This is a genomic window from Paraburkholderia sp. GV068, assembly GCF_003058125.1.
Classification (GTDB): domain Bacteria; phylum Pseudomonadota; class Gammaproteobacteria; order Burkholderiales; family Burkholderiaceae; genus Paraburkholderia; species Paraburkholderia graminis.
This window is the reverse complement of record NZ_QBUB01000021.1, coordinates 1-56,571: the sequence shown is the minus strand read 5'-3', so window position 1 is coordinate 56,571 and position 56,571 is coordinate 1. Positions and strand designations below refer to the sequence as shown.

The 56,571-nt window shown below is 63.8% G+C and carries 54 protein-coding genes and 1 tRNA gene (1 of these 55 only partly in view); 22 read left to right on the top strand and 33 right to left on the bottom strand.

Annotated elements, in window-relative coordinates; genetic code table 11:
- The 8 genes from C8K18_RS29665 to C8K18_RS29630 all read left to right on the top strand — a co-directional run.
- A protein-coding gene (locus C8K18_RS29665; protein WP_107709128.1) for a PAS domain-containing sensor histidine kinase crosses the window boundary here: on the top strand, window positions 1-17 show its 3' end. The gene continues 2,398 nt to the left of window position 1, outside the view; the window shows 17 of its 2,415 coding nt (coding positions 2,399-2,415); its start codon lies off the left edge, out of view; the stop codon is at window positions 15-17.
- Complete coding sequence (gene esaR, locus C8K18_RS29660) at window positions 18-707, top strand: response regulator transcription factor EsaR (RefSeq protein ID WP_006050543.1); 690 nt, start codon at window positions 18-20, stop codon at window positions 705-707. It abuts the gene before it with no gap.
- A gap of 108 nt (window positions 708-815) precedes the next feature.
- A tRNA-Phe gene (locus C8K18_RS29655) sits at window positions 816-891 on the top strand.
- Window positions 892-1,272: 381 nt separating this feature from the next.
- A complete protein-coding gene (gene queC / locus C8K18_RS29650; protein WP_006050542.1) occupies window positions 1,273-2,004 on the top strand; it encodes a 7-cyano-7-deazaguanine synthase QueC in 732 nt (243 codons plus the stop codon).
- A 98-nt stretch (window positions 2,005-2,102) separates the two neighbouring features.
- On the top strand, window positions 2,103-2,735 hold the full coding sequence (gene queE, locus C8K18_RS29645; RefSeq protein WP_107709130.1) for a 7-carboxy-7-deazaguanine synthase: 633 nt from the start codon (window positions 2,103-2,105) through the stop codon (window positions 2,733-2,735).
- Window positions 2,736-2,744: 9 nt separating this feature from the next.
- Window positions 2,745-3,188, top strand: coding sequence for a 6-carboxytetrahydropterin synthase QueD (queD, locus tag C8K18_RS29640; RefSeq protein WP_107709344.1), 444 nt, complete (start codon window positions 2,745-2,747; stop codon window positions 3,186-3,188).
- 227 nt (window positions 3,189-3,415) lie between these two features.
- Window positions 3,416-4,198, top strand: coding sequence for an HpcH/HpaI aldolase/citrate lyase family protein (locus C8K18_RS29635; protein WP_006050539.1), 783 nt, complete (start codon window positions 3,416-3,418; stop codon window positions 4,196-4,198).
- Between the two features lie 5 nt (window positions 4,199-4,203).
- Window positions 4,204-4,920: a tetratricopeptide repeat protein gene (locus tag C8K18_RS29630; RefSeq protein ID WP_181324934.1), complete on the top strand. Its 717-nt coding sequence runs from the start codon at window positions 4,204-4,206 to the stop codon at window positions 4,918-4,920.
- 117 nt (window positions 4,921-5,037) lie between these two features.
- On the opposite strand, the gene rodA is transcribed toward C8K18_RS29630, so the two are convergent.
- From rodA to C8K18_RS29605, 5 genes are all read right to left on the bottom strand, one after another.
- The gene (gene rodA / locus C8K18_RS29625; RefSeq protein WP_006050537.1) at window positions 5,038-6,186 is read right to left on the bottom strand and encodes a rod shape-determining protein RodA; all 1,149 of its coding nucleotides are present in this window, start codon (window positions 6,184-6,186) and stop codon (window positions 5,038-5,040) included.
- Between the two features lie 10 nt (window positions 6,187-6,196).
- Window positions 6,197-8,716: a penicillin-binding protein 2 gene (gene mrdA, locus C8K18_RS29620; protein WP_107709134.1), complete on the bottom strand. Its 2,520-nt coding sequence runs from the start codon at window positions 8,714-8,716 to the stop codon at window positions 6,197-6,199.
- Between the two features lie 139 nt (window positions 8,717-8,855).
- The gene (gene mreD, locus C8K18_RS29615) at window positions 8,856-9,368 is read right to left on the bottom strand and encodes a rod shape-determining protein MreD (protein ID WP_006050535.1); all 513 of its coding nucleotides are present in this window, start codon (window positions 9,366-9,368) and stop codon (window positions 8,856-8,858) included.
- Complete coding sequence (mreC, locus tag C8K18_RS29610; RefSeq protein ID WP_107709136.1) at window positions 9,365-10,489, bottom strand: rod shape-determining protein MreC; 1,125 nt, start codon at window positions 10,487-10,489, stop codon at window positions 9,365-9,367. Before mreC ends, mreD begins: the two co-directional genes overlap by 4 nt.
- Before the next feature lie 151 nt (window positions 10,490-10,640).
- The gene (locus tag C8K18_RS29605) at window positions 10,641-11,684 is read right to left on the bottom strand and encodes a rod shape-determining protein (RefSeq protein WP_004189550.1); all 1,044 of its coding nucleotides are present in this window, start codon (window positions 11,682-11,684) and stop codon (window positions 10,641-10,643) included.
- 376 nt (window positions 11,685-12,060) lie between these two features.
- Here C8K18_RS29605 and gatC point away from each other — a divergent pair, with 376 nt between their 5' ends.
- The 5 genes from gatC (at window position 12,061) to C8K18_RS29580 (ending at window position 17,410) form a co-directional block, all read left to right on the top strand.
- Window positions 12,061-12,360: an Asp-tRNA(Asn)/Glu-tRNA(Gln) amidotransferase subunit GatC gene (gatC, locus tag C8K18_RS29600; RefSeq protein WP_006050533.1), complete on the top strand. Its 300-nt coding sequence runs from the start codon at window positions 12,061-12,063 to the stop codon at window positions 12,358-12,360.
- A 219-nt stretch (window positions 12,361-12,579) separates the two neighbouring features.
- Window positions 12,580-14,067 (top strand): Asp-tRNA(Asn)/Glu-tRNA(Gln) amidotransferase subunit GatA, encoded by a 1,488-nt coding sequence (gene gatA, locus C8K18_RS29595; protein WP_029969450.1) that lies wholly within the window; start codon window positions 12,580-12,582, stop codon window positions 14,065-14,067.
- Between the two features lie 5 nt (window positions 14,068-14,072).
- Complete coding sequence (gatB, locus tag C8K18_RS29590) at window positions 14,073-15,548, top strand: Asp-tRNA(Asn)/Glu-tRNA(Gln) amidotransferase subunit GatB (RefSeq protein ID WP_107709138.1); 1,476 nt, start codon at window positions 14,073-14,075, stop codon at window positions 15,546-15,548.
- 175 nt (window positions 15,549-15,723) lie between these two features.
- The gene (locus C8K18_RS29585) at window positions 15,724-16,560 is read left to right on the top strand and encodes a PPK2 family polyphosphate kinase (RefSeq protein WP_107709140.1); all 837 of its coding nucleotides are present in this window, start codon (window positions 15,724-15,726) and stop codon (window positions 16,558-16,560) included.
- Between the two features lie 67 nt (window positions 16,561-16,627).
- Window positions 16,628-17,410, top strand: a complete 783-nt coding sequence (locus tag C8K18_RS29580; RefSeq protein WP_107709141.1) for an exodeoxyribonuclease III — start codon at window positions 16,628-16,630, stop codon at window positions 17,408-17,410.
- 112 nt (window positions 17,411-17,522) lie between these two features.
- On the opposite strand, the gene C8K18_RS29575 is transcribed toward C8K18_RS29580, so the two are convergent.
- From C8K18_RS29575 to argB, 7 genes are all read right to left on the bottom strand, one after another.
- Complete coding sequence (locus C8K18_RS29575) at window positions 17,523-18,794, bottom strand: M48 family metallopeptidase (RefSeq protein ID WP_107709347.1); 1,272 nt, start codon at window positions 18,792-18,794, stop codon at window positions 17,523-17,525.
- Entirely contained in the window at window positions 18,791-20,185 is a 1,395-nt protein-coding gene (locus C8K18_RS29570) for an AmpG family muropeptide MFS transporter (protein ID WP_107709143.1), read from the bottom strand. Before C8K18_RS29570 ends, C8K18_RS29575 begins: the two co-directional genes overlap by 4 nt.
- 14 nt (window positions 20,186-20,199) lie before the next feature.
- Window positions 20,200-20,808 (bottom strand): methionine biosynthesis protein MetW, encoded by a 609-nt coding sequence (gene metW, locus C8K18_RS29565; protein WP_006050526.1) that lies wholly within the window; start codon window positions 20,806-20,808, stop codon window positions 20,200-20,202.
- The gene (locus C8K18_RS29560) at window positions 20,805-21,950 is read right to left on the bottom strand and encodes a homoserine O-acetyltransferase (RefSeq protein WP_107709145.1); all 1,146 of its coding nucleotides are present in this window, start codon (window positions 21,948-21,950) and stop codon (window positions 20,805-20,807) included. The genes metW and C8K18_RS29560 overlap by 4 nt, the downstream gene beginning before the upstream one ends.
- 306 nt (window positions 21,951-22,256) lie before the next feature.
- Window positions 22,257-22,931 (bottom strand): nucleoid occlusion factor SlmA, encoded by a 675-nt coding sequence (gene slmA, locus C8K18_RS29550; RefSeq protein ID WP_029969457.1) that lies wholly within the window; start codon window positions 22,929-22,931, stop codon window positions 22,257-22,259.
- On the bottom strand, window positions 22,898-23,701 hold the full coding sequence (locus C8K18_RS29545; RefSeq protein WP_006050523.1) for a pyrimidine 5'-nucleotidase: 804 nt from the start codon (window positions 23,699-23,701) through the stop codon (window positions 22,898-22,900). Before C8K18_RS29545 ends, slmA begins: the two co-directional genes overlap by 34 nt.
- A gap of 103 nt (window positions 23,702-23,804) precedes the next feature.
- The gene (argB, locus tag C8K18_RS29540) at window positions 23,805-24,704 is read right to left on the bottom strand and encodes an acetylglutamate kinase (RefSeq protein ID WP_006050522.1); all 900 of its coding nucleotides are present in this window, start codon (window positions 24,702-24,704) and stop codon (window positions 23,805-23,807) included.
- Window positions 24,705-24,965: 261 nt separating this feature from the next.
- Between argB and C8K18_RS29535 the strand changes: the two genes are divergently transcribed.
- Window positions 24,966-25,190 carry a cysteine-rich CWC family protein gene (locus tag C8K18_RS29535; protein WP_081653027.1) on the top strand — a complete coding sequence of 75 codons (225 nt, stop codon included), beginning with the start codon at window positions 24,966-24,968 and terminating at the stop codon, window positions 25,188-25,190.
- 56 nt (window positions 25,191-25,246) lie between these two features.
- On the opposite strand, the gene C8K18_RS29530 is transcribed toward C8K18_RS29535, so the two are convergent.
- Window positions 25,247-26,875, bottom strand: a complete 1,629-nt coding sequence (locus C8K18_RS29530) for a tetratricopeptide repeat protein (protein WP_107709147.1) — start codon at window positions 26,873-26,875, stop codon at window positions 25,247-25,249.
- A 112-nt stretch (window positions 26,876-26,987) separates the two neighbouring features.
- Between C8K18_RS29530 and C8K18_RS29525 the strand changes: the two genes are divergently transcribed.
- On the top strand, window positions 26,988-28,298 hold the full coding sequence (locus C8K18_RS29525) for an ATP-binding protein (RefSeq protein WP_006050520.1): 1,311 nt from the start codon (window positions 26,988-26,990) through the stop codon (window positions 28,296-28,298).
- The gene (locus C8K18_RS29520; protein WP_006050519.1) at window positions 28,295-28,837 is read left to right on the top strand and encodes a response regulator transcription factor; all 543 of its coding nucleotides are present in this window, start codon (window positions 28,295-28,297) and stop codon (window positions 28,835-28,837) included. The genes C8K18_RS29525 and C8K18_RS29520 overlap by 4 nt, the downstream gene beginning before the upstream one ends.
- 95 nt (window positions 28,838-28,932) lie before the next feature.
- On the opposite strand, the gene hslU is transcribed toward C8K18_RS29520, so the two are convergent.
- From hslU to C8K18_RS29475, 9 genes are all read right to left on the bottom strand, one after another.
- Window positions 28,933-30,279, bottom strand: coding sequence for an ATP-dependent protease ATPase subunit HslU (gene hslU, locus C8K18_RS29515; RefSeq protein WP_029969460.1), 1,347 nt, complete (start codon window positions 30,277-30,279; stop codon window positions 28,933-28,935).
- Window positions 30,280-30,288: 9 nt separating this feature from the next.
- On the bottom strand, window positions 30,289-30,825 hold the full coding sequence (gene hslV, locus C8K18_RS29510; RefSeq protein ID WP_006050517.1) for an ATP-dependent protease subunit HslV: 537 nt from the start codon (window positions 30,823-30,825) through the stop codon (window positions 30,289-30,291).
- Window positions 30,826-31,088: 263 nt separating this feature from the next.
- Window positions 31,089-31,508, bottom strand: a complete 420-nt coding sequence (gene dksA / locus C8K18_RS29505) for an RNA polymerase-binding protein DksA (RefSeq protein ID WP_006050516.1) — start codon at window positions 31,506-31,508, stop codon at window positions 31,089-31,091.
- A 608-nt stretch (window positions 31,509-32,116) separates the two neighbouring features.
- Window positions 32,117-33,223, bottom strand: a complete 1,107-nt coding sequence (locus C8K18_RS29500) for a GTP-binding protein (RefSeq protein ID WP_107709149.1) — start codon at window positions 33,221-33,223, stop codon at window positions 32,117-32,119.
- 210 nt (window positions 33,224-33,433) lie between these two features.
- Window positions 33,434-34,636, bottom strand: a complete 1,203-nt coding sequence (locus C8K18_RS29495; protein WP_107709151.1) for a class I SAM-dependent rRNA methyltransferase — start codon at window positions 34,634-34,636, stop codon at window positions 33,434-33,436.
- Between the two features lie 90 nt (window positions 34,637-34,726).
- Window positions 34,727-35,650, bottom strand: a complete 924-nt coding sequence (gene xerC / locus C8K18_RS29490) for a tyrosine recombinase XerC (protein ID WP_107709152.1) — start codon at window positions 35,648-35,650, stop codon at window positions 34,727-34,729.
- 71 nt (window positions 35,651-35,721) lie between these two features.
- Entirely contained in the window at window positions 35,722-36,441 is a 720-nt protein-coding gene (locus C8K18_RS29485) for a DUF484 family protein (RefSeq protein ID WP_107709154.1), read from the bottom strand.
- A gap of 93 nt (window positions 36,442-36,534) precedes the next feature.
- The gene (gene dapF, locus C8K18_RS29480; protein WP_107709156.1) at window positions 36,535-37,398 is read right to left on the bottom strand and encodes a diaminopimelate epimerase; all 864 of its coding nucleotides are present in this window, start codon (window positions 37,396-37,398) and stop codon (window positions 36,535-36,537) included.
- A gap of 35 nt (window positions 37,399-37,433) precedes the next feature.
- The gene (locus tag C8K18_RS29475) at window positions 37,434-38,318 is read right to left on the bottom strand and encodes a lipid A biosynthesis lauroyl acyltransferase (protein ID WP_107709158.1); all 885 of its coding nucleotides are present in this window, start codon (window positions 38,316-38,318) and stop codon (window positions 37,434-37,436) included.
- A gap of 273 nt (window positions 38,319-38,591) precedes the next feature.
- Here C8K18_RS29475 and metK point away from each other — a divergent pair, with 273 nt between their 5' ends.
- Entirely contained in the window at window positions 38,592-39,782 is a 1,191-nt protein-coding gene (gene metK, locus C8K18_RS29470; RefSeq protein WP_006050509.1) for a methionine adenosyltransferase, read from the top strand.
- 82 nt (window positions 39,783-39,864) lie between these two features.
- Here the strand turns inward: metK and C8K18_RS29465 are convergent, their stop codons facing one another.
- A complete protein-coding gene (locus C8K18_RS29465) occupies window positions 39,865-40,236 on the bottom strand; it encodes a hypothetical protein (protein ID WP_006050508.1) in 372 nt (123 codons plus the stop codon).
- A 509-nt stretch (window positions 40,237-40,745) separates the two neighbouring features.
- On the opposite strand from C8K18_RS29465, the gene C8K18_RS29460 reads away from it, so the two are divergent.
- On the top strand, window positions 40,746-41,507 hold the full coding sequence (locus C8K18_RS29460; protein WP_107709160.1) for a phytanoyl-CoA dioxygenase family protein: 762 nt from the start codon (window positions 40,746-40,748) through the stop codon (window positions 41,505-41,507).
- A gap of 93 nt (window positions 41,508-41,600) precedes the next feature.
- Here C8K18_RS29460 and C8K18_RS29455 read toward each other — a convergent pair whose 3' ends face one another.
- Entirely contained in the window at window positions 41,601-41,807 is a 207-nt protein-coding gene (locus C8K18_RS29455; protein ID WP_006050506.1) for a DUF3185 family protein, read from the bottom strand.
- Window positions 41,808-42,017: 210 nt separating this feature from the next.
- Here C8K18_RS29455 and mgrA point away from each other — a divergent pair, with 210 nt between their 5' ends.
- Entirely contained in the window at window positions 42,018-43,061 is a 1,044-nt protein-coding gene (mgrA, locus tag C8K18_RS29450; RefSeq protein WP_006050505.1) for an L-glyceraldehyde 3-phosphate reductase, read from the top strand.
- A 76-nt stretch (window positions 43,062-43,137) separates the two neighbouring features.
- Here the strand turns inward: mgrA and C8K18_RS29445 are convergent, their stop codons facing one another.
- Entirely contained in the window at window positions 43,138-43,323 is a 186-nt protein-coding gene (locus C8K18_RS29445; RefSeq protein ID WP_006050504.1) for a hypothetical protein, read from the bottom strand.
- A gap of 325 nt (window positions 43,324-43,648) precedes the next feature.
- Window positions 43,649-44,893 carry an MFS transporter gene (locus C8K18_RS29440; RefSeq protein WP_375135824.1) on the bottom strand — a complete coding sequence of 415 codons (1,245 nt, stop codon included), beginning with the start codon at window positions 44,891-44,893 and terminating at the stop codon, window positions 43,649-43,651.
- 455 nt (window positions 44,894-45,348) lie between these two features.
- On the opposite strand from C8K18_RS29440, the gene C8K18_RS29435 reads away from it, so the two are divergent.
- The 3 genes from C8K18_RS29435 (at window position 45,349) to C8K18_RS29425 (ending at window position 47,720) form a co-directional block, all read left to right on the top strand.
- Window positions 45,349-45,561: a hypothetical protein gene (locus C8K18_RS29435; RefSeq protein WP_006050502.1), complete on the top strand. Its 213-nt coding sequence runs from the start codon at window positions 45,349-45,351 to the stop codon at window positions 45,559-45,561.
- A gap of 96 nt (window positions 45,562-45,657) precedes the next feature.
- Complete coding sequence (locus tag C8K18_RS29430) at window positions 45,658-46,683, top strand: serine/threonine protein kinase (protein WP_107709163.1); 1,026 nt, start codon at window positions 45,658-45,660, stop codon at window positions 46,681-46,683.
- 296 nt (window positions 46,684-46,979) lie between these two features.
- A complete protein-coding gene (locus C8K18_RS29425) occupies window positions 46,980-47,720 on the top strand; it encodes a PepSY-associated TM helix domain-containing protein (RefSeq protein ID WP_006050500.1) in 741 nt (246 codons plus the stop codon).
- A gap of 55 nt (window positions 47,721-47,775) precedes the next feature.
- Here the strand turns inward: C8K18_RS29425 and C8K18_RS29420 are convergent, their stop codons facing one another.
- From C8K18_RS29420 to C8K18_RS29390, 7 genes are all read right to left on the bottom strand, one after another.
- Entirely contained in the window at window positions 47,776-48,798 is a 1,023-nt protein-coding gene (locus C8K18_RS29420; RefSeq protein ID WP_053857380.1) for an XdhC family protein, read from the bottom strand.
- Entirely contained in the window at window positions 48,771-49,379 is a 609-nt protein-coding gene (locus C8K18_RS29415; protein ID WP_029969481.1) for a CoxG family protein, read from the bottom strand. The genes C8K18_RS29420 and C8K18_RS29415 overlap by 28 nt, the downstream gene beginning before the upstream one ends.
- Window positions 49,370-50,698: a VWA domain-containing protein gene (locus tag C8K18_RS29410; protein ID WP_181324930.1), complete on the bottom strand. Its 1,329-nt coding sequence runs from the start codon at window positions 50,696-50,698 to the stop codon at window positions 49,370-49,372. Before C8K18_RS29410 ends, C8K18_RS29415 begins: the two co-directional genes overlap by 10 nt.
- A 4-nt stretch (window positions 50,699-50,702) precedes the next feature.
- Window positions 50,703-51,590: a MoxR family ATPase gene (locus tag C8K18_RS29405; protein ID WP_006050496.1), complete on the bottom strand. Its 888-nt coding sequence runs from the start codon at window positions 51,588-51,590 to the stop codon at window positions 50,703-50,705.
- A 102-nt stretch (window positions 51,591-51,692) separates the two neighbouring features.
- Entirely contained in the window at window positions 51,693-52,490 is a 798-nt protein-coding gene (locus C8K18_RS29400; RefSeq protein ID WP_107709165.1) for a xanthine dehydrogenase family protein subunit M, read from the bottom strand.
- Between the two features lie 22 nt (window positions 52,491-52,512).
- A complete protein-coding gene (locus C8K18_RS29395; RefSeq protein WP_107709167.1) occupies window positions 52,513-54,900 on the bottom strand; it encodes a xanthine dehydrogenase family protein molybdopterin-binding subunit in 2,388 nt (795 codons plus the stop codon).
- Between the two features lie 10 nt (window positions 54,901-54,910).
- A complete protein-coding gene (locus C8K18_RS29390; protein ID WP_107709169.1) occupies window positions 54,911-55,489 on the bottom strand; it encodes a (2Fe-2S)-binding protein in 579 nt (192 codons plus the stop codon).
- Window positions 55,490-56,571 lie beyond the last annotated feature (1,082 nt).

Sequence of the window (56,571 nt, the reverse complement as noted above, 5' to 3'; positions counted from 1 at the left end):
AGACAAAGGCAGCGTAAATGGCAACCATCCTGGTGGTAGATGATGAAATGGGCATCCGGGAATTGCTCTCGGAGATCCTGAGCGACGAGGGGCATGTCGTGGAGGCGGCGGAAAACGCGCAGCAGGCGCGCGAGTTCCGCTTGCGTCAGGCGCCGGACCTGGTGCTGCTCGACATCTGGATGCCCGATACCGACGGCGTGACGTTGCTCAAGGAATGGGCTGCGCAAGGGCAACTGACCATGCCGGTGATCATGATGTCCGGTCACGCGACCATCGACACGGCAGTCGAAGCGACCAAGATCGGCGCGCTCAACTTTCTTGAGAAGCCGATCGCGTTGCAGAAACTGCTGAAAGCCGTCGAACAGGGCCTCGCGCGCGGCACGGCGGCGGTCGCGCCTGGCGGCGTGGCGGCGAAATCCCCGTTGCCGATGAATTCGTCGACGGTGGCTTCGGCCGCGGCATTGCCGATGCTCTCCGCCGACGGTCACGGCAGCGGCGTGCTTGCGGCGCAAACGGCGTCCATTTCGTTCGACATTCCGCTGCGCGACGCGCGCGATGCATTCGAGCGCGCGTACTTCGAATATCACCTCGCGCGCGAGAACGGCAGCATGACGCGCGTCGCGGAAAAGACCGGACTGGAGCGCACGCATTTGTATCGCAAGCTCAAGCAACTCGGCGTCGATCTCGGCAAGAACAAGGGTGAGTGAAAGGGCGAGCGGAGACCGCGCGTCGCGGGCCGACTTTGCTTTCGCAGATTTTTTGGACAAGGGGGCTTGCCCAGTAGATGACCCTTTGATATCATTTCGTTCTTCGTTGGCCCGGTAGCTCAGTTGGTAGAGCAGCGGATTGAAAATCCGCGTGTCGATGGTTCGATTCCGTCCCAGGCCACCAGGATTCAGCCCCAGGAAATCGCAAGATTCCTGGGGCTTTTCCTTTTGCGGTGGGTTTCATTGCGTTATACGTTGCGTCAGCAGTAGGCTGGGGCGCCCGGCGAGTTTCGGCATCGCGTGATAAAATCGCGCCAGTTCAATGACTTGCATGCGAGTGCGTCGCCCGCCGCCGAATGTGTCGAAGCGCGCGCGACCACGCCGCGATCCGCACCGAACCCCTCGCCCGACGATCAACGGTATAAGCGCCCCGCAGCTTCTCAGCTAAAGGCGCGGCCTATACTGCTTTGGGCCGGCAGCAGTGCCGGCTCGCGTCGCGCCGCGTTGCTTGCATGGCGCACCTCGCGCAGCGCGACGCGGCACTCATCATTCACGGAGTTTCACGGTGATCCGCAAAGACGCTAAACGTAGCGCTCTGGTGCTGTTTTCCGGCGGCCAGGATTCCGCCACGTGCCTCGCATGGGCGCTTGAACGATATGACACGGTCGAGACGCTCGGCTTCGATTATGGTCAGCGGCATCGCGTCGAACTCGAATGCCGCGAGGGTTTTCGCAATGCAGTGGCGCGCACGTTTCCCGCATGGGGCGAGCGCCTCGGCGACGATCACATGATCGACCTGTCGGTGCTCGGCGCGATCAGCGAAACGGCAATGACGCGCGAAATCGAAATCGAGGCCACGGCGAGCGGTTTGCCGAACACCTTCGTGCCGGGCCGCAACCTGATGTTCATGACGATCGCCGCGGCCATCGCTTATCGGCGGGGTCTGGAGGTGCTGGTCGGCGGAATGTGCGAGACGGATTTCTCCGGCTACCCCGATTGCCGCGACGACACGATGAAGGCTTTGCAGGTCGCGCTGAACCTCGGCATGGACTCGCGCTTCGCGCTCGAAACGCCGCTGATGTGGCTCGACAAGGCCGACACGTGGCGGCTCGCGCATGAACTGGGCGGCGACGAACTGGTGGAACTGGTGCGCGTCGAGACCCACACCTGCTATGTCGGCGAGCGCGCGGAACTGCATGCATGGGGTTTCGGCTGTGGCGAATGTCCGGCGTGCCGCTTGCGCAAGCGTGGCTATGAAGCGTATCTCGCCGGCGAGAAGGTAACCGAGCCGGCGTGAGAATTCCGCGCAGCGGCGCGGGTTTCGCAATCATTGTTAGGTACACAAGCAATACAAGGTACGAAAGTACCAGCACACGGTACAGGGCGGAAAGCAGCATGACGTACGCGGTCAAGGAAATCTTCTACACGTTGCAAGGCGAGGGCGCGAATGCCGGACGCCCGGCCGTGTTTTGCCGCTTCGCCGGCTGCAATCTGTGGTCGGGTCGCGAGGAAGATCGCGCGGACGCCGTGTGCCGCTTCTGCGACACGGATTTCGTCGGCACCGATGGCGAGAACGGCGGCAAGTACCGCACTGCCGCCGACCTCGTGCAGATGATCGCGTCGCAATGGCCCGAAGGCGAGGGCCAGCGCTTCGTCGTGTGTACCGGCGGCGAGCCGATGCTGCAGATCGACCGGCCGCTCGTCGACGCGCTGCACGCGGCCGGCTTTGAAATCGCCATTGAGACGAACGGCTCGTTGCCGGTGCTCGAGACAATCGACTGGATTTGCGTGAGCCCGAAGGCCGACGCGCCGCTCGTCGTCACGAAGGGCAATGAACTGAAAGTCGTGATTCCGCAGGACAACCAGCGCTTGTCCGACTACGCGAAGCTCGACTTCGACTATTTCCTCGTCCAGCCGATGGACGGCCCGTCGCGCGACATCAACACCAGGCTCGCGATCGACTGGTGCAAACGCCATCCGCAATGGCGCCTGTCGATGCAGACCCACAAGTATCTGAACATTCCCTGATTTGCCGTGCTGACGATTACACGAAAACTCGAATTCGACGCGGGTCACCGCATCCCCGATCACCGCAGCCAGTGCCGTAATCTGCACGGCCATCGCTATGTGCTCGAAATCACGCTGCAAGGCGACCTGGTCGACACCGAAGGCGCGCCCGATCGCGGCATGGTGATGGACTTCGCCGACGTGAAGTCGCTGGCCGTCGAGCATCTCGTCGACAAGTGGGACCACGCGTTCCTCGTCTACGAAGGCGACTCGCAAGTGCGCGGCTTCCTCGAAACCATGGCGGGCCACAAGACGGTCGTGCTCGACCGCATTCCAACCGTGGAAAATCTCGCGGCCGTCGCGTTCGATGTGCTCGCCAACGTCTACGACGCTCACTACGGCGTGAATCTGCGTCTGCATAAGGTGCGCCTGTACGAGACGCCGAACTGCTGGGCCGACGTGGTCCGCGACTAACGCTTCCGAACGCTGCGGCTGCGCGGCCCTGCTGCCGCGTTATTGTCACGGTATGATCGCTCCCACAACCACACGGAGCGAGACATGCCGGTCACAGCATTGCGTCGCAGCAGGCAGAGAGGCCGCCCGCGTCCGGGCCAGGCTTCTCGCCGCATTCATCCGGCAGGCACGCTCGGCGGCTGCCGCTGGCCCATCTGCGGCGGCCTTCACCGTCACGGAGCGCGGCGATGAGCACCTTCACGAATCCCCTCAAGCAACGTCTTAAAGAAGCCGATCCGCTGTTCGGGCTATGGCTGTCGCTCGGCAGCGATGCCGCCGCGGAGGCGCTCGCGCATGCCGGCTTCGACTGGCTGCTGATCGACATGGAACACGCGCCCAACGACAGCGGCGACGTGACCTCGCAATTGCGCGCGATCGCCGCCGCGCATTTGCCGAGCGAACCGGTGGTGCGTCTGCCGGCCAGCGAGGCGTGGCTCGTCAAGCGTGTGATGGATGCCGGCGCGCGCACGCTGATGTTTCCGAACATCGAGTCCGCCGAAGAAGCGGCGCACGCGGTGCGGCTCACGCAATATCCGAGCGCCGAGGCGGTCGATGGTCTGCGCGGCGTCGCCGGAGTGGTCCGAGCCGCGGCCTACGGCATGCGGCGCGACTACGTGCAAACGGCTAACGCGCAGATCGCGACCATCGTGCAGATCGAGTCGGCGCGCGGACTCGACGAAGTGGAAAAGATCGCGGCGACGCCGGGCGTCGATTGCCTGTTCGTCGGCCCCGCTGATCTGGCGGCGAGCCTCGGCCATCTCGGCGATTCGAAGCACGCCGACGTGCAGGCGGCCATGGCGCGCATCGTCAGCGCGGCCGACAAGGCGGGCATCGCAGCCGGCATTTTTTCGATGGACGCCGCGAGCGCAAGGCAGCATCGCGACAGCGGTTTTCGTTTTATCGCTCTGGCCGCCGACGTCATGTGGATGTTGCGCGCAACCCGCCAGGCGTTGCAGGAGGTAAGAGCGTGAAGTGGATGATGCGTGGCGTCGTCGTGCGGCTGGCTGTCGCGGCGGCGCTGACGGCGGGCATGACGGGCATGACGGGCATGGCGGCGCAGGCGCAGGCGCAGGATCGCCTCGCGAAACCGAACGACCCCGAGACGCAAACGGCGGTTGCCGACTACAACGCCGGCAATTTCGCTGCGGCGCTTGCCGAATTCCGCAAGGCCGCCGAGCGCGGCAGCCGCCTCGCGCAGTTCAATTACGCGATGATGCTGCTCAACGGCGAGGGCACGGCGGTCAACGTCGACGAAGGCAAGAAATGGCTGCGCAAGGCGGCGGATGCCAACATGTCGCACGCGCAGTATGTGTACGGCAAGATGTACGATGATGGCGAGTTTGTCGGCCGCGATCCGGTCGAGGCGCACCGCTGGTTTCTCAGGGCCGCGCAGCAGGGACATGTGCAGGCGGAACTGGCGCTCGCCAATCAGTTCCTCGATGGACGCGGCACCGATCGCGACAACAAGCAGGCGTTCGTCTGGTACAAGAAGGCGGCCGAGGGCGGCGACATGACCGCGCAGTACGTGACCGGCTCGTTCTATGAGCGCGGCGGCGACGGTGTGGACAAGAATCTGAACGTGGCGCGAGCGTATTACGCAGCGGCCGCCGCGCAGGGCGATCCGGCGGCGCGCCTGAAGTATCAGCAACTGAGTGCGCAGTTGCGGGATCATAAGGAAGTGAAGCCGCAGTAGGTGCAGTGAGCGCAGTGCATGCGGTCGACGCAGTGAACAAGAAGGGGCGCGCCTTGCGGTGCGCCCCTTCTGTTTTGCAGCGCTTGCGCCTGCGTTCGCGCTCGCGATGCCGGGACGCTAGCTCTGCATCAACCGCTTCTGGCGCGCGACGCTCATGATGAGGCCGATGGCGACGCCGAGCGTCGTCAGCGCGGTGCCGCCGTAACTCATGAACGGCAACGGCACGCCGACCACCGGCAAGATGCCGCTCACCATGCCGATATTGACGAACGCGTAGGTGAAGAACGCCATCGTCAGCGAGCCGGCCAGCAGGCGTCCGAACAACGTCGCGCCGTTTGCCGCGATATACAGCCCGCGCGCGATGAGCAGCATGTAAAGCGTGAGCAGCACGATGCCGCCCGCGAGCCCGAATTCCTCGGAGAACACCGCGAAGATGAAGTCGGTGTGCTTCTCAGGAATGAACTCCAGGTGCGCCTGCGTGCCCTTGAGCCAGCCCTTGCCGAGCGGCCCGCCGGAGCCGATTGCGATCACCGCCTGAATCGTGTGGAAGCCCTTGCCGAGCGGATCGGAAGTCGGATCGAGCAGCGTGCAGATGCGGTGCTTCTGATAGTCGTGCATCAGCGGCCATTGCACGTCGGGCTGACAGATCTTGTCCTGGAATGCCGCGACGGAGCCGACCGCGATCACGCCGGCAATCAGCACCGGCACGATCAGCTTGAAGCTCAGGCCCGCGAAATAGATCACGAATAAGCCGGCCGCGAACACGAGCACCGCAGTGCCGAGGTCAGGCTGCTTGGCGATCAGACCGACTGGCACGGCGAGGATCAGCAGTCCGACCACGAAGTCGTACCAGCGCATCACGCCTTCGCGCCGCTGATAGTACCAGGCGAGCATCAGCGGCGTCGCGATCTTCAGAATCTCCGACGGCTGAATCACCACGCCCACGTTGATCCAGCGCTTCGCGCCCTTGCGCGTGAGGCCGAACAGCGCGACCGCGACGAGTAAGGCAATGCCGAACGTATAGAGCGGGACGGCGAAGCGCATCAGCGTGGTGGGCGGCACATTGGCGAGCGCCCACATCAGCACGAACGTCAGCATGATGTTGCGCAACTGGTCTTCCACGCGGCCGGGCACGTCAAGGCTCGCGCTGTACAAGGTGACGATGCCGACGCACAGCAGCAGAAACACGATCAGTGCAAGCGGGCGATCGAAGCCCGCGAACATCCGCTTGATGCGGTCGAGCCAGGCGCGCTTGTCGAATTGCATGCCTTTCTCCTTATTCGTCGATGCCGCCGGAAACCGGCTGGCGTGGCGGCGCGGGCTCAGTGCCGCTGTCGCGCGATGATTCCCGGGCCGGGTGGGGCGTGGAGCGTGCGGCGGCAGCGGGGGCCGGCTCGCTTGCTGGTCGCGGCTGGCGGGGGGCGGCGGGTTTGCGCTGGGTTGGGGCTTTTGTCGCTGAGGCTGGTGTGGCCGCAGCCGATGTCGCCGATGCCGGCAGATTGCGCGCTGCGCCGGTTTGCGCCGCGAGTGCAGGAGACTTTGATGTCGCTGCGGCCGGAGCTGAAGCGGCAGGCGTTGCTGTTGCCCCAGACGCACCGTTCACCGATGCGCCCTTCGCCGGAACTCCGTTCGCCTGCGCGCCATTCGCCGGCGCACCGTTCACCGACGCACCATTCGCCCCCGACGCGCCGTTCACCGATGCCGCCGCCCCAGACGCACCATTCACGGCCGCACTCGCACTCGCACCCGCCGCCGCAACCCCCGGCATCGGCAACGCCGTATACCCCGCCGCGATCTTCACCGGTTGTGCCGCTTCCTGCGGCGCCGGCGCACCGCCGACTTCCGGCGCGGACGCGTCCTCGGTCGCCGATGCCGCCGCTGCCACGGCCGCCGCCTGCGCGCCCGGCTTGTTCTTGCCGACGAGGTAGTAGTCGAGCACCTTGCGCGCGATCGGACCCGCCGACTCCGCGCCCCAGCCGCCGTTTTCGACGATCAGCGCGAGCGCGATCTTCGGTTGCTCGGCCGGAGCAAAGGCGATGAAAAGCGCGTGGTCGCGCAAATGTTCGGCGATCGCGTGGCCCTTGTAGTTCGCGCCCTGCAGCGAGTAGACCTGCGCCGTGCCGGTCTTGCCCGCCGCCAGGTAAGGCGCGCCGATGAACACCTTCGACGCCGTGCCGTTCGTCACCACGCCTTCCATCGCGCGCTTGATGATGTCGATGTCCGACTGCTTGACGGGAATCTTGTCGCTCGGATCGCGTACGACCGGACGCGTGTCTTTCGTGATCGGATTTTCGATGTCGCGCACGAGGTGCGGTTTCATCACGACACCATTGTTGGCGAGCGTGGCCGTCGCGTGCCCGAGCTGCAGGATCGTGAACGAGTTGTAGCCTTGCCCGATGCCGAGGCTGATCGTCTCGCCTTCGTACCACCTTTGCTGCTCGGGCTTGCGGTACGCCTTGCGCTTCCATTCCGTCGACGGCAGGATGCCGCGCGCCTCGCCCGCGATGTCGATGCCGGTGATCTGGCCGAAGCCCCACGGCTTCATGAAGTTTGCGATGTTGTTCACGCCGAGATCGTGCGCGAGCATGTAGAAGTACGTGTCGTTCGAGACGACGATCGCTCGGTTCATGTCGACCCAGCCCTGACCGGAGCGCACGTCGTTGCGGAAGGTGTGACCGCCGAACGTGTACGAGCCCGGGTCCTGGAAGCCCCAGCCCGGCGTGCGCTTGTGCAGTGTGAGCGCGGCGAGCGCCATGAACGGCTTGTAGGTCGAACCCGGCGGATAGGTGCCGTGCAGCGGCCGGTTCAGCAGCGGATGGTCGGGCGAGTTGTTGAGCTCGTCCCAGGTCTGCTGGTCGATGCCGTCGACGAACGAATTCGGATCGAAGCTCGGCGCCGACACGAACGCGAGCACATCGCCGGTTGCCGGTTCGATCGCGACCAGCGCGCCGCGCCGGCCCGCGAACGCCTGCTCGGCGACCTGTTGCAGGCCGATGTCGAGCGACAGCACGAGATTGTTGCCCGGCGTGGCCTGCGTGCGCGACAGCGTGCGCACGGGCCGGCCGCCCGCGGTGACTTCGACTTCCTCGAAACCGGTCTGCCCGTGCAACTCGGTCTCGTAGCTCTGCTCGACGCCGATCTTGCCGATGTAGTCGGTGCCCTTGTAGTTGTTAGCGTCCAGACGCGGATCGTAGTGCTCGGGATCGCTGTCGTTCTGATCGCTCGCGTCGTCGATGCGCTCCTGGTCGCGCTGCGAAATCCGGCCGATGTAGCCGATCACGTGCGCGGCCGTCGGGCCGAGCGGATATTGGCGGAACAGGCGCGCGCGCACTTCGACGCCGGGAAAGCGGAAGCGTTGCGCGGTGAAGCGCGCGACTTCGTCGTCGGTCAGGCGCGTGCGGATCGGCAGACTCTCGAAGTTCTTCGAGTCTTCCTGCAGCTTCTTGAAGCGGCGGCGGTCGCGGGCGTCGATGGAGACAACCGTGGCCAGATCGTCAATAACCGTTTCGAGCGGCGCGCCGAGCTTGGACGGCGTGATTTCCAGCGTGTAGGCCGAGTAGTTCTTGGCCAGCACCACGCCGTTACGGTCGGTAATGATGCCGCGGTTGGGCACGATCGGCGCGACGGAAATGCGGTTTTCGTCGGCTTGCAGCGAGTACTTGCTGTAGTGCCAGACCTGCAGGAACAGGAAGCGAAAACCGATCAGCCCGAAGCAGACGAACACGAACAGGCCCGCCGCCGCGACGCGCAGGCGGAACTTCGAGAGCTGTTGCTGAGTGTCCTTGAATTCGGTCATGCGATTCTGCAAAAGGCCGGGCGACGGCCATCATGAGTGTGCGCCTGATCCGGGCGAAACCGGAAGGCATGAACGGCAGTGGGCGTCGGGCGGGCAGAAAACATACGTTCCATGGACGGCCGGCGCGCTCGACGCCTGGTTAAATCGGCCGCGTATCGTCGGGGTCGGCGGGCCGGCGCTGCGGCATCAACAGCAGCACGCTCGCGACCGGCCAGAGGGCGGCTTCCACGAAACCGTCGACCAGATAGCCCCAGCCGGGAAATGCCGCGCCCGTCAGCAGACGGATCACGAACGGCACTACTTGCGCGGTCACGAGCAGCGGCATGACCGCAAAAGTCTGCACGCCGAGCGACATCCACAGTACGCGGCGATGGATCGTGATCGCGCCGTACGAGAGCAGCGTGTACGCCAGCGCGTGCTCGCCGAGCAGGCTTGCGTTGTGCACGTCCATCAGCAAGCCGAGGAAGAACGCGATGCCCATGCCGACCTTGCGCGGCTGGTGCACGTTCCAGAACAGCAGCACGAGCGCGACGAAATCGGGCACGCCGATCATGCGGCCCCACGGCATCAGATTCAGCAGAAACGCCGCGGCGAGGCTGAACGCGATGAAGTAGGGATTGACCGGCTGCAGAATGTATTGAGGGCGGTTCATGGCTTTGCCCCGGGCGCGGCTTGCGGCTTCGCTTTTTCGGCGGCGGCGGGTTTCTTCGATGCAGCGGATTTCTGGTCGGCGGTGCCTGGCTTAGCTGCCTGCGCGGCTTGGGCTGGCGTATTGTCCGCGGGCTTGGCCGCGGCGTTTTTGTCCGCGCCGGTTTTTTCCGCCGGTTTCGCGGATTTATCGGCGGCGGCCTTGCCGTCTGCCTTCGCGCCTTTTTTCGCTTTGGCCGCCTCTTTGGCGGCTGCGGCCGGGTCCGGCTCTTCGGCGGGACGCGGCGGCACGTCGTTCACATAATGCAGCACCAGCAACTGACGCGCGCCGCGCACCGGCGCAATCGGCAGGCAGATCACGCGCGCGAAGGCGGTGTCCGCCTGCTTGTCGACGCGCACGACCTTGGCGACCGGCAGCCCCGGCGGATACACACCGTCGAGCCCGCTCGTGACGAGTTCGTCGCCCGTCTGGACGTCGGCGCTGATCGGCACGAAGCGCAGGTCGAGCGTATCGCCCTTAAGCGTGCCGTAAATGACGCTGCGCAAGCCGGTGCGCACGATCTGCACGGGCACGGCCTGATCCTTGTCGGTCAGCAACGTGACTTCGGCCTGCAGCGGGAACACGCGGGTCACCTGACCGATCACGCCGTCTTCGTTCACGACCGGTGAGCCGTTCTGAATGCCTTGCTGCGCGCCACGATTGATGACGACCTTTTGCGTGAACGGATCGCGCGTGTCGTACTGGATTTCAGCGGGCAACGATTGCGTGGTCGCGCGCTGCGACAGTTGCAGCAATGCGCGCAAATGGCCGTTCTCAGCGGAGAGTTCGGCGGCTGTATTGGCCTGCTGCGACAGTTGAAGATTCCTGGTGCGCAGCTTTTCGTTGTCGCTGCGCAAGGTTGCGCTCGTCACGGCCAGATCGGCGGCGCCCATGAAGACGTCGCGTGGCACCAGCGCTGCGCGCTGCAACGGATAGAGACCCACGCCGAGCACGCCGCGAACGATTTCGAGCGTCTTGAAGCGTGCGTCGGAGATCAGCAGGGCGAGCGCCAGCACGACGAAAAACACGAGTCGTGCGAGGGCGGACGGGCCTTGCTTGAACAGAGGCGGCGGACTGTATTCCATGGTCGGCGCCGGGGGCGTAAGCGGTTGGGTGAGGCGGCGGCGCGCTGAAAACGCGGTTCAGCGTACGGACGCTGGGCGGCGCAGCCAACGGCAAACGGGCCCGCAAGGGGCCGTCTGCCAGATCCGCGCTGCTGACATCGAACTCGCTCGCTTACTCGTACGAGAAGATGCTGCCGAGCTTGTCCATGCGCTCGAGCGCCATGCCCGAGCCGCGCACGACGCACGTCAGCGGGTCTTCGGCGACGAGCACCGGCAGGCCGGTTTCTTCGGCGAGCAGGCGGTCCAGATCGCGCAGCAGTGCGCCACCGCCCGTGAGCATCATGCCGCGCTCGGCGATGTCCGCGCCGAGTTCCGGCGGCGTTTGCTCGAGCGCGATCTTCACCGACGACACGATCTGATTCAGCGGATCGGTCAGCGCTTCGAGAATCTCGTTGCTCGAGATGGTGAAGCTGCGCGGAATGCCTTCCGACAGATTGCGGCCCTTCACTTCCATTTCCTTGACTTCGGAGCCGGGGAAGGCCGAACCGATTTCCTTCTTGATGGCTTCGGCGGTTTGCTCGCCGATCAGCATGCCGTAGTTGCGGCGGATGTAGTTGACGATGGCTTCGTCAAACTTGTCGCCGCCTACGCGGACGGAGCCCTTGTACACGATGCCGCCGAGCGAGATCACGCCGACTTCCGTCGTGCCGCCGCCGATGTCGACGACCATCGAGCCGGTGGCTTCCGACACCGGCAGGCCAGCGCCGATTGCCGCGGCCATGGGTTCTTCAATGAGATAGACCTGCGATGCGCCCGCGCCGTGAGCGGCTTCCTTGATCGCGCGGCGCTCGACCTGGGTCGAACCGCACGGCACGCAAATGATGATGCGCGGCGACGGCGAGAACATGCGCGATTCGTGAGCCGTTTTGATGAACTGCTTGATCATCTGCTCGGTCACCGTGAAGTCGGCGATCACGCCGTCTTTCATGGGGCGGATGGCCTCGATGTTGCCCGGCACCTTGCCGAGCATCTGTTTGGCTTCCTTACCGACTGCCTGAATGGTTTTCTTGCCGTTGGGACCGCCTTCCTGGCGGATGGACACCACCGACGGTTCGTCAAGAACGATGCCTTTGCCACGCATGTAGATAAGCGTGTTGGCGGTGCCTAGATCAATCGCCAGATCGTTGGAGAAGTAGCTGCGCAAAAAACCGAACATTCAAAATCCTGTCTCGCTTGGGGCCGGGCCTCGCAACGTTGCGCAGGGCGGCAGCGGAAAAAAATAACAGCTTCAACCTGGCGAAGCGGCGCCACTGGAACTTGAAGCTGCGGGGGAGTCTACCGGAGGCCGATACAAAGCCAGGTCAGAAATATCCGAACTCTCTTTACGAAATGTCCAGAAAGGCCTGGGTAAGTCGGTCCGGGTTTGGGTCGAACGCGTAATGATACCTTATAATTTTGGATGATTTGAAGGAAACGGACGGCACTTTTTGCCGCCGCCGGCCCCTTTTTCGAGGTCTTCCTCCAGCGTCCTAACTCGCTGTCGCAGCGCGCTTTTCCGGCTGCGGCGGTCCGCCACTTTTTCCGGTGACTGCATGGCTTTGACCCTGACCGATGTTAAGCGCATCGCGCATCTCGCGCGGCTCGAACTGGCCGACGCCGACGCCGAACACACGCTTGTCCAGCTCAACGAGTTTTTTGGCCTCGTCGAGCAGATGCAGGCGGTCGACACCACGGGCATCGCACCGCTTGCCCATCCGATCGAGCAGATCGAAGACGTCGCGCTGCGTCTGCGCGACGATGCGGTGACCGAAACGATCGAGCGCGAGGCTTTCCAGCGTCCCGCACCGGCCGTGCAGGACGGTCTGTATCTCGTGCCGAAGGTGATCGAATAACGGCGATATCAGCGCGCGGCGGGCGCGGCGCGGCTTGCGGGCCGCGAGCCACCACCGCGAGCACGGCATGCCGCGCCGAAACAGGCGCGCGCAGCTTCGCTTGTCGCCGGTATGTTCGCCGATATGTTCGTCGACACCTCGGCCCGGTTCGCCGGCCCGCAACCGAACGCTTCCACGGCAGCGCGATCCGCGTTGCCGCGCTTTCCAGGACAACACGCAATGCATGAAAAAAGTTTGACCGAACTGCGCGCCGCGTTGGCCGCCAAGGAATGCTCCGCAGTCGAGCTGGCTCAGCTCTATCTAAAACGCATCGACGCGGCGCGCGGCCTCAATGCGTTCATCCAGGTCGATCCGGATCTCACGCTCGCCCAGGCAAAAGCCGCGGACGCGCTGCTTCACTCGGGCCACGGCGGCCCGCTGACCGGCGTGCCGATCGCGCACAAGGATGTGTTCGTCACCAAAGGCTGGCGCTCCACGGCCGGCTCGAAAATGCTGTCGAACTACGAAAGCCCGTTCGACGCCACCGTGGTCGAGCGTCTGCAGAGCGCCGGCATGGTGTGCGTCGGCAAGACGAACATGGACGAGTTCGCGATGGGCTCGTCGAACGAAAATTCGTATTTTGGCCCCGTCCAGAACCCGTGGGATCGTCAGGCAGTGCCGGGCGGCTCGTCAGGCGGCTCCGCGGCGGCTGTGGCCGCGCGCCTCGCGCCTGCTGCAACCGGCACCGATACCGGCGGCTCGATCCGTCAGCCGGCGTCGTTCTCGGGCATCACCGGCATCAAGCCGACTTACGGCCGCGTCTCGCGCTACGGCATGATCGCGTTCGCGTCGTCGCTGGATCAGGGCGGTCCGATGGCGCAAAGCGCCGCTGACTGTGCAACGCTGCTTAACGCAATGGCCGGTTTTGACCAGCGCGATTCCACGAGCCTCGTGCGCGACGACGAAGACTACACGCGCTATCTCGGTCAGGCATGGAAGCAGGACGGCGCCGGCAAGCCGCTCGACGGCCTGCGCATCGGCTTGCCGAAAGAGTATTTCGGCGCCGGTCTCGCCGACGACGTGCGCGCATCGGTCGACGCCGCACTCAAGCAATACGAAGCGCTCGGCGCCACGCTCGTCGACGTATCGCTGCCGAAGACCGAGCTGTCCATTCCCGTGTACTACGTGATCGCGCCGGCGGAGGCATCGTCGAACCTGTCGCGCTTCGACGGCGTGCGCTTCGGCCATCGCGCCGCGGAATATCGCGATCTGCTCGACATGTACAAGAAGTCGCGTGCCGAAGGCTTCGGGCCCGAAGTGAAGCGTCGCATCATGGTCGGCGCTTACGTGCTTTCCCACGGCTATTACGACGCGTATTACCTGCAAGCGCAGAAAATTCGCCGCATCATCGCGCAGGATTTCCAGGAGGCGTTCAAACAGTGCGACGTCATCATGGGACCGGTCGCACCCTCGGTGGCGTGGGATCTCGGCGCGAAGGGCGACGACCCCGTGCAGATGTATCTCGCCGACATCTACACGCTGTCCGTGAGCCTCGCCGGCTTGCCGGGCATGAGCGTGCCGTGCGGCTTCGGCGCGGGCGCGAATGCACAGCGTCCGGTGGGATTGCAGATCATCGGCAACTATTTCAATGAAGCCCGGATGCTGCAGGTGGCCGACGCGTTCCAGCGCGCGACCGACTGGCACCGCAAGGCACCGGCAGGAGTGTGAGCACCATGACCAAGCAATGGGAAGTCGTGATCGGTCTGGAGACCCACGCGCAGCTGTCCACGCAATCTAAAATTTTCTCCGGCGCCCCCACGCAATTCGGCGCCGCGCCGAACACGCAGGCTTGCCCCGTCGATCTGGCCTTGCCCGGCACCTTGCCGGTGATGAACCGCGGCGCCGTGGAGCGCGCAATCGAGTTCGGTCTTGCTATCGGCGCGACGGTCGCGCCGCGCAGCATCTTCGCGCGTAAAAACTACTTTTACCCCGATCTGCCGAAGGGCTATCAGATCAGCCAGTACGAGATTCCCGTCGTGCAGGGCGGCCAGGTGACGATCCAGGTGCCGGCCAACGAGAAGGCGGGCACGGCGGCCTACACGAAGGTCGTCAATCTGACGCGCGCCCATCTCGAGGAAGACGCTGGCAAGTCGCTGCACGAAGATTTCGCGGGCATGACCGGCATCGACCTGAATCGCGCGGGCACGCCGCTGCTCGAAATCGTCACCGAGCCGGAAATGCGCAGCGCGGCCGAAGCGGTGGCCTACGCCAAGACGCTGCACACGCTCGTCACGTGGCTCGGCATTTGCGACGGCAACATGCAGGAAGGCTCGTTCCGTTGCGACGCGAACGTGTCGGTGCGTCCGGTCGGCCAGGCCGAATTCGGCACGCGTGCTGAGATCAAGAACCTCAACTCGTTCCGCTTCCTCGAAGAAGCGATCCAGTACGAAGTGCGCCGTCAGATCGAACTCATCGAAGACGGCGGCACAGTGGTGCAGGAAACGCGTCTGTACGATCCGGACAAGCGCGAAACGCGCTCGATGCGCAGCAAGGAAGACGCGCACGATTACCGCTATTTCCCCGATCCCGATCTGATGCCGCTCGTGATCGACGCAGCGTGGGTCGAGCGCGTGAAGCGCGACATGCCGGAGCTGCCGGAAACGATCCAGCAGCGTTTCGTGTCGCAATACGGTTTGACGCCGTATGACGCAAACGTGCTCACGTCGAGCAAGGCGACGGCCGCGTATTTCGAAGCGGTCGTCGAGAAGCTCGGCGCGGCCAACGCGAAGGTCGCGGCGAACTGGGTGATGGGCGAGGTGTCGTCGCAACTGAATCGCGAAGGCCTCGACATTGCCGAGTGCCCGGTGTCGTCCGCGCAACTCGCGCTGTTGTTGCAACGTATCGCCGACGGCACCATCTCCAACAAGATCGCGAAGGAAATTTTCCTCGCGATCTGGGAAGAGAAGGCGACCGACGAGGCCGCCGCGGATCGCATCATCGAAGCGAAGGGCCTGAAGCAGATTTCGGATACCGGCGCGCTGGAAGCGATCATCGACGAGGTGCTCGCGGCGAACCAGAAGTCGGTGGAAGAATTCCGCGCGGGCAAGGAGAAGGCGTTCAACGCGCTGATCGGCCAGGCCATGAAGGCGACGAAGGGCAAGGCGAATCCGGCGCAAGTGAACGAACTGCTGAAGAAGAAGCTGGGCTGACGCCTCGTTCGGGCCAGGCTGAAATTTGGCCGACGTGCGGTCGAACGTCTATAGCCGAAGCATTGTTTGCGCTTCGGCGACCGCGGGCTGTTGCCGGAAACGAAAGTGCGGCAACGGCCCGTTTCATTTGCGGGCCCGCTTTTGCGAACCCGAACGCAGATTACGGAGTGTGTGGATGGCGAAGCGACCCGACCTCGACGATTTCCGCGTGCCTTATTTCGAGGGCAAAAAGAACGGCAAATTCTCGCTCGACGATTTCGATCCCGCGTCGAAGCCTTTTTCCACTGGATCGAAAGATTCCGACCGCGAGCGGCTCTCCGAGATCGGCGCGAAGCTCGACGTCTTGCAGGAACGCTTGCACGCGCAACGAAAACGCCGCGTGCTGCTGGTCCTGCAGGGCATGGACACGAGCGGCAAGGACGGCACGATTCGCGCCGTGTTTCACGAAGTCGATCCGCTCGGTCTGCGCATCGCGCCGTTCCGGGCGCCGACGCCCGACGAACTCGCGCACGACTTCCTGTGGCGCGTGCATGCGCAAGCGCCCGCTGCGGGCGAACTGACGATCTTCAATCGCAGCCACTATGAAGACCTGCTGGTGCCGACCGTGCTCGGCAACATCGACGCGAATGCATTCGACGTGCGCTGCCGCCACATTCGCCAGTTCGAGGAACTGCTTGCCGACAGCGACACGACGATCATCAAGTGCATGCTGCATATTTCGAAAGAAGAGCAGCGCGAGCGGCTTCAGGCGCGCGTCGACGATGAGACCAAGCACTGGAAGTTCGATGTAGCGGACCTCGACGCACGCAAGCAGTGGGACACATACCAGGGCGTTTATCGCAACGCGCTGGCCGCGACTTCGACCGAATACGCGCCGTGGTACGTCATCCCCGCGGACTCGAAAACGCATCGCAATGTGATGGTTGCCGAGTTGCTATTGCGCACTTTCCAGGACTTGAAGCTGGAATTCCCGCCGGCCAAGGAATCGCTGAAAGGCGTGAAGATCGAATGACTTTCGGCGTCGTCGGAAAACCATCTCGAAGACGAATCTCCAAACGAATCGAACACAAAGGAACGACATGTTGCGTGTGATTACCGCCAACCTGAACGGCATCCGCTCAGCGGCCAAAAAGGGTTTTTTCGACTGGTTCGGCGAGCAGAATGCCGACGTGCTTTGCGTGCAGGAAATCAAATGTTCGCAGGACGACATGACGCCGGAATTCCTCGCGCCGCATGATTTCACCGGCTATTTCCAGCACGCGGTGAAGAAGGGTTATAGCGGCGCGGGCGTCTATACGCGTCACGAGCCGGATGAGGTTGTGATCGGCTTCGGCAGCGAGGAATTCGATCCCGAAGGGCGTTATGTCGAACTGCGTTTCGGCAAGCTGTCGGTTGTGTCGGTGTATGTGCCGTCAGGGTCGAGCGGCGAAGAGCGTCAGCAGGCCAAGTATCGTTTCATGGACGAGTTCATGCCGCATCTCGCGCAGCTCGCGCGCGAGCGCGAAGTGATCCTGTGCGGCGACGTGAATATCGTCCACAAGGAAATCGACATCAAGAACTGGAAGAGCAATCAGAAGAACTCGGGTTGCCTGCCGGAAGAGCGCGCGTGGCTCACCAAACTGTTCGACGAAGTCGGTTACGTCGACGTCTTCCGCACGCTCGATCAGCGGCCCGAGCAATATACGTGGTGGAGCAATCGCGGCCAGGCGTATGCGAAGAACGTGGGGTGGCGGATCGATTATCAGATCGCGACGCCGGGCATCGCGAGCAAGGCGAAACGCACTGAAGTGTTTCGCGACATCAAGTTCAGCGACCACGCGCCGCTGACGGTCGACTACGACCACGACGTGTCGAAGAAGTGAGTTTAGATTCTGCGCGGCGGCCTTGAGTTGAAGCGCCGCGTCGGTAAGAGCGCTTGAGCGGCGTCCGCAAGACGCGCGCTCGAGATCGCGGAGGCGTGAAGCGTGACGCCCGTTAATCGCGCGCCAGTTTGCGGCGCGGACGGCCCATGCCCGCATAGTCCGGCAGCGCATCCACGGTTTTGCCGATGGCCTTTGCATAAAGCGGCAGCATGTCCGGCAGCCGCTTGACGATGTCCTGGCGGCGCGCGGGCGAGTACGGATGCACGTAGATGAAGCCCTGCTCGCGATTGCTGCGCGTGGCCTGCGCGAGCTTGTCCCACAGCGTGACCGCCGCGCGCGGATCGAAGCCCGCACGAGAGGCGATGTCGCTGCCGATCACGTCGGCTTCGGTTTCGTCCGTGTTTTCGTACTTCATTTCGAGCAGGCGCGAACCGATGCCGAGCGGCGCTGCGCCCAGGTCCGCGAGACCGAAGAGCTGCGGGATCGTGCCCGACGAATCCAATTGGCTTGCCTGCAACTGACCGAGCCGCTCGCGCGCATGTTCGCGCAGCGCATGCGCGATCTCATGGCCGATCAGCATGCCGAGCTCGTTGTCGTTCAGATGCGCGCGGTCGAGCAGCCCGCCGTACACGACGATCTTGCCGCCCGGCAGGCAGTACATGCGAATGTCGGGCGAACGCACGACGGCGACGTCCCACTTCCAGCCTTTCGCCCGCTCGTTCCATTTGAGCGAGTACGGAACCATCTTGTCGACGATCGAGCGCACGCGCGTGACGTGCGCATCGCTGTCGCCGTATAGACGGTTGGCGTGCTCGGCGCCGTACGCGATCTGGCTGAACTCTTCGGCGGCTTGCGCCTCGAGCATCGGCGACGGAATCAGGTTGCGGAACACCAGATAGCCGCCGTAACGCAACTGGTTGCTCGGGCCGTACGACGCAGCCGGCTTTGCAGCGCCAGCGGGCGATGACGTCGGCGCCGCGGCTTTCGCGCTCGCGGATGGTTGAGCGGTTGGTCCTGCCGGCGCGTTGCCGGAACTCGTCGCGCTGTTCGCGGCCGGCGGTGCAGCCGGCGCGCTTTCAGCGCTCGTTGCTGCCGCAGCGGATTTCGCCGCGGGCGCGGGCGGTTGCGGCGCAGCAGCCGTTGCAGCGTTGAGCGCCGTGCCGGCCGCGGCGCTGTTAGCGGCGGGCGGTGCAGCGGTGGTCGGCGCGGCGGCGGCCGGCGTTCCAGCGGCTGCGTAAACAGCAGCGGACGGCGCGATCAAACTCACAAACCCCGAACAGCCGACCCACAACGCTGCGCGAAGCGCGCCACGGCCAGCATCGCGCAACGCGACGCCGCGGCGCGCACCCAGGCGCAATGGCTGTTTTGCGAAAAGCACCTTCACGACCGCACTCTCCACGGCGCGATGCGCAACAAAAGCAGCATGCCCGGCACGGCCAACGCGGTACAGACAATGAAGTAGTCGAACCAGCCGATCTTCGCGACCACATAGCCGCTCGCCGCCGACGCCAGCGTGCGCGGCACCGAAGCGAGGCTCGTAAAGAGCGCGAACTGCGTGGCCGTATAACGCGGATCGGTCGTGCTGGCGATGTACGCGGTGAAGGCCGCCATCGTCAGACCGGTGGAGAAAGTTTCGAAACCGTAGACGAGCGCGAGCGCGACCGAGCGCGGTTCGAGTTGCACCGACCAGTCGATGCCGACCCACGACAGCAGCTTCGTCGTGCCTTCGCTGGTCCAGACGGCGATGTCGTAAATCGCCGTCAAGCCAGGCGAAGCAGGTCCGAGATGCGCGAGCCAGGCGAAGCCGAGCGTCGACACCATCTGCAGGATGCCGAAGATCCACAAGCCGCGGCCGATGCCGATCTTCATCAGCCAGATGCCGCCGACAATTCCGCCCGCGAGACTCGCGCCAAACGCCGTCGTTTTCGCGATCACGCCGATCTGCGTGCGCGAGAAACCGATGTCGAGGAAGAACGATGTGGACAACGTCGTCGCCATCGTGTCGCCGAGCTTGTACAGAAAGATGAAGCCGAGCACGAACAACGCGCCGCGCCAGCCATCGCGTTGGACGAATTCGCGGAACGGCTGCACGATCGCGTCGCGCAAATTCTTGGGCGGCGTGCCGTGCACTTCGGGCTCGCGTACGACAAGCGTCATCACCATGCCGGGCACCATGAACGCAGCGGTCACGATGAACACGGTAGTCCACGGCAAATGATCTGACAGAATCAGCGCCAGCGAACCCGGCACCAGTGCCGCGATCTTGTAGGCATTGACGTGCACTGCGTTGCCGAGACCCTGTTGCGTGTCGCTTAGCAACTCGCGCCGGTAGGCATCGATTGAAATGTCCTGGCTTGCGCCGAAAAACGCGACGAGCGCCGTCAATGCCGCGACGGTCCAGATTGAGTCGCGCGGCGACACGAACCCAAGCGTGCCGATAGCGCCCGCGACCAGAATCTGCGTGACGAGCATCCAGCCGCGCCGTCTGCCCGGACGCCAGCCCGGAAAACGCGGGACGTAGCGATCCATCAGCGGCGCCCAGATGAACTTCCAGGTATAGGGAAACTGGATCAGCGCAAAAAGGCCGATCTCCTTCAGATTGACGCCTTCGGAGCGCAACCATGCCTGCACCAGATAGACGAGCGTGAACAGCGGCAATCCCGACGTAAAGCCGAGAAAGACGCAGATCAGCATGCGCGTATTAAAAAACGCGCGCCAGCCGGGATGTTCTTCGTGAGCGGTAAGTGCAGGCGCCTCGTGCGGCGGGTTCGACATGTGGATAGCTTGCGTTAGCTTTTCTTGACGCGATAGACCGCAAGACTACCACGCCAGTTCACGCCCCACCGCACCGTCTGACCGTCGTGCAGCACGACACGGTCGAGAATTTCGATGCCGACTTCGGGCGCGAGCGCCTCGAAGTCCTTGATGGTCAGCACGCGCACGTTCGGCGTGTTGTGCCATTGATAGGGCAGCGACTTCGACACCGGCATGCGTCCCCGAACTACGGAAAGCCGATGCGCCCAATAGCCGAAGTTCGGAAACGACACGATACATTCGCGACCGACGCGCACCGTTTCCCGCAAAATCGCCGCGGTCTGATGAATGGTTTGCAGCGTCTGCGACAAAACCGCGAAGTCGAAACTGCCGTCTTCGAAAAGACGCAGACCGTCTTCGAGATTCTGCTGGATCACGTTGACGCCGTTTTGCGTCGCGGCCAGCACGCCCGCGTCGTTGATTTCGATGCCGTAGCCTTGCACGTCCAGTTCCTCGGTGAGCAGCGACAGCAGCGAGCCGTCGCCGCAACCCAGGTCCAGCACCGTGGCGCGCGGTTCGACCCAGCGGGCGATCGCGCGGAAGTCCGGGCGCAGCGCCAGATAATCGAGTGCTCGCTGGTTCATGCGTTCACCTCGTTCGCAATGCGTTCGTAGTAGGCGCGCATCAGGTTGTGATAGCGCGCGTCGTCGAGCAGGAAGGCGTCGTGGCCGTGCGGCGCGTCGATTTCCGCGTACGTCACGGTGCGCTTGTGATCGAGCAGCGCCTTCACGAGTTCGCGCGAGCGGGCCGGCGCGAAACGCCAGTCGGTTGAGAAGCTGGCGATCAGATATTTCGCCGTGGTGTGCGCAAGGGCCGCTGTCAGATCGCCTTCGAAGGCTTTCGCCGGATCGAAGTAATCGAGCGCGCGCGTGATCAGCAGATACGTGTTCGCGTCGAAGTAGTCGGCGAACTTGTCGCCCTGATAGCGCAGGTAGGACTCCACCTCGAACTCGACGTCGAAGTTGAAGTTGTACGCGTCGAGCGCGCCTTCCGCGCGTCGCAGCGAGCGGCCGAATTTCTCGGCCATGTCGTCGTCCGACAGATAGGTGATGTGGCCGATCATGCGCGCGACCCGCAAGCCGCGCTTCGGCTTCACGTTGTGCGCGTAGTAGTTGCCGCCGTGAAAGTCGGGGTCCGACAGAATCGCCGAGCGCGCCACTTCGTTGAACGCAATGTTTTGCGCGGACAGCTTCGGCGTGGACGCCACCACGATGCAATGCGCGACACGCTGCGGATACATCATGCTCCACGCGAGCGCCTGCATGCCGCCGAGGCTGCCGCCCATGACCGCAGCGAAGCGCTCGATGCCGAACCGGTCCGCGACGAGCGCCTGCGCATTGACCCAGTCTTCCACCGTTACCACGGGGAAGGCCGCCCCATACGGTTTGCCGGTGGCCGGATCGATACTCATGGGCCCCGTCGAGCCGAAGCACGAGCCGAGATTGTTCACGCCGATCACGAAGAACTTATTCGTATCGAGCGGCTTGCCTGGGCCGACCATGTTGTCCCACCAGCCGATGTCCTTTGGATTGTCCGCATAGACGCCCGCCACATGATGCGATGCGTTGAGCGCGTGGCACACGAGCACCGCATTGCTGCGCGCGGCGTTGAGCGTGCCGTAGGTCTCGACCATCAGGTCGTAGCCGGCAAGCGAGCTGCCGTTCTGCAGACGCAACGGCTCGGTGAAATGCATTTTTTGTGGAGCGACGATACCGATCGATTCCATTCATTCCGCCATTTGACAAAGACAGGGCGGCTAGACGGCGTCGGCAAAGCACGGAGGAGAACGACTTGTGCGCGGCTGACGACCTCTTTAGCCGCATTTATAGTGAACCGCGGAATTGTTCCACTGGTTCGCGCGCCCGCAATCGAGTCAGCAAATCGGCGCGTAGTACGTGTGTTCTGGAGCGCGGTTCCCTCGATACCTGTCATGTGCTTTCAGGTAATGCAAGGCCGCAGTCAGGCGCAAAGTATAGCGGAAAATTCCGGGCGGCAACGTCTGGCCGGCAGCCCACGCGGCTTCCCGAGCAAGCTACTGGAGGATCACTCGCAATTGCGAATCGGCGTCGTCGGCCGGCATGCGCACAAAGCCGCTACGGACAAAGCGATGCCAGCGTCCAATGACATAGCTCAACAGCAGACTCGCGCGCACGGCAGGATCGTAGTCCGCCGGAAGAGGCGCGGACGCTTCTTGCGCGGACGCATCGGCACGCACCGCGGCCAAGCGCAAACATTGCTTCAGCGAAGCTTCGACGCGCTCGAGCATCTGATTCACGCGCATCGTCAGCCGTTCATGTTCGCCGACCAGCGCCTCGCATGTCAGCACGCGCGTCATGCCAGGATTTTTCGCGGAGAAATTCAGCAGCATTAACGCGATCGCGCGCGCCTGCAGTACGCCGTTGTTTTCCTTGTCGACGATCTGATTGATCAGGCCGAAGATGGTCTGTTCGATGAACTCGATTAGTCCTTCGAACATTTGCGCCTTGCTCGCAAAGTGACGATAAAGCGCCGCTTCCGATACGCCGAGCCGCGCGGCGAGGGCGGCGGTGGTGATCTTTTCGCTTTTCGGCGCTTCAAGCATCGCGGCGAGCGTCTGCAGGATATGCACGCGGCGCTCGCCTGGCTTCAGACGCTGCGCTCGCGGGACAGCCGCTGCAGCGGGGTCGGGTTCGGCTAGGGCTTCGTCAGGCTTGTCGATCGGCTGCATGGCTGTCGTCCCGTCTGCTGGCGCTTCAATCGAACCGAGCGGGTGCTCAGTCTTAGCGATTTTAACGAACGAATGCTGCGATCGACATAATGCGGCCGGCCGGTGCCCGGCAGACGCGTGGGCACGCCGTCCATATGCGGCTTACGCGGCAGATGGCCGGTAATCCACACGGTGCGGATGCCGAGCCGCCGATAGTTCTTCAGATGCGAGCGCGTGTCTTCGACGAGGATCACGTCTTTCAGCGACACATGCGCGTCGCGCATCGCCTTGCGCAGCATCGCGTGATCGGGCTTCGCGCGCCAGCGGCGCCGGTCGCGCATATGCTCGATGGCGATCACCTGCTCGAACAGACGCTCGATTCGCAGTTGCGCGAGCACTGCGCGCGCATAGCTTTCGGGCGCGTTGGTCAGCACGATCTTGCGGCCCGGCAGCGCGGCGACGAGACGCGCGACGCCTCGCTCGTGGCGGATCATCGAGCCGAGATCGGGAAACGTGTGGACGACCTTCAGGAAGTCGTTTGCATCGAGCGGATGATGGCGCGTGAGGCCCAGCAGCGCCGCGCCGTAACGTTGCGTGTAGCCGGTGCGCAGGCGGTTCGCTTCGTCGAGCTCGACTTGCAGCGCGTCGATGATGTACTGCGTCATCGCCTGATTGATGGCGGGAAAAATCGCGTGCGACGCGTGATGCAGCGTATTGTCGAGATCGAACAGCCAGACCGGACCGCCACTTGCGATCTGCGGACGACGGCGCCGGGAAGTCGGAGTGCGCATGGGAAGAGTGCTGTTCAGGCGCCGGGCGCTGCGGCTAGCGGCGTGATGGACACACGAGGCGCGGTGCAGCGGCGCGCCTCATGTGCCCCGTGTGACGCAGGCATCAATGCGAGCGGATCATCGTGCCGAACGGCTGTTCGGTGAGAATTTCGAGCAGCACCGAATGTTCGATACGCCCGTCGATGATATGCACCGAGCGCACGCCGCTCTTCGCGGCATCCAGCGCCGACGAAATCTTCGGCAGCATGCCGCCCGAGATCGTGCCGTCGGCGAAGAGCCCGTCGATTTCGCGCGCGGACAGATCGGTCAGCAGATTGCCTTCCTTGTCCATCACGCCGGGGATGTTCGTCATCATCACGAGCTTCTCGGCGTTCAGCACGACCGCCAGTTTGCCCGCGACGAGATCGGCGTTGATGTTGTACGACAGCCCGTCTTCGCCGAAGCCGATCGGCGAGATGACCGGAATGAACGCGTCGTCTTGCAGCGCCTTCACCACGGCCGGATTGATCGCCTCGACCTCGCCGACCTGGCCGATGTCCACGTACTGGCCGGGATTGTCGCGGTCCGGCATCAGCATCTTGCGCGCGTGGATCAAACCGCCGTCCTTGCCCGTCAGACCGACTGCGTGACCGCCGAAGTGATTGATCAGCGTGACGATGTCCTGCTGCACTTCGCCGCCGAGCACCCATTCGACGACTTCCATCGTCTCTTCGTCGGTAACGCGCATGCCTTGAATGAACGTGCCCTGCTTGCCGACCTTCTTCAGCGCGTGGTCGATTTGCGGACCGCCGCCGTGCACGATGACCGGGTTGATGCCGACCAGCTTCAGCAGAATGACGTCGCGCGCGAAGCCCTGCTTCAGCCGCTCCTCCGTCATGGCGTTGCCGCCGTATTTGATGACCACGGTCTTACCGTGATACTGGCGAATGTAGGGCAGCGCCTCGGCCAGGATTTCAGCCTTCAGGGTGGGCGCAATCTGCGAAAGGTCGGGAAGCTCGGACATGGCGGCAGGCTCGGGCACGGAACAGTTAAAACAGGGCGAATTGTACAGGACTGGCGCGCTGCAACAGGGTTTTCGACGCGTGCGGCGGCGGCGTGCAACGCCGCGTTTCCGTGCTATGAAACCGTGCTTTGCAGCGGCAACTCGGAGTCAAGCGTAGCGCGTCTTCCGTGTGCCTGTGAACTAGCCGAATGGACGACTCACGGTAGGACGCAAGCCGTGGCATCATTTCCCTGTCGATGCCCGCGAGACCGTCCGCCTGTCATGAAACCGTCTGTTTCCCGCCCACCAGGCAGCGCGCGCTGCCCGCGCTGCGGCAATGCGTTCGATTGCGCGATGCACGCAGAGCCTTTCGACTGCTGGTGCCGCGAGATGCCGGCACTGCCGCGCGAGCGGCTGGACCCCGCCGGCCGTTGCCTTTGCCCCGAATGCCTCGCTGCGGAAATCGCGCGGACGGCTCAGCCGGAGCCCGGTGCGGACGTGCCGTGAACGCGTCTGCTATGGGCGGTCAGGGTCACGGTCACGCTCGCTCCTCGCTTTAGCGCTTAGCGTTGTACGGCGACGTGCTGTGCCGCGAGCGCTTCCAGATCGCGGGCGACGGCTTCAAGCGCCGGCGTCCACTCGCCGAAGCTCGGTTGCCGGTACAGCGTCGCGCTCGGATACCACGGGCTGTCGCATCGATCGATCAGCCAGACCCAGTGCGGGTTGACGTCGAGCAGCACCCACGTGCGTTGCCCGAGCGCGCCGCTCAGATGCGCGGCCGACGTGCAAACGGTAATGACGAGGTCGAGCGCGCCGACGAACGCGGCGGTGTCGTCGAAGGTGGCGAATTCGGCGGTGTAGTCGGTGATCGGCAGGCCGGCGGCCGCGGCTGCGTTCACGTCGGCGCTCGCGCCCGGTTGCAGCGAGTAGAACGCCACGTTGCGCATGCCCGCGAAGTGCTTCGCATAGCGTTCCCAGCCGACACGCCGAAACGGATTGCGTTGATGCCCGTGGCTGCCCGTCCACGCGAGTCCGACCTTGAGCCTCGGCTCGCCGGCGAGCCGTTGACGCCAGCGCTCGAGAGCAGCGGCGTCCGCGTGAAGATAAGGCCCGCGCGACGGGATGGTCGCCTCGCTCGTGCCGAAGACCAGCGGCAGGCTCAGCAATGGAATCTCGAAGTCGAATGGCGGCAGCGATTCGACACCGCCGCCCGCCGAAAACTGATCGACGTGAGCGGCCAGGCTGCGTGCCATCAAGCCGCCCATCTGCGGGAACGAGTTCCACACGAGACGGCCGCCTTCGCGATGCACGTACTCGGCCAGCATTGGAATGTACCGGCAGAATTGCAGCAGATCGCCCATGCCCTGCTCGCCCCATACCAGCAATGTTTTGCCGGCGAGCGGCTCGCCCTTCCAGGTCGGCGCCGGGAAGGCGGGACGATTGCCGCGCAGCTCCGACGAGCCGCTCCAGCGCGCCTCATGCGAGAGCCAGCCGTTCGCGTAGTCGCCGCGCATCAGTTGCAGCATCGACAGATTCGAACGCATGCCCGCGTGGTCGGGCGCGAGTGTGCAGGCTGTTTCGGCGGCCTGCAAAGCCGCGTCCCAACGTTGTGCCTCTCTTAGCGCCAGCGCATAGTTGTTGTGGGCGAGCGCACTGGACGGCGCGCACTGAACCGCTCGCTCGCCGGCTTCGAGCGAGCCCGACAAATCCAGGTTCTGGCGATAAGCGTTTGCAAGATTGGTCCAGGCGTTTCCATCGTCGGGATGTGCGAGCACGGCTTGTTCGAGAAGCGCGGTTTGCTCGCGAAGGTCGCCATTCGACAGCGAAAGCGCGCCAGCGAGGTTGCTGCGTAGCGACGGCAACGTGGGTTCGAGTGCGAGCGCGCGGCGGTAGGGAGCGACCGCCTCGCCGTGCCGGTCCGCGACCTGAAGCGCGTAACCGAGACGGAAGTGCGCACGCGCGTTGCCGCTATCCAGTTGGGCAATAATGGAGGCCAGTTCGATCGCATCGCCCAGGCGTTGTTGCTCGATCAGATTCTGAGTGAGCGAGGTCAGCGAGTCCTCGTCCAGCGGATGAAGCTGCGCTGCCGCGCGAAGCGCTTGTGCTTCCGGCTCGACCGCGCCGCTCACACGCGCCGCGGCGGCTTGCTGCATGAAATTAAGGAAAGCTGACGGGATGTCGGAGTCGACCATGAGGATTGCGGCCGAGAGATCGGCGCGAGGCGCTAACAGAGAAAGCTATAGTATCACCGGGCTGCGGCGGCACTATTGGGAAGCGTCCGAACGGGTAAAGTGAACTGAGGTCATGCATCGTATAACCAACACGGGCCGCGTCAATCTCGGCCATCTGTTCTGGCTGCGCAGCCTTGCGATCATCGGGCAGTTGCTGACCATCGCGTTCGTGCAGATATTCATCGGCGTGCATTTGCCGTTGCCTGCCATGCTGCTCGTCATCGCGCTCGAGGTGATCTTTAACGCACTCACGTGGTGGCGCGTCACGCAGCAGCGGCCCGAGTCGAACATGGAGCTGTTCGGCCAGATCTGGGTCGATCTCGGCGCGTTGTCCGCGTTGCTGTTTCTGTCCGGCGGCACGACCAATCCCTTTGTCTCGCTGTACCTGCCGTCGCTTGCCATCGCGGCGGCCGTGCTGCCCTGGCGACTGATGGCGTGGCTCGCCGCGTTCGCCGTGGCCTGCTATGCAGTCCTCGGCTTCGATTCGGTGCCGCTGAATCTCGACAACCCGGCCAATCTGTTCGACTACTACCGTGCCGGCATGTGGGTCAACTTCATGGTGAGCGTCGGGCTGATCGCGTGGTTCGTCGCGCGCATGTCGCGAGCCCTGCGGCTACGTGACGCAGCGCTCGGAGAAGCGCAGCAGCGCTTGCTCCAGGACGAACGCGCGGTCGCGCTCGGTGTCCAGGCCGCTACCGTCGCTCACGAAATCGGCACGCCTCTGTCTACAATTGCAATGCTGTCCGAAGAATTGCGCGACGCGGCGCGTACCGACAAAGGGCTCGCGCCGTACAGCGCCGATCTCGAACTGCTCGAACAGCAGATGAGCTTGTGCACATCCGCGCTCGCGAGGTTGAGGAGCCGTGCAACGACCGCCACCAATCGCCAGCCGGTCGACGAGTGGCTCGGATCGTTCGCCGAGCAATGGCGCTTGCGCCATCCGCATGTGAAGTTCGAGCGGCTTGGCGCTCCGCCCGCGGATGTCAGTCTCGACGACACGGTAGCCGTCAGCCAGATTCTGACGATTCTGCTCGACAACGCCGCGCGCGCGAGCCGCGATCACGTCACGCTGTCGTGCCGGCTCACGGCGCGCGGCGATCAGATCGAATTCGAAGTCTGCGACGCGGGCCCCGGCATTCCGGCTGCGCTGCGCGGCTCACTCGGAGCGATGCCGGTGGACAGCACGCAAGGCGGGCACGGCGTCGGCCTGTACCTGGCGTTTTCGGCGGCGGCGCGCCTGAAAGGATCGATTGAATTGACGGACGTCAATGCGACCCAACCGCGTGGCACGCGCGCAGTCTTGCGGCTGCCGCTCACCGGTCGCAAAAGTTCCGGCCCGGGCCGCCAAGGCGCCGCGCCATCCAACACGGAGAAACAGGCATGAGCGAGATGAATTTTCTGGTGATCGACGACGACGAGGTGTTCTCCGGTATCCTCGCGCGCGGTTTGACGCGGCGCGGCTATACGGTGAGCGAAGCCCACAACGCGGACGAAGCGATCAGGCTGGCCAACCAGCAGAAGTTCAGTCAGATCACAGTGGATCTGCATCTTGGCAACGACTCGGGCCTCACGCTCGTCGCGCCGTTGCGCGATCTGCAACCCGACGCGCGCATGCTCGTGCTGACCGGTTACGCGAGCATTGCTACCGCGGTGCAAGCGGTGAAAGACGGCGCGGACAACTACTTGGCGAAGCCTGCGAACGTCGAAACCATTCTCTCGGCGCTGCAAAGCGAGGCGAGTGCGTTGCAGGCGGAAGAGGCGATCGAGCATCCCACGCCGCTCTCGGTTGCGCGTCTCGAATGGGAGCACATTCAGCGCGTGCTGGCCGAGCACGGCGGCAATATTTCGGCGACGGCGCGCGCGTTGAACATGCATCGCCGGACCTTGCAGCGCAAACTCGCGAAGCGGCCGGTCAAGCAGTAAGTTGCCTTCATCGCCGCATCGTTTGATGTGGCGCAAAGAAAACGGGCCGCCCTTTCTACAGGCGGCCCGTTTTGCTTCGTCGCTTCCGCGTTACATCACAGCACGTAGCGCGACAGGTCTTCGTCTTCGGCGACTTCGTTCAGCGCGCGATCCACATATGCCGCGTCGATCTGCACCGTGCGTCCCGAGTGATTGCCGGCAGCGAACGACACTTCCTCCAGCAACTTTTCGATGACCGTGTAAAGACGGCGCGCACCGATGTTCTCCGTCTTTTCGTTCACCGAATAAGCGATTTCCGCGAGACGGCGAATGCCGTCGTCGGCGAATTCCAGATGCACGTCTTCGGTTGCCAGTAGTGCCTGGTATTGCTTGACGAGGCTCGCATCCGTCGACACCAGGATCGACTCGAAGTCGTTCACCGACAGCGAATCGAGCTCCACGCGAATCGGAAAACGCCCTTGCAGTTCGGGAATCAGATCGCTCGGCTTCGCCAGATGAAACGCGCCGCTCGCGATGAACAGAATGTGATCCGTCTTCACCATGCCGTACTTGGTGTTGATGGTGGTGCCTTCGACGAGCGGCAGCAGATCGCGCTGCACGCCTTGACGCGACACTTCACCGCCGCCGGCTTCATTGCGCGACGCGATCTTGTCGATTTCGTCGAGGAACACAATGCCGTTCTGCTCGACGTTCTGCACGGCTTTGGTTTTGACCTCTTCGTCGTTGAGCATCTTGCCGGCTTCTTCGTCGGTGAGAACCTTCAGCGCTTCCTTCACCTTCATCTTGCGGCGCGTTTTCTTGCCGCCGCCGATGTTCGCGAACATCGAACGGATCTGCTCGGTCATGTCTTCCATGCCCGGCGGCCCCATGATGTCCATGCCGACTTGCGGCTGCTCGACGTCGAGCTCGATTTCCTTGTCGTCAAGCAGACCTTCGCGCAGACGCTTGCGGAAAGTCTGGCGCGTGGTGCTGCCTTCGTCGGCCGTGTCGATCGTGCTCGAACTGGAACCGAAACCGACCGGACGCGCGCTCGGCAACAGAATGTCGAGAATGCGGTCTTCGGCCTGATCTTCGGCTTTGGTTCGCACTTTGCGCATTTCCGATTCGCGCGTCTGCTTGACCGAAATCTCGATCAGATCGCGCACGATGCTGTCGACGTCGCGGCCCACGTAGCCCACTTCGGTGAACTTGGTGGCTTCGATCTTGATGAACGGCGCGTCGGCGAGCTTGGCGAGGCGCCGCGCGATTTCGGTCTTGCCGACGCCGGTCGGTCCGATCATCAGAATGTTTTTCGGCGTGATTTCCTGACGCAGCGGGTCGTCGACCTGCTGACGGCGCCAGCGGTTGCGCAGCGCCACGGCAACCGCTTTCTTCGCGCGGCCTTGGCCGATGATGTGTTTGTCGAGTTCCGAGACGATCTCGGCAGGGGTCATGGTGCTCATCGTGGGTCCTTACTCGATCGTCTCGATGACGCGGTTGTGGTTCGTGTAGATGCACATGTCGCCGGCAATCTCCAGCGACTTCTCCACGATTTCGCGCGGCGACAACTCGGTGTTGTCGGCGAGGGCTTTCGCGGCGGCCTGCGCATACGCGCCGCCCGAACCGATCGCGCAAATGCCGCCTTCCGGATCGAGCACGTCGCCGTTACCGGTGATGACGAGCGTGGTGGTTGCGTCGGCGGCGATCAGCATGGCTTCGAGACGGCGCAGCATGCGGTCCGTGCGCCAGTCTTTCGCGAGCTCGACCGCGGCGCGCGTGAGATTGCCCTGATGCTTTTCCAGCTTCGCCTCGAAGCGGTCGAGCAGTGAAAACGCGTCGGCCGTGCCGCCCGCGAAACCGACCAGCACCTTGCCGTTGTAAATGCGCCTGACCTTCTTCGCACCGCCTTTCATGACGATGTTGCCGAGCGTCACCTGGCCGTCGCCGCCGAGCGCGACCTTGTCGCCGCGGCGCACGGAGACGATCGTCGTGCCGTGAAATTGCTCCATATGCGTTCCTCTTTGCAAAGCGGGTAGGACGCGGCCGCGCGATGCGCGACCGCATGAATCCTGGAAGCAGACGGCGCGCGACGCGGGAAGTGAGCCGCCTCGCGCGCTCGTGCAGCGCATGTCGGATTTATTTTAGGGCGCGCGCGGGCATATCAAGAGCCGGCAAATGGGATAGGACAAAAGAAAAAAGGCGCACGGATCACCGTGCGCCTCTCGACGAAGCAGCGTTTGTGGGCGCGGCGCCGAAGCCGCGCCGCCGGCGTTCAGTCGCCGAACAGCTTCTGGCGCAGTTCGCGGCGCTCCTGCGCCTCGAGCGACAGCGTGGCCGTGGGCCGCGCGAGCAGACGCGGAATGCCGATCGGCTCACCGGTTTCTTCGCACCAGCCGTAGTCGCCAGAGTCGATGCGGGCGAGCGACTGCTGCACCTTCTTCAGCAGCTTGCGCTCGCGGTCGCGCGTGCGCAGCTCGAGTGCATGCTCTTCCTCGATCGTTGCGCGGTCGGCCGGGTCCGGCACGATTACTGTTTCGCGCAGGTTCTCGGTCGTCTGGCCGGCATTGCGGAGAATTTCCGCCTGCAGCTGTTCGAGCTTGTTCTTGAAGAAAGCGAGCTGATCCTCATTCATGTAATCCTTGTCGCTCATCTTCAGGATTTCGGCTTCGGTCAAGAGTCGTTTCGTCGTCATCTGGCTTACTTCTTCAATGTGAGGCAAAACTCTTACATAGTGCCCGCACTTTCGTATTGCCCGCAAGGCGCCTGGGACGTTGAGCACAAGCTGACACGGACGATGAACTGTCGTGACGCCGAAGCGCCTCACGCCCACCTCGGGCGTCGCAACGCCAATGCGGGGCCGAACTCCTCTGGAAACCGGTTCTCAAATGCTCCTGAGGTATTTGCTCCCGGGCAGCGAGCCTCCTCGGGCTGCTGCGGCGGGTATTGTCGGCGAGTTCCCCGGACAAGATTTTCCGGCGCCGCTACAAGCCCGGTGCGCCCCACTGCGCAATATGTAATCACCGCGCACTGACCGGGCAAATCGTTCTCATTCTCCAGTGGGCACGTATTGTAACTGAATCACAATCCGGCGCCGCAACTGGTGGAAATCCCTCGGCGGCGCACTGGTATCCCGAAAATATAACGCGCGAACGGTCAAAAAGCGATGGTTGAGCGTCCACTAATACAGCAGGGTTTTCACGCGTTTTTCATACATGTGCGCCACCGCACATTTCGCGAGGGCCATTTGGCCCCCGCGCCCCGAGTAACAGCAGACCAATACGCTTTTGCCAGGCGCGACGCTCAGGCGAGGCAGGCGTCGAGGCCGTCGGTAATCAGGTCTTGCGGCAATTCGATACCGATAAACACCATCTTGTTGGTCTTTTTCTCGGCCGGCTGCCATTTGGCCGCGAGGTCGCTGCCCATCATCTGATGCACGCCCTGGAACACGACTTTGCGGTCGACGCCCTTCATGTACAGCACGCCCTTGTAACGCAGCAGGCGCTCGCCGTAAATCTGCAGGATGCCGCCGAGAAAGTCTTCGAGCTTGTTCGGATCGAACGGACGATCGTTGCGGTACACGAACGACTTGATCTTGTCGTCGTGATGCGCGTGATGGTGATGCGCATGATCGTGGCCTTCATGGCCTTCGTGATCGCAATGGCCGTGGTCATGATCGCAATTTGCGTGGTCGTGATCGTGACCGTGCGTGTGGCCGTGCTCGTCGTGCGCATGCGCGTGGTTATGCGCGTGTTCGTCCTCGACGAGGAAGTCCGGATCGATCTCGAGCTTCGAATTCAGATTGAAGCCGCGCAGGTCGAAGATTTCCTTGATGTCCGCGTCGCCGAAATTGACGACCTTGATCGCCGCCCTCGGATTCATATGCAGCAGACGGTGGCGCAGATCGCCCAGTTGCGCTTCGTCGACGAGATCGGCCTTCGTGATGAACAGGCGATCGGCGAAACCGACCTGGCGCTGCACGACTTCGTGCTCGTCCAGTTGATGATTCGCGTGCTTCGCGTCGACCAGCGTGATGATCGCGTCGAGCAGGAATTCGCTGGCGATCTGGTCGTCCATGAAGAAAGTCTGCGCAACGGGGCCGGGATTCGCGAGGCCGGTGGTTTCGATCACCACGCGGTCGAAGTCCAGTTTGCCCGACTGCTTCTGCGCCGCAAGATCGCCCAGCACGCGCGAAAGGTCGCCGCGGATCGTGCAGCAGATGCAGCCGTTGCTCATCTGGATGATCTGCTCGCTCGTGTCCTGCACGAGAATCTCGTTGTCGATGTTCTCTTCGCCGAACTCGTTCTCGATCACGGCGATCTTCATGCCGTGCTTTTCGTTCAGGATGCGCTTGAGCAGGGTAGTTTTGCCGCTGCCGAGAAAGCCGGTCAGGATGGTGACTGGGATCATGTTGTTCGCCTATAGAGTCGTGAAACGATGCGTAATCGTATGCTTAGCGTATGCATAGCGGTATGCATGAGCCGGGCGCGGCAACCTCGCAGCGCGCAGCCTGTCTAGCCGGTTATTGAAACATATCTGCCCACGCGGCGCTGGCAGCCGGCACGGCCGGGCCGCCGCCGCTCGCGTCCCGCTGCGAAATAACCGTGAAGTTATAGGCGATCAGGCGATTTGCAACAGCAGGCCCTTCAGGTATTCGCCTTCCGGAAATGCTGTGAGCAACGGATGATCCACCCCGGCGCCAAGACGCTTGAGAATCCGCGCGTCGACGCGCGCGTCCGCGGCCGCGCTCGCCACGATCTTCTGAAACAGCTCGGAATCGATCGCGCCGGAGCACGAGTAGGTGAACAGCAGACCGCCTGGGCGCAGCAGCTTCAGCCCGGTCAGGTTGATGTCCTTGTACGCGCGCGACGCGCGGTCCACATGCTCGCGCGACGGCGCGAATTTCGGCGGATCAAGCACGATCAGATCGAAACGCTCGCCTTCGTCGTAGAGGCGGCGCAGCGTCTTGAAGGCGTCCGCGTCGAGCCAGGTCGCGCGCTCGGCGTTAAAGCCGTTCGCCGCCACGTTCTGCTGCGCGAGCGCGAGCGCCTCGCCGGACGAATCGATTGAAACGACCCGCTTGGCACCGCCTTTGAGCGCCGCCAGCGAGAAGCCGCCCGTGTAGCAGAAGCAGTTCAACACGTCGCGGTCCTGCGCGAGCTGCTGCACGAGCAGGCGGTTATCGCGCTGGTCGACGTAGAAGCCGGTCTTGTGGCCGTTGCGCACGTCGACGTGATAACGCACGCCGTTTTCGCTCGCGATCAGCGCTTCCGACGGCGCTTCGCCCGCCAGCACGCCGGTCGTCTGTTCGAGCCCTTCCTTCTGACGAATCGACACGTCCGAGCGTTCGTAGACGTTCGGACAGCCGGTCGCGCCGACGAGCGCGGCGACGATCGCCTCCTTCCACGCTTCGACGCCCGCCGCCATGAACTGGCAGACGAGCTGGCTGCGCTGGCCTTCGTCCTCGGCGACGTAGTGATCGACGATCAGGCCCGGCAGGCCGTCCGCTTCGCCGAAAATCAGCCGCACGGCGCCGGTATCGCGCACCATCGTTTGACGATGGAGGAGCGCGCGCTGCACGCGGCGCTTGAAGAATGCGTGGTCGATCGGCTCGGCTTCGTCGAAGCTCCAGACGCGCGCGCGGATCTGCGAGTGCGGGCTGTAGGCGGCGCGCGCGAGAAACCGGCCGTCGTGCGCGCGCACGAGCACGGTCGCGCCCGGCGCGGGATTGCCGTCGATCCGGTCAATCGCGTTCGCATAGACCCACGGATGGCGGCGCAGCAGCGATTTTTCTTTCGACGGTTTGAGCGTAACGATATTCATGAGGGTGTCAGCAGAAGCAAGGGCCGCGCAAACTGCGGCGCGCGCGGCGGGTGAAGCAAGGGCGGTGACTAGCGAGCCGCAAGGACGGCGTCAGTCGCGTTTTTTGGCGCGCGGATGCGCCTGATCGTAGACGCGCGCGAGGTGCTGGAAATCGAGCCCCGTGTACACCTGCGTCGCGGTGATGCTCGCGTGGCCGAGCAATTCCTGCACGGCGCGCAGGTCGCCGCTCGACTGCAGCACGTGCGTCGCGAACGAGTGCCGCAGCACGTGCGGATGCACATTGGCCGGAATGCCGGCGAGCAGCGCCGCGCGCTTCACACGCTCGCGCACGACGTTCGGCGACAGGCGATTGCCGCGCGCCGACAGAAAGAGCGGATGCGGATCGTGCTTGACCATCTGATCGCGCACGGCGAGCCACGCGTTCAGCGCGGTGAGCGCCTTGCTGCCGACCGGCACGATGCGGCGCCGCTTGCCCTTGCCGAGCACTTCGACTTCCGCGGAATCGAGCTTCAGCCAGCCGGCCGAGCGATAACCGTCGGCGTCGGCGAAACGGGCGTCCAGACCGACGAGTTCCGACAGACGCAGCCCCGACGAGTAGAACAGTTCGAGCATCGCGTGATCGCGCAAACCTTCCGCCGATGCGGCAGGCGGGCTTTCCATCAGGCGGTTCGCGTCGTCGACGGACAGCGCCTTCGGCAGCGCCTTGGGCTGCTTGGGCGCGCGCACGGTGGCGACGGGGTTGGCCGGCAGATCGATGCGGCCCGCGAGCCAGCGGTAAAACGCGCGCCAGGCCGACAGACGGTGACTGATCGAGCGCGCCGTTAGCCCGCCCGCGTGCGCGCGCGACACGGCGCCGCGAATATCGACAGCGGTCAGGCTTTCGAGCGGCCGGCCTTTCGCCAGCAGCCGCAATTGTTCGAGTTCGTGCGTGTAGCCGCGCAAGGTGTGCGCCGACAGCCGCCGCTCGTGTTCGAGATTCGACAGATACGCGGCGATGAAGTCGGTTTCGGTCACGATGGCGGTTTCGGTGGATCGAGCAGGGTTCGGCTAACTTTTGCTGACGGCGGACGCGTGCGCTCGCGCGTTCAGCGCGGCAGCAGACGGCTCAGCGCGGCGCTTGCGAGCGCGCCGATCTGCGTGAGGAAGTCGGTCGCCATGCCGTCGTGGAAGCGGCGGGCGTCCGCGGAGCCCATCACGAGAAGGCCGAAGGCCGACGCTTCTTCATTGGCTTCCGGGTCGCGCAACGCGAGCAGTGCAATCGATTCGGTGACGTGCGCGGGCTCCGGCGCCGCGCCGCCGGACGGGTTTTCGTCGGCGCTGCCGGCAGCCGGCACGAGCCATTGCGCCGCCTCGAAACCGGTGTTCGCGCCGCAGTAAGGCGCTGCGAGGCTGTTCGCGAAGATCCGCACTTCCTCGCCGACGTGGCGCGCGAAATCGGCCTGAGCATACGGCTCGGCGACGTCCCACACGCGCAGCGCCGCTTGCGGCACGTCGAAAATCTCACGCAGGCCATTGGCGACGGTACGCGGCAGCGCGTACGGATCGCGCTCGGCGATCACGCGGATGGTCCAGCGGTTGAACTTCGAGGCGATGCTGTCGTTTTCGTGGCCGTAGCGCAGCAGTTCGGCGAGACGCCGTTCGAGATGCTTGTTCTTGTCGCGCAGCATTTCCATCTGCCGCTCCTGCAGGGACACCGCGGCCTTGCCGTGCGGGTTCGCGAGCCGGATGGTGGCGAGCACTTCCGCGTGTTCGGCGAAGAATTCGGGATTGGCGAGCAGGTATTCGGCGACTTCGCGATCGTTCATGGTTTCGGCTAAAGGACTACAGGACGACGCCTTCATGCGACGCGTCGGTCAGTGAGTTAATGAATCGTTCATGCGCGATCGAAGGCGACACGTTCAGTCGGCCAGTTCGATCTCGCCCTGGAAAACGGTCGTGGCCGGACCCGCCATCAGCAGCGGTTCGCTTTCCTTATTACTGTCCCACGAAATGGTGAGCTTGCCGCCGTGCGTGTGAACGAGCACCGGCGCGTCGAGCAGTCCGCGCCGAATGCCCGCGGCCACCGCCGCGCATGCGCCCGTGCCGCACGCCAGCGTTTCGCCGGCGCCGCGCTCATAGACGCGCAGCTTGATTTCGCTCCGGCCGACGATCTGCATGAAGCCCGCGTTCACCTTTTGCGGAAAGCGCGCGTGCCGCTCGATCACCGGACCTTCGACGAGCACCGGAAACGCCTCGACGTCGTCGACCACTTGCACGGCGTGCGGATTGCCCATCGACACCACCGAGATCCAGCGCGTCGTGCCGTTCACGTCGAGCGGCCAGAGCATATCCGCGCCTTCGCGACGTCCCTGGAGACCTTTGGTGGCGAAAGGCACGCGTTCCGGTTCGAACACCGGCGAGCCCATATCGACGAGCACCTCGCCGTTTTCCTGCATGGTCAGCGTGATGGTGCCGTTCTGCACTTGCACGCGCACGCTGCGCTGATCGGTCAGCCCGCTGTCGCGCACGAACTTCACGAAGCAGCGCGCGCCGTTGCCGCAATGCTCGACTTCGCCGCCGTCGCAATTGAAGATGCGATACCTGAAATCGACGCCATCCACGGTAGGCTTTTCGACCAGCAGCAACTGGTCGGCGCCGACGCCGAAATGGCGGTCGGCGAGCGCGCGCACCTGCTCCGGCGTCAGGTTGAGCGCTTGCGTGTAGCCGTCGAGCACGACGAAGTCGTTACCCGCGCCGTGCATCTTGGTGAATTTCAGTTTCATCACGCTATTGTAAGTGACGCGCCCCTCGAGCGCCCTCAATACACGCTCGGCACACCGGGCGGCCGCGTCTTGAAACGCTTGTGCACCCAGTAGTACTGCTCGGGCATCGATGGAATCTGTTCTTCGAGGAACGCGTTCATGCGCCGCGCGTCCGCGTCGTCGTCGCCGGTCGGGTAGTTGTCCCACGGCTTGAACACCCTCAGCCGATAACCCTTGTAGTTCGGCAGCACTTCGCCGATGAACGGCACGACCTGCGCGTGACCGACTTTCGCGAGGCGGCCGACCGCGGTCAGCGTGCAGGTCGGCACGCCGAAGAACGGCACGAAAGTCGAATTGCGCGCGCCGTAGTCCATGTCGGCGCCGAGCATCACCGGCTTGCGCTCGCGCAGCCAGCGCAGCACGATGCGCGCGCTGTCGGCGCGGCTTGCCATGTCCGCGCCGAAGCGGGCGCGCGCGGCCTTGGCGACCTCCTCGAGCTCTGGGTTCGACATCGGCTGATACAGCGAGCCGCACTGACGCCTGAGCGAGTAATTGAGGAAGATCGAGCCCGCCTCGATGCCGACGAAATGAAAGCCGAGGAACAGCGTGGGCGGCAGGTTCGGGTCGGTCAGATCGATTGCGCTGTCGACCTGAATCAGCTTTTCGAGCTTCTTCGCGGAGCCGAACCATTGGACGCTGCGCTCAAGGTAACTGCGGATCGCGTGACGGAAATGCTTCTGCGCGACTTCTTCGCGGCGCTCCTCGTTCCACTCCGGAAAGCACAGTTTCAGATTGATGTGGACGATGCGCTTGCGGCGGCTCGGAATCTGATAGAGCAGCCAGCCGAGTCCGTCGCCGAGGCGGGCGATGAAACCATACGGCAATAGTGCAAAGAGTTTGAGAAGGCCGATCGCGAGCCGGGGACCAAGGCGGCTCAGCATGTGACCTCCTGGAAGGCGCTCGGCGTGATGCATTTAAGGAAAGCGGAGAAGTTGACGTAATACCGCACTCGTAGACACTCTGTGACAATCATCGGAAGTCGCTATAATAAGGGCTTCGCCGAGTTAATAGACAACTTGCGGGGCGAAGCCAGGCGGCGCGATCCATGTGATAAGCGCCTGCCAGTCAGGTAATCCGCTAAAGCGTCGCCGCTTCAGGCTCCCGAAGCTGGCTACGTGAACATTAACCGTAACCACATAACAGGAGTCTGCAACGTGGCAAACGACTATCTCTTCACCTCCGAATCCGTTTCAGAAGGCCATCCCGACAAGGTCGCGGACCAGATTTCGGACGCGATTCTCGACGCCATCCTGGCGCAGGACAAGTACTCGCGTGTTGCAGCGGAAACGCTGTGCAACACCGGTCTCGTCGTGCTCGCGGGTGAAATCACCACCACTGCCAACGTCGACTACATCCAGATCGCGCGCAACACGATCAAGCGCATCGGTTACGACAACACCGACTACGGTATCGACTATCGCGGTTGCGCGGTGCTGGTCGCGTACGACAAGCAGTCGCCGGACATCGCTCAGGGCGTGGATCGCGCGCACGACAACAACCTCGATCAGGGCGCCGGCGACCAGGGCCTGATGTTCGGCTACGCATGCGAAGAAACGCCTGAGCTGATGCCGTTGCCGATCCACCTGTCGCATCGTCTGGTCGAGCGTCAGGCGAATCTGCGCCGTGACGGCCGCCTGCCCTGGCTGCGCCCGGATGCGAAGTCGCAGGTCACCGTGCGGTATGTGGACGGCAAGCCGCATTCCATCGACACCGTCGTGCTCTCCACGCAGCATTCGCCGGACATCGATCTGGATACGCTGCGCGAAGCCGTGATCGAAGAGGTGATCAAGCCGACGCTGCCGGCCGAGCTCATCAAGGGCGACATCAAGTTCCTCGTGAACCCGACGGGCCGGTTCGTGATCGGCGGTCCGCAAGGCGACTGCGGTCTGACGGGCCGCAAGATCATCGTCGATACGTACGGCGGCGCGGCTCCGCACGGCGGCGGCGCGTTCTCGGGCAAAGACCCGTCGAAGGTCGACCGCTCGGCCGCTTATGCCGGCCGCTATGTCGCGAAGAACATCGTGGCCGCGGGCCTCGCATCGCGCTGCCTGATTCAGGTGTCGTACGCGATCGGCGTCGCGCAGCCCACGTCGGTCATGGTCAATACGTTCGGCACGGGCCGCGTGTCGGACGCGACGATCACGCGCCTCGTGCAGGAGCATTTCGATCTGCGTCCGAAGGGCATCATTCAGATGCTCGACCTGCTGCGTCCGGTCTACGAGAAGAGCGCGGCGTATGGTCACTTCGGCCGCGAAGAGCCGGAATTCACGTGGGAAGCCACGGACAAGGCGCTCGCCCTCGCGGAAGCCGCCGGCACTGAGCCGGTCGCTGCGCTGGCGGACTAACGCTAGATTCGGGCGTCTGAATGCGAAAAACCCTGCCGGCTTGCGCCGCGCAGGGTTTTTTATTTGGCGCTTGCAGCGGCTCCTAGCGGCTCGCGAAAGCGAACGCAAACCAGCCTGTGCTGCCGTTCGTCGACATACGACGCGGGCGGCGGCTCGTGCTTTGCGACGGCACGGCAACCGGCGCGCGCTGCGCTGCGGTCAGGCGCAGCGGCGTCGGCTTGCGCAGCAGCGTGCGCAGTGAAAAGCGGCGCGAGCCGCCCCGCGTGCGCAAGGCCGAGAAGAATGTGTTGAACCAGGTGCGAATGCCGTCGACGGCCTTCGTGTCGCGCCATTGTTCGCCCAATGCGCGTGTGCGCGTGGCGTGATGACGCAACGCGCGCACGACATGGCGGCGCGCCGGACGGGCGGCTTTGAGGGCGGCTCGGGTAAAACGTGTGCTCAGAAGAGTATGCATGGCTTCACAAGTAGGCAGCGTGTCGCGCGACGAAATGTGCGCCCAATAGCAGCACCAAGCGTGCCAATGGCGGTCTCGCGATAGATGGTTCGGGAGCCCGGAATCCGGTGGAAAACTGCGCGGCGGGGAACTGCGCGGAGAACGGCGCCTTGGGCTTCATGGCCCGTGGGACGCGAAAACAGACGGGAATAGCGATCAACATGCGTGCAGGCTACACGTGATTCATGACGTCTGAAAGTCGGTTTTTACCCTGCGGATGAGGGTTCATACGTAGTTCGCAGAGCGGCAAAGCGCACGCGCGCAAGCGTTTCACGGACCCTCTTCGTGCACGTTACCGTGCGTGCCCGCACAGCCCGCGTGCGTCCGCAAGCCGCATGCCGCCTGCAAATAGTGCGCGGCATTGCGGACCTGCATCAACTTCATGTCGACGCGCGACGGTGAAACAGCACGCGGTATGATCGCGCCCGTTTTACAATCGAAGATCGGTTAGTCGACGGTCACGGATCACCATGTCACTCCATTCGAAGAAAGAGCAGATTCACACGTTGCGCGAGCAGGGTTTTGTCGTCGTGCCGGGTCTCGTGTCGGCCGAGCGTTGCGAGCAGATGCAGCAGATCGCGCAACGTCAACTTGAAGAAGCCGCCGCGCCGATCGAGTTCGAAGCGGATCTGCAATATCCCGGCGCGCCGTCGTCGAAACTCGCGCCCGGCGGTCATACCGTGCGCCGTTTGCTCGACGCCTACGGCCGCGATCCCAGTTTCGCGCAATGGGCGACTGCGCCCGAGATTCGCGGCTGGATGGAGTTGTATTTCGGCGAGGAGCCGCGCCTGTCGCGCGCGCATCACAACTGCATGATGACCAAGCACCCGGCGTACGGCAGCCTGACCGGCTGGCATCGCGACGTGCGTTACTGGTCGTTCGAACGCGACGATCTCGTTTCGGTCTGGCTTGCGTTGGGCGACGAAACCGTCGACAACGGCGCGCTATGGCTCGTGCCCGGCTCGCACAGCGCGCCATTCACCGGCGATCGTTTCGACGACGCCAAGTTCTTCCGCTCCGATCTGGAGGAAAACCAGGCGTGGATTCGCGCGGCTGTTTCGCCCGAACTGAAAGCCGGCGACGTGGTGTTCTTCCACTGCAATACGCTGCACTCGGCGGGCAAGAACTTGAGCGATCAGGTGAAGTTCTCGCTCGTCTACACGTATCACGGCGCGAGCAATGTGCCGTTGCCCGGAACGCGGTCGGCCGCGAAGCCTGAAATTGCTTTCTGATCCGACGATTCGCTAGCGCTTTTTGACGGCGCCAAACGCACGCGCCAGAGCGTGCGTTGGCGCCGCCGCTCAGCCGCTTAGCCACTTCGGCGGCTAGCGCTTGCGTCCCGACAAAGCCATGCCCGTAATTCCCGCGAGCGTCGCCACGACGCCGCCGACAATCAGCATGATCGCCTTGTTCGTCGGCGAACCCGTAAAGACGCGCGAGACGTCGCTGCTCACCGAATTGAATGCCTGTCCGCCGAAGTACAGCAGCAATACGCCGCCGACAATCAGCGCAATCGAAATCGCCTTCGCCATTGAATGCTCCCTAAGCCTGGTCGGCGAAAGTGTAGGGGACCTGCAAGCACTCGTCCATCCTGCATGGCGGGCGTCTGCACGCATCGCGTCGATTGGCTACCATAGCGGTCTCGCCGCCTATAAAAACAAATTGCAGCAGCACGCCTCCCGCAGCATGCGCTTGCCCATGCCCGAAATCACCGGGCGACATCATCATCAAGGACACTAGCAATGGCTTACGAAGCAGCTTCAGAACGCTATTCGGACATGCAGTACCGCGTGTGCGGCAAGACGGGTCTCAAACTTCCCGCGCTGTCGCTCGGCCTGTGGCACAACTTCGGCGACACCACGCCGCTCTCGACGCAGCGCGAAATTCTGCGTACCGCCTTCGACCTCGGCATCACGCATTTCGATCTCGCCAACAACTATGGGCCGCCGTACGGCAGCGCGGAGACGAACTTCGGCCGTCATTTCAAGGACGACTTCAAGCCGTATCGCGACGAACTGCTGATTTCGTCGAAGGCGGGTTGGGACATGTGGCCGGGTCCGTACGGACAAGGCGGCGGATCGCGCAAGTATGTGCTCGCGAGTCTCGATCAGAGTCTCAAGCGCATGGGCCTCGACTACGTCGACATTTTCTATTCGCATCGCTTCGACGCGAACACGCCGCTCGAGGAAACCGCCGGCGCATTGGCGAGCGCCGTGCAGCAGGGCAAGGCGCTGTACATCGGCATTTCGTCGTACTCGGCAAGCAAGACGCTCGAAATGGCGAAGCTGCTCGCCGAATACAAGGTGCCGTTGCTGATTCATCAGCCTGCGTACAACATGCTGAATCGCTGGATCGAACGTGAGTTGCTCGACACGCTCGAACAGGTCGGCGCGGGCACGATTGCGTTCACGCCGCTGGCGCAGGGCCTCTTGACCGGCAAGTATCTGAACGGCGTGCCGCAAGACGCGCGCGTCAACAAGCCGGGCGGCGGATCGCTGAAGCAGGAGCATTTGAGCGAGCAGAATATCGAGCACGTGCGCAAGCTGAACGACATCGCACAGCGTCGCGGACAAAGCCTCGCGCAAATGGCGCTTGCCTGGGCGCTGCGCGATCCGCGCGTGACTTCGGTTCTGATCGGCGCGAGCCGCGCGGAGCAGGTGCGCGAAAACGTCGGCGCGTTGAAGAACCTCGCGTTCTCGAAGGAGGAACTCGCGGAGATCGATCGTTACGCGACTGAAGGCGGCGTCAATCTGTGGGAGAAACCGTCGACGGATCAGGCGATCTGATTCCGGCGACGCTGCCGCCTTGCGAACGAACGGATCAACAGATGAACAGAAAGCCGCCGCACAGGCGGCTTTTTCGCTAGACGAGCGCGGGCAAGCCTTCGACCAGCACGACTGCGAAGACGACGCCGAGCAGCGCGCCCAGCACGCGTAGCGCGTTGTGCCGCAACTCCGTCTTGCAAGGCAGCGCGCCTACGAACAATGCCCCGGCAAGCGCCATCGGAATGACCAGGATGAAGTCGCCAATCGTGAAGTAGGTCGTCATACTCGTCTCCTGTTGTATTGGCCGCGTGTGGCCGCCAAACAGCAGCTCTGTTCAAGAGCCGTGCAGTGCCAACGCTCGATTTGAGTATAGATGACGCCTGAAGCGGCGTAGCCGCGTCCACGAGCTTCGCGACGCTTATTCGCAGGCCGCAGAAGCCAACGCCTGCAAGGCTCGCGGCGCTTGTGGCGGCGCAGCAAAATACGCCGCAAAAAGTGAAGCGTTTGCTTACGCACCCCTTACTTTTTATCGATTTTCGATGCCATGTGAATCGTCGGTGCGGTCGGCGAGCGCGTCGCGGCCAAGTCGCGATCGAGTCGTGTTCGCCTCAGCCGTGAGCCGAGTCGAGCCGCTGCAATCTGAACGCCGCGAGCAGACCGATCACGAGCAGCGCGGCAACGAGTCCGGCGACGCCGCTCCATCCATAGCCGGCCCACATGTGGCCGCCATATGAGCCGATCACGCTCGAGCCGATGTAATACGCGAGCAGATAAAGCGCGGCCGCCTGGCCCTTGGCTTCTTTCGCGAGACGCCCCACCCAGCCGCTCGCGACAGCATGTCCCGCGAAGAAGCCAAAGGTCACGCATGCAATGCCGCCGACAATCGCCGCAAGCGGGCTCAGCATCGTGAGCGCGAGCCCCACGCCCATCAGCAGAAGACTCGCGCTTAGCACGCGGGCGCGCCCGAACGTATCGGCCATGCGCCCCGACCAGGGCGACGCGATCACGCCCGTCAGGTAGACGACGAAGATCGCGCCGATCTCCGTTTGACTCAGGCGATATGGCGGCGCGAGCAGCCGGTAGCCGATGTAGTTGTACAGCGTGACGAAACTGCCCATCAGCACGAAGCCGAGCAGGAACAGCAACGGCAAGCCCGGCCGCGTGAATTGCCGCAGCAGCGCGCTGCGATGATGCGTGAAGCCGAGCCCGCGCCGCGGCACGAAGTGACGCGACGGCGGCAGCAGCGCGCGAAACGCGAGCATCGACAGAATGCCTAGCACGCCGATCGTGCCGATCGCGACGCGCCACGAAAACAGATCCGCGACCACGCCGGTAATCACGCGCCCCGCCATTCCGCCGATCGCGGTGCCGCCGACATACAGCCCCATCGCGAGGCCGAGACCGTCGGGATGAACTTCTTCCGCGAGATAGGCCATCGCGACGGCCGGCACGCCGCCGAGCGCGAGCCCTTCGAGCGCGCGCAACACGAGCAACTGATGCCACTGCGGCGCAATCGACACGCCGATGGTCAGCAACGCGGAAGCCGTCAGCGACATCGTCATCAGCTTGTGACGGCTCCAGCCTTCGGAGACAAAGCCCGCGGTGAAGATGGAGACGGCGAGCGCGGCCGTCGACAGTGAAACGGTGAGGCTGCTTTGCGCAGGCGTCACGTTGAATGTCGACGAAAACGACGGCAGCAGCGGCTGCACGCAATACAGCAACGAGAACGTGGCATAGCCGGCAAACAACAAGGCGATGCTGGCGCGCCAATAGGCACGAGTGCCGCGTTCGAGGTAAGAGAGGTGGGAGGCGTGAGAGGCGTTGGGCACGGCAAAGACGAAGAAAGACGAAATGCGGAAATGGCGGAAGTGCAAACGGCCGCATGGTCGAAGCGTTCTAAGGCATCAGCCGGTCATGGTCATGTCCATTGCCACGATCACGGCCGCTATTCGCGAGACGCCGCGCATGCAAAGCAGTTAAGGATACGCTGAAAATCGCGCCCTGGTGTGCGAGCGCTGCGCGCGTTGCGCCGACGCTCCGCGTTTTTGATCTCCGCGCCCAGCAGGGTTTATGATGGTCTCGTTGCGATGCGCGCGTCGCGACGAATCGAGCGAAACGACGGGTGAAGCGCCCCGAGTTCCGGCTTTCAAGGGCCCCGCAAAACGGGAACAATGACGAGATGCTCTCACGCGTATTCACGCGCAGCAGTTTGGGTGCGTACGCAACGTTACCGGCGAAGCGGCGCTTTTATCATCACCTTGACCGGCATGAATCCAGAAAGCCGGCTATGGGAGAACGGGGAAACATCATGCAAATCGGTTCCATTGTCCGATCGGTGCATATCGCCGTGCCGCAAGGCGCGCGCGGAATCGTCATGCGCATTCTCGGCGACATGGCCATGGTGGCGTGGTACGCCGGCGAGCCCGGCGCTTCGCCGCAACTGAACACCGAGCCCTTTTTCCTCGAAGACCTTATCGACACCGGCGAACTCGTGCGTCCGTCAAGCGCGCAGATGCATTGAAGCGGTTGCGGTTTCGCGCGTCTGCCGCTATCTCGCAGACGCGCGCCGCGAACCGGGCCACTCGTCTTTGACGGCGGCGCGGCGCACAATGCGGGCATGAACGACATTCTCGATCCACAGGACGGCGCCGCGCGCGCTGTGCCTTTCGCCCGGCTTCAGCCGGAAGTCGTACTCGACGCGCTCGACAGCGTGCTCGGCTCCGTCGGCGTTCGCACCGACGGGCGCATGCTGCCGCTTAACAGCTACGAGAACCGCGTGTATCAGGTGGGCGTCGAAGACGGGCCGCCCGTGGTCGCGAAGTTTTATCGACCGGAGCGCTGGAGCGACGCCGCCATTCTCGAAGAACATGCGTTCGTCGCCGAACTTGCCGCGCGCGAAATTCCCGCCGTGCCTGCGCGCACGTTCGAGGGCGGCACGCTGCATACCTTCGACGGCTTCCGCTTTTCGATTTTCGAGCGCCGCGGCGGACGCGCGCCCGATCTCGACCGTCGCGATACGCTCGAGTGGCTCGGGCGTTTTATCGGGCGGATTCATGCGGTCGGGCAGACGCAAAACTACACGGAGCGTCCCGCGCTCGACATCCAGACCTTCGGCTATGAGCCGCGCGACTTTCTGCTCGCGCACCGCTTTCTTCCCGACGACGTGCGCGGCGCGTGGGAAACCGTCATCAATCTCGCGCTGGAAGGCGTCGAACGCGCCTTCGAACGCGCGGGCGAGTTTCGCATGTTGCGAATGCACGGCGACTGCCATCCGAGCAACGTGTTGTGGACCGACGCGGGCCCGCATTTCGTCGACTTCGACGACAGCCGCATGGGTCCGGCCGTGCAGGACTTGTGGCTGCTGCTGCCGGGCGAACGCGCCGAGGCGTCGCGCGCACTCACCGACCTGCTCGCCGGCTACGAAGACTTCTGCGACTTCGAACCGCGCGAACTGCATCTAATCGAAGCGCTGCGCACGCTGCGGCTCATCCACTATCAGGCATGGCTCGCGCGACGCTGGGACGACCCCGCGTTTCCGGCCGCGTTCCCCTGGTTTAATACGCAGCGTTACTGGGAAGACCGCATCCTCGAAATGCGCGAGCAGCTCGGCGCGATGCAGGAAGGGCCGCTCTGGCCCGTATGAACGTGCGAACGCGTGAACCGAAGCGCCCACGCCACATTCCCGGCACGCCGCGATTGAGCAAACGCATCAATTGTGTAATGATAGCCATTCTCAATTGAAGGGCGTCGCCAGCTTCCTGTCACATTTCTCCTCCTCTGTGACTGCCAGCCAGCCTCTCAATGGGGCGGCTGCCGAGCGCAAGCCGGAGCCGTCCGCTTTCTCCTTTTTCGAATTCCTTCGCTGCCGGTTTGCGAGCGCGCGCGTGCTGTGCGCGTGCGCCCCGGCGGCGGCTTAACCTGCTGCACCGGAGCATGGATGTGAACGCGCCTGACTCGATCGATATGAAACCCGCAGCCGACGGCGCCACGCGCTACGTCGCGCATGACGAGCCGCCGGGCCGTCATCTGATGGACGGCGCCGAGCAGGCGGCGCGGCGTCAGCGTTCGCGGCGCGCGAACTTCATCAAGTGGCTGCGCAAGGTGCATGGATGGGTCGGTCTGTGGGGCGCGGTGCTCGGACTGTTGTTCGGCGCGACCGGCTTTCTGCTGAACCATCGCGCGGGTCCGATGAAGGTGTCGACGGGGCAGCCGCAGGTCGAGGAATTGCAGATGGCCGTGCCCGACAAGCCATTCCATTCGCCGATGGACATGGCGAAGTGGCTCAAGGGCGAGCTGAAAATAGACGGCAAGCCGGGCCGGATGAAACGCGAACCGGCGCATCCGGTCGCGTGGGGCGATCAAAGCACGATTCAGCCGGAATTCTGGCAGGTGGCATTCGCCGCGCCGACGCAGAACGTGCAGGCCGAATACTGGGTCGGCAATGGTTTCGTCGCCGTGAAGCGCACGCAAAACACCTTTCTGGCGACGATGACGAACCTGCACAAAGGCGTGGGCCTGAGCATCGGCTGGATGCTGCTGGTCGACACGATTGCCGGCTCGCTGATCCTGCTTTCGCTGACGGGCGTGCTGTTGTGGACCGAGTTGAACAAACGACGCGTGGTGGGCGTGGTGCTGGTGGGTGGATCGATCATCGCCGCCGTGGTGTGCGGCTTGGTGTAAGCATGCCGACGCGCGCCCGACGCTCGCAGCGCGCGACCCAGCACCCGACACTAGCCTACGCGCTGCAGGCCGCTCCACCCGAGGCCGCGATTTCCCGCGCGGCCTTTGCGCCCTCCACCTGGAGCAGTGTCGGCAGCGAAACGCCGTTTTTGGCCGCCGTGACTTCCGCGAGAATCGACACCGCAATTTCAGGCGGCGTCCGGCTGCCGATGTAAATGCCCACGGGTCCGTGCAAACGCGCCAACTCGGTCTCGCTGAGATCGAATTCCTTCAGCCGTTCGCGCCGCGCCTGGTTATTGCGCCGTGAACCCAATGCGCCGACATAGAACGCCGGCGTCTTGAGCGCTTCCATCAATGCGAGGTCGTCGAGCTTCGGGTCGTGCGTGAGCGCAATCACCGCGCAGCGTTCGTCGAGCTTCATGTCGAGCACGGTGTCGTCGGGCATGGTCCGCACGATCTTCGTGCCGGGAATGCTCCACTCTTCCGTGTACTCTTCGCGCGGATCGCAGACCGTCACCTGATAATCGAGCCCCACGGCAATGTTGCACAGATAGCGCGACAACTGTCCCGCGCCGATCACGAGCATCCGGTAACGCGGGCCGTGAATCGTCAGAAGACGCTCGCCGTCGAAGTGCACGCCGTCGGTCGCGAGCGCCTTGCCGAGTTGCGCCTTGCCGCTCGCCATGTCGAGTTCGCGCGCGACGAGCCGTCCTTCTTCCACCGCATGACAGAGTTCGGCGATGCCGCTTTGCGGCGTCAACGGTTCGAGCACCAGTTGAATGGTGCCGCCGCAAGGCAACCCGAAGCGATGCGCTTCTTCGGCCGTGATGCCGTATTTCACCGCCTCGGGATGCGTCTGTTCGATGCCCCTTTGCCGCACGCGATCGATCAGATCGTCTTCGATACAGCCGCCCGATACCGAGCCCACCACGAGCCCGTCGTCGCGCACCACGAGCATCGCGCCCTCGGGCCGCGGCGACGAGCCCCACGTCTTGACCACTGTCACCAGTAGCGCGCGATGTCCTTCCTCCAGCCAACGTGCGCTGGACTTCAGGACTTCGAGATCCACGCTGTCCATGATTTCTTCCTCTTCGTTGCATCGCCACCGGACTCGCCTTCCTCGGCGTCGGTCGATGCAGTATTGTGCCCCGCCGCGTCGGCGGCTGCAGCGTCCGGAACATTGCCGGCGTCGTCGGCTTCGGCGGCATTCGTATTGTCTCCGCCGACCTGGGCGCTGAAGCGCTTGAAGAACTCGCCGGCGATCTTGCGTGCCGCGCCGTCGACGAGCCGCGAGCCTATCTGCGCAAGCTTGCCGCCGACCTGCGCGCTCGCCGTGTAGCTGAGCTTGGTCGCGGCGTCGCCGTCGGCTTCGAGCACGACGCGCGCGTTGCCCTTCGCGAAGCCGGCCGCGCCGCCTTGGCCTTCGAACACGATGTTGTATGAAGTTGGCGCGTCGATGTCGGTGAGCTGCATGCGTCCTTTGAAGCGCGCTTTAACCGGCCCGACCGCGGCGCTCAGCGCGACGAGGTACGCATTTTCGCCGTCCGGGTCGATGCTTTCGCAGCCGGGAATGCACGCGCGCAAAACCTCGGTGTCGTTGAGCGCGTCCCACGTGCGCTGCTGCGAAACCGGCAGCGTATGAGTTTCGGTCAGTTCCATGAACTTGCTCCTGCGGTTGGCGTGGCAAGAACGCGCGGACGCGGCGCGCGCGTGAGTTGCGCGAAGTCGTGGCCGAACGCGGCCAGGCTCTCGAGATTATGAACGGGGCGATGGGCGTCGACATACGGCAGAATCGCCAGCACGCCGCGCGCCTTCGGAGAAAAGCCGCTGTAACGCAGCAGCGGATTGAGCCATACGATGCGATGCGCGAAGCGGCGCAAGCGCGCCATTTCGGTGTCGAGCACGTCGATGGCTTCGTGATCGAGTCCATCGGTCACGAGCAGCACGCTCGCGCGCCCGGCGAGCACGCGCCGCGCCCAACGTCGATTGAATTCGGCGAGCGCCGCGCCGATGCGCGTGCCGCCCGACCAGTCGACAACCTGCTCGGTCAGCGCCGCAATGGCCACGTCGGGATCGCGCTCGCGCAGCGCGCGCGTGGCGTTCGTGAGCCGCGTGCCGAACAGAAACACCTGCAAGCGTTCACGCGACTGCACGAGCGCATGGCAGAAATACAGCACCGCGCGCGAGTAACTGCTCATCGAGCCGGAGATGTCGAGCAACAGCACGAGCGGCGGTTTGCGCTCGACCACCGCGCGATACTTCCACACGGTCCAGTCGCCGCCCGCGCGCACAGCCTGCCGCGCGCTCGCGCGCAAGTCCGCGTGCGTGCCGTGCGAGGCGGCCTTCAGGCGCCGCGTCGGTTCTTTCGCGAGCGGCAGACGCTGAGCGCGAATCAGGTGACGCAGCGTGCGCCATTCATCGGCGGAAAGGGTGTCGAAGTCGCGATGACGCAGCCGCTCTTCCGCGCTGAACGTCGCGTGCGCGCGCAGTTCGTGCTGCTCGGTTTCCTGCGGCTTGTGCGTATTCGGCGACGGCGGCGCGCGGACCGCGAGCGCGTCGGCGAGACGGTTGTTGCGTTTGGGCGGCGGCAGGCCGTCGCGGACTTTCGGCAACAGCAGCGCGCGCAATTTGCCTTCCCAATCGGGATCGCGCCAGAAGAGCTCGAACGCGGCGTTGAACAGATCGCGTTCGTCGGGCGCGGAGACGAGCGTTGCGGCGAGTGCGGCGCGTACGTCGTCGCGGCGGCCGAGGTCGATCCAATGCAGAGCGGCGAGCGCGTCGACGGCATGCGCGGGCGACATCGGCAAACCGGCGCCGCGCAATACGCGCACGAAATGCACGACGTTGCGGGCAAGCGTGGGCGTGTCGTTGGTTAGCGATGCGGCGGGGGCTGAGTTCATGGCGTCCGTCATGCGTTGAACGCGCGCGGTATCGCCGTCGCCGTCGCCCATGCTGTCAACGCGAGTTGGCGTCGTCATGCCGCTATCCCGGCGCGGCGAGACACTGCGCGATCTGCTCGGCGTCGACGCGCGCGAGGTCGTCTTGATACTTCAGCAGCACGCCAAGGGTGTTCTGCACCGATTGCGGATCGAGTTCCGTCACCGAAAGCGCTTCGAGCGCGCGGCACCAGTCGATCGTTTCGGCGATGCCCGGCGCCTTGAACAGATCCATGCCGCGCAGCCGGTGCACGAAATCGACTGCACGCCGCTGCAGTTCCGCCGACGTCGCGCTCGCGCGCGCCGCCACGATCTCAAGCTCGCGATCACGCTCGGGATAACCGATCCACTGATAGAGACAGCGGCGCTTCAGCGCGTCGTGCACTTCGCGCGTGCGGTTCGACGTCATCACCACGAGCGGCGGCACGGCCGCACGCACGGTGCCGTACTCGGGAATCGACACCTGAAAGTCGGACAGCAGTTCGAGCAGAAACGCTTCGAACGGTTCGTCGGCGCGATCGATCTCGTCGATCAGCAGCACGCGCCGCGCGCCCGGATGGTTTTCGTCGGGCATCAGCGCTTGCAAGAGCGGGCGCTTCAGCAGAAATTCGCCGCGATACAAGGTGTCGTTATCGGGGCGCTCGCCGGCGGCTTCGGCGAGACGCAGCGCCATGATCTGCCGCGGATAGTCCCACTCATACAGCGCGCTCGCGGTATCGAGTCCTTCGTAGCATTGAAGCCGCAGCATCGACGTGCCGAGCATGCCCGCCGCTGCTTTCGCGAGTTCGGTCTTGCCGACGCCCGGCTCGCCTTCGACGAACAACGGACGCTCCATGCGCAACGCAAGGTACAACGCCGTCGCCAGTTCGCGGCTCGCGAAATAGTTTTGCGCGGCGAGTTGCGCGAGGGTGTCGTCGATTGAAGCGGGGTGCATGGCGTTCCTGAATCTGCGCGGTCAGCGACGCGGGTGAGCGAATGCGGCCGACCTGAGCGTGCCGTTCAACATCTCAAGGCCGGCCGGACATGCAAAGGATCGCTAACTATTCGCCTTCGCCACCGCTCGCGCGGCGAGCACCGGAATCAGATGCGCGCGATACTCGGCGCTCGCGTGCATGTCGTCGTTCAGATTCGCGGCGGAAAGGCTGACGGCACGCGCGGCCTCGGGCGTGAAATTTGCCGACAACGCGCTTTCCAGTTCGGGCACGCGAAACACCGAAGCCGCCGCGCCCGTCACCGCGACGCGCACGCCGCTTGCGAACTTCGCGACGAACACGCCGACGAGCGCGAAATGCGACGCGGGGCTGCGAAACTTTTCATAAGCCGCGCGCTCGGGCACCGGAAATTCGACGGCGACGATTAGCTCGTCCGGTTCCAGCGCGGTCTCATACATGCCCACAAAAAATTCGCTCGATGCAATGCGCCGCCGTTGCGTGACGATGGTGGCGTCCAGACCCATTGCCGCCGCCGGATAGCAGGCGGCCGGATCGTTGTTGGCGAGCGACCCGCCGAGCGTGCCGAGCGCGCGCACCTGCCGGTCGCCGATATGCGCGGCCAGTTCCGCGAGCGCCGGCAACACGCGCCGCAGTTCCGCGTGTTCCGCGACATCGGCGTGACAGACGGCCGCGCCGATCTTCACCGTGTTGGCGTCGACGGCGATCGACTTGAGCGCGGGAATGCGCGTGACGTCGATCAATTGCGACGGCTGCGCGAGACGCAGCCGCATGGTCGGCAACAGGCTCTGCCCGCCGGCGAGAAACTTCGCTTCGCTGTCGGCGGCGATGGCCGCGGCGGCCGCTTGCGGGTCCGTCGCGCGTTGATACTCGAATGAATACATGTCGAATGCTCCGCTCAGGATCTCAATGGGCTGCCACGTTGGCCGCGTGAATCGCCGACCACACGCGATGCGGCGTGGCCGGCATTTGCAGATCGGTCACGCCGAGTGGCGCGAGCGCGTCGATGATCGCGTTGATCACCGCCGGCGGCGAGCCGATCGCGCCCGCTTCGCCGCAACCTTTGACGCCGAGCGGATTGTGCGTGCACGGCGTGCCTTTCGCGGTTTCGACGGTGAAGTCAGGCAAGTCTGACGCGTGCGGCATCGCGTAGTCCATATATGAGCCGGATAGCAACTGACCGCTTTCGTTGTCGTACACGCAGCGCTCCAGCATCGCCTGTCCGATGCCTTGCGCGAGGCCGCCATGCACCTGGCCTTCGACGATCATCGGATTGATTACGTTGCCGAAGTCGTCGACGGCCGTGAACTGCTGGATCTCGCACACGCCGGTATCAGGATCGACTTCGATCTCGCAGATATACGCGCCCGACGGATACGTGAAGTTGCTCGGATCGTAGAACGCGCTTTCCTCGAGGCCCGGTTCCAGCACTTCGAGCGGATAGTTGTGCGGCACATACGCAGCGAGTGAAATCTCGGCGAATGCCTTGGTGCGATCGGTGCCCGCAACGCGGAACACGCCGTTCTTGAACTCGATGTCTTCCGCCGCGGCTTCGAGCAGATGCGCGGCGATTTTCTTCGCCTTCGTTTCGATCTTGTCGAGCGCTTTCATGATCGCCGAGCCGCCGACTGCGATCGAGCGCGAGCCGTACGTACCCATGCCGAACGGAATGCGTCCGGTGTCGCCGTGCACGATCTCGACGCTATCGAGCGGAATGCCGAGCCGGTCTGCGACGACTTGCGCGAAGGTCGTTTCGTGCCCCTGGCCGTGACTGTGCGAGCCGGTGAACACGGTGACCGAACCCGTTGGATGCACGCGAATCTGTCCGACTTCGAAGAGGCCCGCGCGTGCGCCCAACGCGCCCGCAATGTTCGACGGCGCGAGACCGCATGCCTCGATATAGCAGGAGTAACCGAGACCGCGCCGCTTGCCGTTCTTCTCCGATTGCTGGCGGCGCGCTTCGAAGCCTTTGACATCGGCGAGTTCGAGCGAGCGCGCGAGAATCGTTTCATAGTCGCCCGTGTCGTACGTGAGACCGACCGGCGTTGCGTACGGAAATTCGCGGATGAAGTTGAGGCGGCGAATCTCGGCCGGGTCGATCTTCATCTCGCGCGCGGCGGTTTCGACGAGACGCTCGACCACGTAGGTTGCTTCGGGACGACCCGCGCCGCGATAGGCATCGACGGGAACGGTGTTGGTGAAGACCGCCTTCACCTCGGCGTAAATGGCGGGCGTCGCGTACTGGCCGGCGAGCAGCGTCGCGTACAAGATGGTCGGCACGCTCGAGGCGAACGTCGACAGATACGCGCCCATGTTCGCGATGGTGTGAATGCGCATCGCGAGGAACTTGCCGTTGGCGTCGAGCGCGAGTTCGGCTTTCGTTACGTGATCGCGGCCATGTGCGTCCGAGAGAAAAGCCTCCGAGCGCTCGGCGGTCCACTTCACCGGACGGCGAATTTTCTTCGACGCCCAGGTCAGCGCGACGTCTTCGGCGTAGAGGAAAATTTTCGAACCGAAGCCGCCGCCGACGTCCGGCGCGATCACGCGCAACTTCGACTCCGGCAGCGACAGCACGAAAGCGGCCATTAGCAGGCGCTCGACGTGCGGATTCTGATTCGCGACGTAGAGCGTGTAGCTGTCGTCCTGCGGCGAGTAGTTCGCGTTGACCGCGCGCGGTTCGATCGCGTTCGGCACGAGGCGGTTATTGACGATGTCGAGCGTGGTGACGTGCGCGGCTTTGGCGAACGCGGCGTCGGTCGCGGCTTTGTCGCCGTGGCCCCAGTTGTAGCAGACGTTGTCCGGCACTTCGTCGTGAACGGCCGGCTGACCGGGGTCGGCTGCGTGCGCGGTGTCGACCACGGCGGGCAGCACGTCGTAATCGACTTCGATCAGTTCGGCGGCGTCTTTCGCGGCCTTGATCGAATCGGCGATGACGAGCGCGACCTGATCGCCGACGTGGCGCACTTTCGTATGCGCGATGACCGGATGCGGCGGCTCGTTCATCGGCTTGCCGTCGGTGCTGTGGATCAGCCAGCCGCACGGCAGGCCGCCGACGTTTTCCGCGGCCATGTCCTTGCCGGTGAAGATCGCGACGACGCCCGGCGACTGCCTGGCCGCGGTCGTGTCGATGCTGTTGATCCGCGCGTGCGCATACGGCGAGCGCAGAAATACCGCGTAGGTTTGCTGCGGCAGCAGGATGTCGTCGGTGTACTGGCCGTTGCCCGTCAGGAATCGATAGTCTTCCTTACGTTCGACGGAAGCGCCGATCAGGTTGTGAGTGTCGGGTGCGTTCATCGTCGGCTCCTCAGGCGGTGGCTTGCGCGGTGGCGCTTGCGTTCGCGTTTGCATTGGCGTTTGCATTGGCGTTTGCGGTCGCGTTTGCAGTCGCGTTTGCGTCCGCGTTAGCCGCGCCCGAGGACTTCATGCCTTCGGCGCCTTCGAGCACGGCCTTCACGATGTTGTGATAGCCGGTGCAGCGGCACAGGTTGCCGTCGAGTTGCGCGCGGACGTCGTCGCCGGTGAGATTGGGCTGACGTTCGACGAGCGAGATTGCGCTCATCACCATGCCGGGCGTGCAGAAGCCGCATTGCAGGCCGTGGCAGTGTTTGAAGGCTGCCTGCATCGGATGCAGCGCGCCGTCTTTGGCGAGACCTTCGATGGTGGTGATGCGCGCGCCGTCCGCCTGTGCCGCGAGGATGTTGCACGATTTGATCGCGCGGCCGTCGAGGTGGACGGTGCACGCGCCGCACTGGGCCGTATCGCAGCCGACGTGCGTGCCGGTGAGTCGGAGTTGATCGCGAAGGAACTGAACAAGCAGGGTGCCGGGCTCGACTGAAGCGCTGATGGGCGCACCGTTCACCGTCAGACTAATGCTGATCGCCATGAAGTCGTCTCCTGATGGGGGGAAACCGGACCGCTTTTGTTCTGCCTTCAGCCTGCTGCTCGTTCGCGAGGTCCGATTAGGGTGCTGCGGTTTTTATGAGTCTGCCGAAAAGTAAAGCACAAATTGGGCGGGGGCGCTATGGGGGTTGTTTTGCCTGTGGCGCTCTTTTTTTACCCCGTTGGCCTTTTCCTGGTTTTGCTTTGGTCTGTTTGGGTTGCCCCTTGGCTGGCTTTGGCCTTTCCTTGCTTTCATGGTGGTCTATTGGCGTTGCCCCTGTGCGGGGCGGCACTCACTTTCTTTGCCGCCGCAAAGAAAGTAAGCAAAGAAAGCGGGCTTACACCGGTGGCTTATAAGTGGGTCCCACTGGCTTTCTTTGGCCTTTCCTTGTTTTCGCGGTGGTCTATTGGCGTTGCCCCTGTGCGGGGCGGCACTCACTTTCTTTGCCGCCGCAAAGAAAGTAAGCAAAGAAAGCGGGCTCACACCGCCAGCTTGTAGTTGGGTCCACCGGTTCTGAGGGCGTAGGGGCGCGGCAGACATCCGTGCCCTCGCGCATTCGGCGCTTGTGACAAGGCAGTCATGTTTCCCGCCTCGCACTGCGTGCTCGCCGGAAGGGTTCGCTTACACCGCTCGCTTGCGTTTTTGCGCGGTGGGGGCCATCGGCTTCGCCTCGGCGAGGCGCCGGCGGGGCGATCACTTTGCCTGGCGGGAATCCAAATGCCTGCGTTGCAATCGCGCTTTTGACGGACGCGGCGGCGGAGCCAGAAGAGCGCGAAGCGCAGCGACGGTTCGCGGGGCGGGGAACCGCAGAACCCTCGCGACGACTCGCGGCCCGCGACACGGCCGAACGCGCGATGGTTTTGGGAACGACCGCTGCGGCGCGCGAAGCGTCGCCGGAAGAATGACTGCCTTGTCACTAACGCCGAATGCGCGAGGACACGGATGTAAGGCGCACCACTGCCCACTCCGAACTGGGGGAGCCATCTAAGAGCTGGCGGTGTGAGCCCGCTTTCTTTGCTTACTTTCTTTGCGGCGGCAAAGAAAGTGAGTGCCGCCCCGCACAGGGGCAACGCCAATAGACCACC

Coding starts and splice junctions, on each gene's coding strand:
- esaR (WP_006050543.1), top strand. CDS start 18: ATGGCAACCATCCTGGTGGTAGATGATGAAATGGGCATCCGGGAATTG.
- queE (WP_107709130.1), top strand. CDS start 2,103: ATGACGTACGCGGTCAAGGAAATCTTCTACACGTTGCAAGGCGAGGGC.
- C8K18_RS29635 (WP_006050539.1), top strand. CDS start 3,416: ATGAGCACCTTCACGAATCCCCTCAAGCAACGTCTTAAAGAAGCCGAT.
- C8K18_RS29630 (WP_181324934.1), top strand. CDS start 4,204: ATGATGCGTGGCGTCGTCGTGCGGCTGGCTGTCGCGGCGGCGCTGACG.
- rodA (WP_006050537.1), bottom strand. CDS start 6,186: ATGCAATTCGACAAGCGCGCCTGGCTCGACCGCATCAAGCGGATGTTC.
- mrdA (WP_107709134.1), bottom strand. CDS start 8,716: ATGACCGAATTCAAGGACACTCAGCAACAGCTCTCGAAGTTCCGCCTG.
- mreD (WP_006050535.1), bottom strand. CDS start 9,368: ATGAACCGCCCTCAATACATTCTGCAGCCGGTCAATCCCTACTTCATC.
- mreC (WP_107709136.1), bottom strand. CDS start 10,489: ATGGAATACAGTCCGCCGCCTCTGTTCAAGCAAGGCCCGTCCGCCCTC.
- C8K18_RS29605 (WP_004189550.1), bottom strand. CDS start 11,684: ATGTTCGGTTTTTTGCGCAGCTACTTCTCCAACGATCTGGCGATTGAT.
- gatC (WP_006050533.1), top strand. CDS start 12,061: ATGGCTTTGACCCTGACCGATGTTAAGCGCATCGCGCATCTCGCGCGG.
- gatA (WP_029969450.1), top strand. CDS start 12,580: ATGCATGAAAAAAGTTTGACCGAACTGCGCGCCGCGTTGGCCGCCAAG.
- gatB (WP_107709138.1), top strand. CDS start 14,073: ATGACCAAGCAATGGGAAGTCGTGATCGGTCTGGAGACCCACGCGCAG.
- C8K18_RS29585 (WP_107709140.1), top strand. CDS start 15,724: ATGGCGAAGCGACCCGACCTCGACGATTTCCGCGTGCCTTATTTCGAG.
- C8K18_RS29580 (WP_107709141.1), top strand. CDS start 16,628: ATGTTGCGTGTGATTACCGCCAACCTGAACGGCATCCGCTCAGCGGCC.
- C8K18_RS29570 (WP_107709143.1), bottom strand. CDS start 20,185: ATGTCGAACCCGCCGCACGAGGCGCCTGCACTTACCGCTCACGAAGAA.
- metW (WP_006050526.1), bottom strand. CDS start 20,808: ATGAACCAGCGAGCACTCGATTATCTGGCGCTGCGCCCGGACTTCCGC.
- C8K18_RS29560 (WP_107709145.1), bottom strand. CDS start 21,950: ATGGAATCGATCGGTATCGTCGCTCCACAAAAAATGCATTTCACCGAG.
- slmA (WP_029969457.1), bottom strand. CDS start 22,931: ATGCAGCCGATCGACAAGCCTGACGAAGCCCTAGCCGAACCCGACCCC.
- C8K18_RS29545 (WP_006050523.1), bottom strand. CDS start 23,701: ATGCGCACTCCGACTTCCCGGCGCCGTCGTCCGCAGATCGCAAGTGGC.
- argB (WP_006050522.1), bottom strand. CDS start 24,704: ATGTCCGAGCTTCCCGACCTTTCGCAGATTGCGCCCACCCTGAAGGCT.
- C8K18_RS29535 (WP_081653027.1), top strand. CDS start 24,966: ATGAAACCGTCTGTTTCCCGCCCACCAGGCAGCGCGCGCTGCCCGCGC.
- C8K18_RS29530 (WP_107709147.1), bottom strand. CDS start 26,875: ATGGTCGACTCCGACATCCCGTCAGCTTTCCTTAATTTCATGCAGCAA.
- C8K18_RS29525 (WP_006050520.1), top strand. CDS start 26,988: ATGCATCGTATAACCAACACGGGCCGCGTCAATCTCGGCCATCTGTTC.
- C8K18_RS29520 (WP_006050519.1), top strand. CDS start 28,295: ATGAGCGAGATGAATTTTCTGGTGATCGACGACGACGAGGTGTTCTCC.
- hslU (WP_029969460.1), bottom strand. CDS start 30,279: ATGAGCACCATGACCCCTGCCGAGATCGTCTCGGAACTCGACAAACAC.
- hslV (WP_006050517.1), bottom strand. CDS start 30,825: ATGGAGCAATTTCACGGCACGACGATCGTCTCCGTGCGCCGCGGCGAC.
- dksA (WP_006050516.1), bottom strand. CDS start 31,508: ATGACGACGAAACGACTCTTGACCGAAGCCGAAATCCTGAAGATGAGC.
- C8K18_RS29500 (WP_107709149.1), bottom strand. CDS start 33,223: ATGATCCCAGTCACCATCCTGACCGGCTTTCTCGGCAGCGGCAAAACT.
- C8K18_RS29495 (WP_107709151.1), bottom strand. CDS start 34,636: ATGAATATCGTTACGCTCAAACCGTCGAAAGAAAAATCGCTGCTGCGC.
- C8K18_RS29485 (WP_107709154.1), bottom strand. CDS start 36,441: ATGAACGATCGCGAAGTCGCCGAATACCTGCTCGCCAATCCCGAATTC.
- dapF (WP_107709156.1), bottom strand. CDS start 37,398: ATGAAACTGAAATTCACCAAGATGCACGGCGCGGGTAACGACTTCGTC.
- C8K18_RS29475 (WP_107709158.1), bottom strand. CDS start 38,318: ATGCTGAGCCGCCTTGGTCCCCGGCTCGCGATCGGCCTTCTCAAACTC.
- C8K18_RS29465 (WP_006050508.1), bottom strand. CDS start 40,236: ATGCATACTCTTCTGAGCACACGTTTTACCCGAGCCGCCCTCAAAGCC.
- C8K18_RS29460 (WP_107709160.1), top strand. CDS start 40,746: ATGTCACTCCATTCGAAGAAAGAGCAGATTCACACGTTGCGCGAGCAG.
- C8K18_RS29455 (WP_006050506.1), bottom strand. CDS start 41,807: ATGGCGAAGGCGATTTCGATTGCGCTGATTGTCGGCGGCGTATTGCTG.
- mgrA (WP_006050505.1), top strand. CDS start 42,018: ATGGCTTACGAAGCAGCTTCAGAACGCTATTCGGACATGCAGTACCGC.
- C8K18_RS29445 (WP_006050504.1), bottom strand. CDS start 43,323: ATGACGACCTACTTCACGATTGGCGACTTCATCCTGGTCATTCCGATG.
- C8K18_RS29435 (WP_006050502.1), top strand. CDS start 45,349: ATGCAAATCGGTTCCATTGTCCGATCGGTGCATATCGCCGTGCCGCAA.
- C8K18_RS29430 (WP_107709163.1), top strand. CDS start 45,658: ATGAACGACATTCTCGATCCACAGGACGGCGCCGCGCGCGCTGTGCCT.
- C8K18_RS29420 (WP_053857380.1), bottom strand. CDS start 48,798: ATGGACAGCGTGGATCTCGAAGTCCTGAAGTCCAGCGCACGTTGGCTG.
- C8K18_RS29415 (WP_029969481.1), bottom strand. CDS start 49,379: ATGGAACTGACCGAAACTCATACGCTGCCGGTTTCGCAGCAGCGCACG.
- C8K18_RS29410 (WP_181324930.1), bottom strand. CDS start 50,698: ATGACGACGCCAACTCGCGTTGACAGCATGGGCGACGGCGACGGCGAT.
- C8K18_RS29405 (WP_006050496.1), bottom strand. CDS start 51,590: ATGCACCCCGCTTCAATCGACGACACCCTCGCGCAACTCGCCGCGCAA.
- C8K18_RS29400 (WP_107709165.1), bottom strand. CDS start 52,490: ATGTATTCATTCGAGTATCAACGCGCGACGGACCCGCAAGCGGCCGCC.
- C8K18_RS29395 (WP_107709167.1), bottom strand. CDS start 54,900: ATGAACGCACCCGACACTCACAACCTGATCGGCGCTTCCGTCGAACGT.
- C8K18_RS29390 (WP_107709169.1), bottom strand. CDS start 55,489: ATGGCGATCAGCATTAGTCTGACGGTGAACGGTGCGCCCATCAGCGCT.